Origin of the sequence: Arthrobacter sp. H-02-3, from assembly GCF_003097355.1 — a bacterium.
Lineage (GTDB): Bacteria > Actinomycetota > Actinomycetes > Actinomycetales > Micrococcaceae > Arthrobacter > Arthrobacter humicola.
On record NZ_PYUI01000002.1, the window covers coordinates 228,216 to 283,904 of the forward strand.

Genomic DNA, 55,689 nt, shown 5'->3' on the forward strand with positions numbered 1-55,689 from the left:
TGGAAACAGCTCTTCGACGACGTCATGAAGGACCCCCGGCTTCCCGCCGACGCGCGGCGCGGGCCCTTCACGGACGGCGACTTCGCACGCTGCGTCGAGGGCCGGACCTGGGAGGACGGCGTGGCTACCTTCCTGTCCTCGCGCGGCGTCGCCATTCCCCGTGGCTCGCCCGCGGACGGCCCGGCGGAGTGGACGGCGTTCGGACTCGCGCAGCGCCAGGGCGGGATTTTCGAAAACATGCTCGCGGGCGGTCCCGTTCCGGTCTTCCCCGGTACCGTGGCGCTGCTCGAGCGGCTCCGCGCAGGGCGGATCCCGGTCGTCCTCGCCACCTCCAGCCGGAATGCCGCCGCAATCGTGGCCGCCGCGGGCCTTGGCGACGGCTTTGATCACATCGTGGATGGCCAGACGGCCCTGGACCACGACGTCGCCGGAATGCCGGCGCCGGCTTTGGTCCTGGAGGCCGTCCGCAGAATGGAGATCACCCCGGCCCGGGCCATGGTGATCGCCGCCGCCGCGGCCGGCGTGGAAGCGGGGCGGCGCGGAGGCTTCGGGCTCGTAGTTGGCCTCGACCGGGCCGGGCGGCGGGCCGCGCTGGAAGCCGCGGGCGCCGACGTCGTGGTTGAAGACGTCAGCGAACTGGACATCGGGCTGGTCATCACGCACCCGTGGCTGCTGGTCTACGAGGGATTCGACCCGGCCCACGAACGGCACCGGGAGGCGCTGACCACCCTCGGCAACGGCTATCTGGCCACCCGCGGCGCCGCCCCGGAGCACCGCGCGGGCGAAGTCCACTATCCCGGCACTTACCTCGCAGGCGTTTACAACAGCCTGACAAGCAATGTCCAGGGCGAGGTGACAGTGGACGAACACATGGTCAACATCCCGGACTGGCTGCCGCTGGATATCAGGATAGGCGACGGCGACTGGTGGTCCGACGGCGGCCTGACGCTCCGCAGTGAGCGCCGCACGCTGGACCTCAAACGCGCCCTGCTGACCCGGGAAGCGGTTCTGGAGGACGACGCCGGGCGGCAGCTTCAGGTGCTACAGCGCCGGCTCGTCTCCATGGCCGAGCCCCATCTGGCCGCGCTGGAGACGACGCTGACCGCCGTCGGGTGGAGCGGAACCGTCAGCGTTCGCAGCGGCTGCGACACCGGCGTCACCAACTCCAACGTGCCCGAGGACGCCCAGCTGGCCAACCGGCACCTGACGGCGGTGACGGTGTCCTCCTCCGAGGCCGGGCCGGACGCCTCGCAGCTGACGGTGGAGGTGCAGACGAGCGGGAGCAAGATCGGGATCGCCCTGGCGCTGCGGACGCGGATTTCCGGCGGCGGACAGCCGCAGCCGGAACCCGGAGCCGGCGGGGCGCCCGGCGGGGTTCCGGCCGGTATTACCGAGCCGGCCGGAGGCCTGCACGGACACCGCTTCGACCTGCCGGTCACGGACGCCGTCCCCGTCACGGTCACCAAGACGGTGGCCGTCGCGACGTCGCGGGACCACGCGATCGCCTCGCCGGTCTCGGCCGCGCTCGCCGTGCTGGCGCGCGCACCCCAGGACTTCGGCGAACTGCTGGCAGCCCATGAGACGGCGTGGAGCCTCCTCCTGGCGCCGTTCATCATCGAATCCGATGCCCCGTCCCAGGCGCAGCTGATCCTGAACCTCCACGTCTTCCACCTGCTGCAGACGCTCACCACCCACACGGCCGAGCTCGACGCGGGGGTCCCGGCCCGCGGGCTCCACGGCGAAGGCTACCGGGGCCACATCTTTTGGGATGAGCTGTTCGTCCTGCCGGTCCTGAACTCCCGGCTGCCCGCGGTGGCCCGCGAACTGATTGACTACCGCTGGCGGCGCCTGGGAACGGCGCGGGACGCGGCCCGCAAGGCCGGGCTGCGCGGCGCCCTCTTTCCCTGGCAGAGCGGCAGCGACGGCACCGAACAGACACCCAAGTTCCTGTTCAACAAGCTCTCCGGTCACTGGATGCCTGACTACTCCCATCTGCAGCGGCATGTGGGTCTGGCGGTCGCCTACAACGCATGGCAGTACTTCGAAGCGACCCAGGACCGGGGCTGGCTGACCCGGCACGGTGCTGAGATTGTGGTGGACGTCGCCCGGCTGTTCGCATCCATGGCAGCGCATGACGCTGCGGAGGACCGCTTCCACATCAAGGGCGTCATGGGGCCCGACGAGTATCACACCGGCCATCCGGGCAACCCCGGTGGCGGCCTGGACGACAACGCGTACACGAACATCATGGCGGCCTGGGTGTTCGACCAGGCCGTCTGGATCATGCACTCCGTGCAGGGGTTCGACATGGAGGAGCTGCGGTCACGGCTGGAGATCACGCGGGGGGAAATCGACGCCTGGGCGCACCTGAGCCGGCGCATGTTCGTCCCCTTCCACGACGACGGCATCATCAGCCAGTTCGACGGCTACGGCGCACTCCGGGAACTCGACTGGAACCACTACCGCCGCGCCTACCGGAACATCGAACGGCTGGACCTGATCCTCGAGGCCGAAGGCGACAGCACCAACCACTACCGGCTGGCCAAACAGGCGGACGTCCTGATGCTCCTGTACGTCCTGGGCGAGGACCAGCTCCTGGGGTTCCTGCGCCGGATGGGCTACGACGTCGAGCCGGCGCACATCGCGGCCACGGTGGACTTCTACCTGGCCCGGACCGCGCACGGTTCCACGCTCAGCCGGGTCACCCACGCCTCCGTGCTGGCGCAGCGGGACCCGGAGCGGGCGTGGGCCACGTTCCGGGAAGCGCTGGACACGGACCTGGACGACACGCAGGGGGGCACCACGAGCACAGGCATCCACCTGGGCGCCATGGCGGGCTCGATCGACGTTGTCCAGCGCAGCTTCGCCGGACTCCGGATCACCCGCGATGCCCTGGACTTCACCCCGCGGCTGCCGGCGGAGCTGCACCGGGTGGAATTCCAGGTCCGCTACCGTGACCAGCTGCTGGCGGTGCACCTCGGACCGGACCGGCTCAGGGTGTCCGCGGCACCGGGGGACGCCGCCCCGGTGCTGGTGCGGGTCGGCGCGGAGAAGGTGCTGATCCGGGCTGGCCGGGAGCACGAGTTCCTTCGCGCCGCCGGGCCGTCCGGCTGACGCCACGTGCGGGCTATGTGTGCTCCATGTGCAGCACGGCCGCTCCCGTGATCCGGTCCTCGGCCAGATCCCGCAGTGCCTGATCCGCGGCCTCGAACGGGTACGCCATGGTGGTGGGGCGGAGCGGGATCTCGGCGGCGATCCGGAGGAATTCCTCGCCGTCGGCCCGGGTATTGGCCGTGACGCTGCGCAGCTGGCGTTCGTTGAAGAGCTCATCGCTGTAGTGCAGCGGCGGGATGTCGCTCAGGTGGATGCCGGCGACGGCGAGCGTGCCGCCACGGTCCAGGGCGCGAAGCGCGACCGGCACCAGCCCGCCGGCGGGGGCAAAGAGGATCGCGGCGTCGAGGGGATCCGGTGGCTGTTCCTCGGCGCCGCCGGCGAACGTCGCGCCCAGATCCAGGGCCAGCCGGCGGGCCTCCGCGGACCGGGTCATGACGTACACGCGGGCACCCCGGTAGAGTGCGATCTGGGCCGCCAGGTGCGCGGAGCCGCCGAAGCCGTAGATGCCCAGCCGGCCGCCGATCGGCAGTTCCGCCCGGCTCAGCGCACGGTAGCCGATGATGCCTGCGCACAGGAGCGGCGCAGCCTGCTCGTCGCCGAACGTCTCCGGGATCCGGTAGGCGAAGTTCTCGGCCACTGTGACGAGCTCGGCGTACCCGCCGTCGCGGTCCCAGCCGGTAAACGTGGGGGACAGGCACAGGTTCTCCTGGCCGCGCACGCAGAAGCGGCAGGCGCCGCACGTGCCGCCCAGCCAGGCCACCCCCACCCGTTCGCCGAGGCCGAACCTGGCCGCACCCGGGCCGAGCCCGATCACCTCACCCACCACTTCGTGCCCCGGGATGGTCCCGGGGTGCCGGGGTTCGAGGTCGCCCTCGGCCAGGTGCAGGTCTGTACGGCACACGCCGCAGACGCGCACTTTGAGCAAGACCTCCCCGTGCCCGGGCACGGGATCCGGGCAGTCGCCAGCCACGAGGGGTCCGCCGGACATCGGCCCCGGACGTTCAACCCGCCAGGCGCGCACCGCGGCCTCCTTTACTGCAGTCCCGATGTTGTTTCATGCGGTTTCCATGCGCTTCGTCGCCGCTCCCTTGGATCCGTCAGCGGCGGTCAGCGGCTGACGAGCACGTTGCAGCGCGCCTTGTGCAGCACGGCGGAGACCGTGTTGCCGGGTCCCGTCGAGGGGTTATGGGTCCCGAGTACCAGGACGTCGGCGTCGGCTGCGGCGGCAAGGAGCTCCCGGGCGGCGGCATGGCTGCCGAACAGGACGCCGGACACTTCCAGCCCGGGGGCCAACCCCCGGGCCTCGTCGATGGCGTGGTCCAGCAGCTCTTCGCCGAGGAGCCTGGCATGGCGGCCGTGTTCCTCCCGTGCCCCGCCCCGCAGCGTGTCCACATGGACGAGGTGCAGCGGGGCGCCGAGAATTCCGGCCAGCCGGACGGCCTCGGCCAGAGTGGCGTGGCTGCGGGGCGATGCGTCGACCCCCACCACGACGGGGCCGCCGGGGATGCTCGGGCGCCGGATCACCATGACGGGGCAGTGTGCCGAGCCGGCCAAATCAAGGCAGACCGAACCCGCCACGGGGCCCAGGACGGCGCCAAGTCCCCGACTGCCGACCACCAGTAGCCGCGCGTCCCGGGCGGCGTCGCGCAGGACGGGCGCGGCGAGCCCGGCCTCGATGACGCCGTCGACGGCGGGACCGGGGTGTTCCGGTTCGGTAAGGGACGTGAATCGTTCGATGCCGGCCGCTTCGAGCCCGGCCTCGGCCGCGTCGCCGGGCGCTGCTTCACGGGGTTCGGTAGGGGGTTCGACGCCGGGCCGGGTGCCCGGTTCAGTGGCGGGTTCGACGCCGGCTGCCCCCACCCCGGTTGCCTCCAGGAGGGCGCTGCGGGCCAATTCGACGCCCTCCGCGAGGATGGCTTCGGCGGAGTGCCGCAGTCCGCTGCCGGCCACTCCCTTGACGGGGCCCAGGTTCTTGGTGAAGACCGGCCATACCCAGGCGTGGACCACCCGAACGTCGAGCCCGGTGGCGGCCGCGTAGCCGGCGGCCCAGCGGACGGCAAGCCGGGCCGCCTCTGACCCGCCGTAGCCGACTGCCACGACGCCGCCTTGATGCTCTGCGGGTGCCGACATTCTTCCTCCCGGCTCGGCGGACGCACCCCTTCGCCCGGCTATACGTGCAGCCCCAGTAGAACGCGGCGGTCCGTCAATGGCTAGGGGCTTTGGTCCCGCGAGCCGGCCTGCTGCTCGCGCAGTTCGCGTCCGTGCCGGATGTCCTGTTCCTCCCGGGCCTGCAGCTTGTCGCTCTGCTTGGTGTCCCTGGGCGGCAACTGGATGGTCTCTTCCGCCTCGATTCCGGCCTGCAGCTGCCGGCCGCGTTCCATCTCGGCGTCGAACTCCGCGCCGAACAGCAGTGACATGTTCAGGATCCAGAGCCACAGCAGCGAGATGATGACACCGCCGATAGCGCCATAAGTCTTGTTGTAGCTGCTGAAGTTGGCCACGTAGAACCCGAAGGCCAGGGAAGCCAGCAGGAAGATCATCAGGGCGATGAAGGACCCCAGGCTCATCCACCGGAACTTGGGCTGCTTCACGTTGGGGGTGGTGTAGTACAGGATGGCGATCGCGAGCACGACGAGCAGCAGGATGACCGGCCATTTGGCAAAGTTCCAGACGGTGAGGACGAGCCCGCCCAGGCCAATCGCCTTGCCGACGGACTCTGCCACAGGCCCGCTGAGAACCAGCATGAAGGCGAGGGCGACGACGATCAGCAAGGTGGCAACGGTGACGACGAGCATGGTGCCCCGGAGCTTGATGAACGGCCGGCCCTCGTCAACTTCGTAGATCCGGTTCATAGCCCGGCCAAACGCCCCGACATAGCCGGAGGCGGACCAGAGTGCGGTGAGAATGCCGATCACGAGTGCAAATCCGGCAGTGGAGGAACTGCTGAGCTGCTCGACCGGCTGGCGGATGGCGTCCACAGTTTCAGCGGGCGCGAAGCCCTGGACGATCTCCAGGAGCGCCGACGTGGTCTTCCCGGCCTGGCCGAAAATGCCGAGCAGGGACACGAGCGCCAAGAGCGCGGGGAAGATTGAGAGGACCGAATAGTAGGTGAGGGCCGCGGCGAGATCGGGGCACTGGTCCTTGGTGAATTCCCGCAGCGTTTTCTTCGCGATGTACTTCCACGACGGCTTGGTCACCTCGGTGGGGCTGTCCGGCTTGCGGGAGTCGTCCGGAGGGGGTGCGGTCCGGGCCTTGGCGGTGCTGCTCTCCGGGGTTTCGGCGTCGGCTGAAGTGGCGGCCGCGGCGGGGTTCTTGAACATGAAAGTTCTTCCTTCGGGATTAAGTGCATCAGCCGGCCGTCCGGCGCGTGAGCGCAGGACGGCCGGCCGGGTTCGAACGGGATCAGGCCCGCTGGACGTTGTCCTTGGCCTCGACGGTGCGATCCTTGACGTCAGCAACTGCCCCCTGGCCCTCGGTCTTGACATGCTCGGTGGCGTCGGCGGCTGTCGCCTTGACGTTTTCCATTGCGGCCTGGACCGGCTCCCTGAGGCCTTCCGCCACGTGTTTGGCGGCCTCGGTGAGTTCCGTGGTCAGCGGTTCGGCCGCGGTCTTCAGTGCATCTGCGGCTTCGCGTTCCTTCTGGCTCGCCGGGATCAGGGAGGAGACCAACAGGCCTGCCCCGAACGCAATCAGACCTGCGGCCAGGGGGTTGCCCTGGGTTTTGGTCTTGACCTGCGCCGGGGCGTCCCCGATCGCAGTGCCGGCGTCACTCACGTGTGCGCCGGCACTGCCGGCAGCCGCGTGCATGCTCCCGACAGTGTGGTCGGCCGTGCCCATGACTTTCTCCTTCACTCCGAAGACTGCGTCCTTGACGTTTTCTTTGACCCTGTCAGTCTGCCGCTGGACGATGTGCGACGGCGTGACCTTGTCCGCCACGGCGTCGACGTTGGTGCCAAGACGTGCGCGGGTAGCTTCGATATCTGCTCGGATGACATCCGGGTTTTCACTCATCGTGTTTCCTCGCTGGAACTAGGGGTTGGGTTTGAGCGTGGGCGGGATTTCCTGCAGGGTCTCGGAGGTCTGAGGCAGGCCGTTGATTGCCTTGAGTTCCTTGCGGCCGGTCGTGGCCAGGACGGCGGCAACGATGCCCCAGATCAAGGCGACGACGACGGCGGACCAGCCCAGCCCCATCAGGCTCCCGAGTGCCCACCAGAGCGCCAGGGACAGGAACAGAAGCACGAAGTGTCCCGCGACGCCGGCGCCGGCGAGCATGCCGGCGCCCTTGCCGGCCCGGGCGGCCGACTGCTTGAGTTCGACCTTGGCGAGCTCGACTTCCTGCCGCATCAGGATGGACATGTCCCTCGTTACCTCGCCCAATAGGTCGCCGAGGGACGACGATTCGGCCTTGGCATGCGCGGCGGTCGGAGGCATATCGCTCATCGACGGCCACCGTCGAAGGGGTCACTGCCATGAGGGTCACTGCGGAGCGGATCCTGCCCGAGCGGGTCGGTCGCGACGGGCTCGGAGGCCCAAGGGTCCTGACGCTTGCTGTCGCCCACCTGATCAACATCCAGCGGGTTCGGCGGGTAAGTGTCCGCGAAGCCCGCCGTCGTCGTTTCCGGGACCGGCATCTGGACCGGCGGCGGCGGAACCGCGATTCCGGTGTCCGGAACCCGGCTGATCGGCGCCGCTGGAGTGCCGGTGGCCGACGGGGCGGCGGCCGCAGCGCCGGTCGGCTCCGGGGCGCCTGCGCTGAGGCTCCGGCTGAGCCGGCCGGCCAGGACACCCGCTCCTGCCGCAAGCAACAGGAAGGTCCCCGGCTTCTGCCGCGCAAAGGACTTCACCTCGTTCAGGAGCGAACCGGGATCCCGGCCGTCAAGCCACGTTGCCACGGCGGAGGACCGCTCGGCGGCCTGGCGTACGAGGTCGGTGGCGACGCCGGGCTGCTCGGAGGCCGCGGCCATGGAGTGAAGTTCGGTCGAGACGGACCGGAGGCCCTGGGCCACCTTCTGCTGCTGCACACCCGCTTGTTCAGTGAGGTCTGATTGCGCTTGGTGCAGGAGGTGTCGGGCGTTCGTTTTGACCTCAGCAGCCACCTGGGTGGCTTCGCTTTTAGCCGTCTCGGCCACATTCTGGGCCGAATCCGCGGCCAGGCGGGAGACCTCCGCGGCCTCATGCCTGGTGGTGTCGGTGGTGGAAGCGGCGGTGGCCGTTGTCGGGGGCGAGGTTAACGGACCTCCGTCCGGAGTCGCGCTGTAGATTTCTCCGTCGGCGACGGGCGGAAACGTGGACGCCTGCCGGAGGGGAGTCTGCTGGGTAGCCGTACGGGTGCCGAGGCTCCCATCCTGGGGCCATGGGTTCTCTGTCATCTTCGCTCTCTTTCAAAAAGATCGGCTGCTGATCAGACGCCAGCCATGCTGGAGTTAAATAGTAAGCATGATTACTAATAAATAGTAAGTACCCTTGTTTGTTGATTTTGGTGCGGATGTGGGTTACCCGCCCGGACGGAGTGGTCGGGGATGCCGGTGAACTAGGGTTGAACCATGGAAGATGCGGGGGATAGCTGATGGCCAAGCGGGGCAGGGGCCGGGTCGCAGGAGCCGCCGAGCCGGGAGTCGTGGACGTACCCAAGGGTTCCCGCCCGGCCGGTCCCGTGGCAGGGGTGTACTACATCGACACCGGAGACTGCGAGCTGATCCCGGACCAGGACAATTCCACCGGCTGGCTCCTGCGCATCAATGGCGTCATGAGCTCGCACATTGACCTCGCGGACCCGCTGTTCCTGGACTTCGAGTACATGCGCTGGATCTCCGCCCTGGTCGAGTCGCGCTGGCCCCGCGAGTCCAAGCCCAAGCTGCGCGCCCTGCACCTCGGCGGGGGAGCATGCTCACTGGCCCGCTATTTCCACGCCGCCTACCCGGACGCCCGCCAGGTCGTGGTGGAGCTGGACGGCAAGCTGGCCGACTACGTCCGGGGCTGGTTTGACCTGCCCAAAGCCCCGCTGCTGCGCCTGCGGGTGGGGGAGGCCCGGGAAGTCACCGAGAGCCTGACCCCGCAGACCCGGGACCTGATCATCCGCGACGTCTTCGCCGGATCACTGACCCCGCGCCCCCTCACCACGAGGGAATTCACCGAGCACGCCAAACGCGTCCTCGCGCCGGGAGGGGTCTACGTCGTGAATTCCGGCGACGCCCCGGACCTCAAAAATGCCCGCGAAGACGCGGCCACCATCGTGGACGCCTTCGCCTACACGGTGCTCATCGCCGATCCGGCCATGCTCAAGGGGCGGCGTTACGGCAACATGATCATGGCCGGCAGTGATCTCCCGTTCGATGACGATCCCGGCCTCGCTCGGCGCTTGCTCGGCGGTGCGGTGCCGGCCCATATCTGGAACGACGAGAAGGTGCGGGCATTCGCGGCCGGCGCCGCCGTCCGCCACGACCCGGCAGGCCGGGCCCCGGCGCCAGGGCCGTCCGAACCCCCTCAGCCGTCGACTGCTCCGTAACGGCCCTTTTGGGGCTCCATAAGGGCGCCTACGGAGCAGCCGATGGGGTTCCGCCCCGGCCCAGCAGGGCATCGCGGTGGGCTGCGGTCTGCTCCCGCAGGGCCTGCACGAGGGCCGCGACCGCCGGGCGGCGCATCGAATCGGGCCGCAGCACCATCCAGTAGGGGAGCATCTCGGCAAATTCCTCCGGCAGGAGACGGACCAGGTCCGGATGGAGGTCGGCCGCGAAGCACGGCAGGAACCCGATCCCGGCGCCGGCGCGCGTGGCCTCCACGTGGACAAAGACATTGGTGGAGCTCAGCCCGTCCCGCATCGCCGGCACCAGCCGCCGCGGGGCATCCAGATCGTCCACCTGCAGCATCGAATCGACGAAGTACACGAGCGAATGTGCCGTCAGTTCCTCCACGGTGGCCGGGGTCCCGTACTCGGCCAGGTAGTCCCGGGACGCATACATCCCCAGCATGTACTCGCCCAGCTGTGCGGCCTCTGCCCGGTGCACCTGCGGCTCTCCGACCACCACCTCGATGTCCAGGCCGGAGCGCTGCTGCAGCGCCCGGCGCGTCACTGTGATGATCTCGACGCTGAGGCCGGGGTGGTGGCGGCGGAGCCGGGCCACCGCCGGGGCGGCAATGTAGGCGCTGAAGCCGTCCGTGGCTGTCATCCGGACCACTCCGGTGATGGGATCCGGCGTGTGCCCGGGCTGTTCCAGGGTCCGGACGGCGCTTTCGACCTGCTCGGCCACCCGCACGGCCTCGGCGCCGAGTTCGGTCAGTTCCCAGCCGCCCGACGCGCGCGAGAGCACCCGGCCGCCGAGCGACTTCTCCAGCGCCGCGATCCGCCGGGAGACGGTGGTGTGGTTCAGTCCGAGAGTCTGGGCCGCCGTCGTGAATTTCGCCGAACGGGAGACGGCGAGCAGGACCAGCAGGTCATCAGGATTGGCGTTCATATCTGCAATTCTGCACACATAGGGTGCCCGTTTGGCCATTGAACCGCCGCGGATGTGCGGCAATACTCAATGGAGCCATTTCAGTGCTGTGCGTCACAGCGCGTGTCAGCGTGGACACTAAGGAGAACCAGATGAGCGTAAACGAACGCTCTGCAACATCCCCCGCCGCACCCGCATCCAAGGGTTCCGGGCTCAAGAAAATCGTCGCAGCATCGATGGTGGGAACCGTCGTCGAGTGGTACGAATTCTTCCTCTATGCCACCGCCGCCACCCTGGTGTTCGGCAAGTACTTCTTCCCCGCCACCGGCAATGAGCTGGACGGCATTATCCAGGCGTTTCTGACTTACGCCGTCGGCTTCGTGGCACGCCCGCTGGGCGGCATCGTCTTCGGCCAGATCGGCGACAAGCTGGGCCGCAAGCCCACCCTGCAGCTCACGATCGTCATCATCGGTGTCTCCACCTTCCTGATGGGCTGCCTCCCGGGCTTCGCCACCCTCGGATACCTGGCGCCGGCACTGCTGGTCTTCCTGCGCTTCATCCAGGGCTTCGCCCTGGGCGGCGAATGGGGCGGCGCCGTGCTGCTCGTCGCCGAGCACAGCCCCAACAAGACCCGCGGCTTCTGGTCCAGCTGGCCGCAGGCCGCCGTCCCGGTCGGCAACCTGCTGGCCACCCTGGTCCTGTTCATCATGTCCAACATGCTCAGCGCCGCCGACTTCCTCGGCTGGGGCTGGCGCGTGGCGTTCTGGCTCTCCGCCGTGATCGTGTTCGTCGGCTACTACATCCGCACCCACGTCTCCGAATCGCCCATCTTCCTCGAAGCCAAAGCCCAGCTGGAGAGCGAGCAGGCTGTCAGCTACGGCGTCCGCGAGGTCATCCGCAAGTACCCGAAGGGCATCCTGCAGTCCATGGGCCTCCGGTTCGCGGAAAACATCATGTACTACCTCGTGGTCAGCTTCTCGATCGTCTACCTCAAGACAGTGGACAAGTACGACACCTCATCCCTGCTGCTCGCCCTGCTGATCGCGCACCTCGTGCACTTCCTGATCATCCCGCAGATCGGCCGGCTCGTGGACAGCTGGGGCCGCAAGCCCGTCTACCTCGTCGGTGCCATTAGCGGCGCCACCTGGCCGTTCTTCGCCTTCCCGATGTTCGACACCCGCAACCCGGTGATCATCGTCCTGGCCGTCACCATCGGCTTGTGCCTGCACGCCTTCATGTACGCCGGCCAGCCGGCCCTGATGTCGGAGCTGTTCCCGACCCGGATGCGCTACGCCGGCGTCTCCCTGGGCTCGCAGGTCACCTCGATCTTCGCCGGTTCGCTGGCGCCTCTCCTGGCCACCCAGTGGCTCAAGGACACCGGCTCCTGGCTGCCGACCGCGGTCTACCTAGTGGTCGCCTGCGCCATCACCACCGTGGCAGTCCTGAGCCTGAAGGAAACCAAGGGCATCGCCCTGGAAGACGTGGACCGGGCCGACGCCGAACGCGAGGGCCTGTCCGTAGCAGCCGTACGCTGAGCTGCTTGAGTTACCTGGTGGCTTGAGTTTCTCGGCTGCTTGAGTTTGGGCCGGCCCCAGCCATGCTGGGGCCGGCCGCCTCATTAGATTCTTGACATGGAAGGCTGAGTAATGGAAAACACGCTGAACGGACGCAAGGCACTGGTCACCGGCGGGGCCGGCGGGATCGGTGCCGCCAGCGCCCGCGCCCTGGCCGCACGCGGGGCCAAGGTCGTGATCGCGGACGTGGACGAGTCCGCCGCCGCGGCCCTCGCCGACGAGATCGGCGGCACCTCGTGGGCCGTCAACCTGCTCGACGTCGAATCCCTCCAGACGCTCAGCCTGGACTGCGACATCCTGGTCAACAATGCCGGAATCCAGCGCATCAGCCCGATCGAGGACTTCGATCCGGCCGACTTCCGGCGCATCATCACCCTCATGCTCGAGGCGCCGTTCCTGCTGATCCGGGCCGCGTTGCCGCACATGTACGCCAACAACTTCGGCCGCATCATCAACCTGTCCTCCGTTCACGGCCTCCGTGCCTCGCCGTTCAAGAGCGCCTACGTCTCGGCCAAGCACGGCCTGGAAGGCCTGAGCAAGGTCACCGCGCTGGAGGGTGGCGCGCACGGCGTCACGTCCAACTGCATCAACCCCGGGTACGTCCGCACGCCCCTGGTCGAGTCGCAGATCGCGGACCAGGCCAAGGTGCACGGCATTCAGGAGTCCGAGGTCCTCGCCAAGATCATGCTGACCGAATCAGCGGTCAAGCGGCTCGTGGAGCCCGAGGAAGTGGCGTCGCTGGTGGCGTGGCTCGCCTCGGACGACGCCGGCATGGTCACCGGCGCCAGCTACACGATGGACGGCGGTTGGTCGGCGCGGTAGTCCGCCGGCGGGCGCCGCCCGCTTCCAACTGCGGGCGGCCCAGTTAGTTCTTGCTGCCCGTCAGTGCCAGGGTGCCGCCCAAGCCGATCATCATCACGCCGCCGGTGGTGCTGAGCGCGGCGATCCGCCGGGGCGACCGGGCGAACCAGTGCCGTGCCGTTCCCGCCGCGAGGGCCCACGTGCTGTCGGAGACTAGGGCGATCAGCAGGAAGACCGCCCCCAGCGTGGCGAGCTGGACCGGAATCGCGCCGGCGGAATAGTCCACGAACTGCGGGAGCACGGCCACGAAGAAGACAATCGACTTCGGGTTGGTCGCGCCCACAATGAATCCCTCGCGGAGCACCCGGGCCGTCGAGGACGGGTCGGCCGGGTCTGCCGCCGTCGCGCCGCTGCCGCGATGCCGGATGGCCTGGATCCCCAGGTAGACAAGGTAGGCGGCGCCGGCAAACTTCACCACGCTAAAGAGCAGGAGCGACTGGGCCAGCACCACCCCGACGCCCACGGCCACCGCGGCGATCTGCACCAACTCGCCGCCCGCGTTCCCCGCGACACTCAACAGACCGCCCTTGCGTCCCAGGGCCAGCGTCCGTCCGATCACGAACAGCACGCTGGGCCCCGGGACGGCGATGAGCACGAGCGCCGCGAGGGCAAAAGCCAGGAGATTTGGGGCGGGAACCATGCCTGATCTTAACCCTCCCGGGGCGCTCCCGGGAGCGCCCCGGGAGGGGGAGACATGATTACCGCCCCGCAGGAACCTGCTGGAGCTGGGCCGTTTCGTCGGTGAGTTCGGCCCGGGCCCGGCCGTGGCCGCGGACCCAGAGCCGGTAGGCGAGCACCAGGAGGCAGAGCCAGACGGCACCGACGTACAGGGCCACCCGGGTGTCCTCGAAGGCGCCCAGGATCACGATCACCAGGGCCATGAAGGCGATGGTTAGCACAGATGCGGCGGGCCACCAAGGGGACGGGAACTCCGACGCCGGCAGTCCCTTGCGGGCGATCTCGCGTTTCATGGCGACATGGGAGGCCAGGATCATGGCCCAGACCCAGACGGTCGCGAAGGTAGCGATCGAGGCGATGATCAGGAACACGTCCTCCGGGATCACGGCGTTCAGGACGACCCCCACGAGCAGGATGCCCGTCATCATCACCACGGTCATCCACGGCACCCCGTGACGGGAGACCTTGCCGAAGCTCGCCGGGGCGTGGCCCTGCCGGGCCAGGCCGAAGAGGATCCGGCCGGCGCCGAAGATGTCGCTGTTGACGGCCGAGAGCGCCGCCGTGATCACCACGGCGTTGAGGATGTGGGGCGCGGCCGGGATGCCCAGGCTGCTGAAGATCTGCACGAAGGGGCTGCCGTTGCTGCCGATCTCGTCCCACGGGAACAGGCTCATCAGCACGCCGAGGGTCAGCACGTAGAACAGCAGGACGCGCACGGGGACGGTGTTGACGGCCTTGGGGATGACCTTTTTCGGATCGGCGGCTTCACCGGCGGTGATGCCCAGGGTTTCCACCCCGCCAAACGCGAACATCACTACCGCGAATGAGGCCAGGAGCCCTTCGAACCCGTTGGGGAACAGGCCCCCGTGATCAACAAGGTTGCCGAGCCCGGGCGCCACGGTGGCGCCGCCGGTCTGGAAGCCGAAGACGATGATCGCGGCGCCGCCGGCGATCATGGCGATGATGGCCGCCACCTTGATCAGGGAGAACCAGAACTCCAGTTCGCCGAAGACCTTGACGCTGAGCAGGTTCAGGGCCGCCAGGAAGAAGATGATGGCCAGGACCCAGACCCAGCGCTCCACGCCGGGGAACCAGAATCCCATGTAGATGCTGAAGGCCGTGACATCCGCGATGGCGACGATTGCCATCTCGAAGACGTAGGTCCAGCCGGTCACGAACCCGGCGAGCGGGCCCAGGTAGCGGCTCGCGTACTGGCCGAAGGACCCGGACACCGGATGCCGCACCGCCATTTCACCCAGGGCGCGCATCACCATGAAGACCGCGGCGCCGCCGATCATGTACGCCAGCAGGACGGCGGGGCCGGCCTTCTGGATGGCGGACGCGGAGCCGTAGAACAGCCCCGTGCCGATCGCCGAGCCCAGCGCCATGAAGCGGATGTGGCGGACGTTCAGCCCCCTGCTGAGTACGGAATCGACGGCGGCGCCGACGGCGGTGGCAGCGCCGCCGGTGCCTGCCTCTGCAGGTGCCGGCTTGGTGGCGGTTTGGGCTTGTTGCATGCGAATACCTTCTCGTCATTGGGAGGGGGATCGCTATCCAGCAGACCATGTCCGGCGCTGCTGTGATGAGTCTCACGGGGACTTCGTGTCTTTGATTTCAGACTATGCGGCGGGCCGCGCCCGGGTTTCCCCACCTTTGCCGGGGCGCGACGGCGCGTGGCCCCGTGACGCCGGCGCGTCCCGGCGTCGTGGGGGCAAAGGTGGGGAAATTCCGGGCGGGCAACCCGAGAAAGTCGAAAACTCTTGACATCATGTTAGGTTTTCTTTACTTTTGCCATGTCAGGTTTGTTTTACATCCGGTTCATCGCGCGGGGGCGGCACATGTCATTCGAAGAAAAGAGCGCCTGGATCATGGGGGTGCTGGCGGCCGGAGCCTACGCGGTGTATCTGGCGGCAGTCCTCGGGCTGGCCGGGAGCATGCCGCTCACGGACGTGCCGTACGTGGCGCCGCTGCTCTGGACGGTCGGCAGCTCGATCGTCCTGTCGATCGTCCTCCACATTCTCATCCGCAGCCTCTCCGCCAAGGGCGCTGGCATGAAGGACCAGCGGGACAGGGAGATCTACCGCTTCGGCGAGCATATCGGCCAGTCCTTTGTGGTCATCGGGGCGGTGGCGGCGCTCATCATGGCCATGGCCGAGGTGAATCAGTTCTGGATCGCCAACGCCATCTACCTGGCCTTCGTGGCCTCGGCGATCCTGGCCTCCGTGGCGAAGATCGTGGCCTACCGGCGGGGCTTCCAGACGTGGTGAAGCCGACCAGGGTCACGAACTCCATCCGGCGCCTGCGGTTCGAAAACGGCGAACTGACCCAGGCGGAACTCGCCGAACGAATCGGCGTGACCCGGCAGACTGTCATCGCGATCGAACAGGGCCGCTACTCGCCGTCGCTGGAGCTGGCGTTCCAGATCGCCCATGTTCTCAACGTTCCGCTCGACGACGTCTTCCAGTACCCCGACTCTGAAGGAGAAGCATCATGAAAGCGATCATTCAGGACACCTACGGTTCCGTTGAGGTGCTGGAACTGCGCGACGTCGACGTTCCCGTCCCCGGCGACGACGACGTACTGATCCGGGTCCGGGCCGCCGGCGTCGACCAGGGCGTCTGGCACCTCATGACCGGCCTGCCGTACCTGACCCGGGTTGCAGGCTACGGGCTGACGAAACCGAAGACGCGCATCCGGGGCCGGGCCGTGGCGGGCCGCGTGGAGGCCGTCGGCCGGAATGTGGTCGGCTTCAGGCCCGGCGACGAGGTATACGGCACGTGCGAGGGATCCTTCGCCGAATACGTGTGCGCGAAGGAAGGCCGTCTCGCGCTGAAGCCGAAGAACCTCAGTTTCGAGCAGGCCGCCGCCGTTCCCATCTCCGCCGTCACGGCACTCCAGGCGCTCCGGGACACCGGCAAGGTCCAGCCGGGGCAGGACGTCCTCGTCATCGGCGCGGCCGGCGGCGTCGGCGCGTACGCGGTGCAACTCGCCAAGGCGTTCGGGGCGGAGGTGACAGGGGTGTGCAGCACTGCGAAGACCGATCTGGTCCGGTCGATCGGCGCGGACCATGTCATTGACTACACGCACGACGACTTCGCGGACGGGGCCAGGCAGTTCGACCTCATTGTCGACACCGCCGGCAACCGCCGGCTCTCCGTCCTCCGACGGGCCCTCAAACCCAAGGGAACCCTCGCCATCGTCGGCGGGGAAGGCGGCGGGCGGCTCACGGGCGGATTTGAACGGTCCCTCCGCGCGGCACTGCTCTCCGCGTTCGTCGGCCAGCAGCTCAAGGGCGTCATGTCGACAGAGCGCGCCGAGGACCTCCGGTTCCTGGCCGGGCTCATCGAGGCCGGCGCGGTGACGCCGGTGGTCGGCAGGTGCTACGCCCTGGCCGACGCGCCGGCCGCGATCCGGGACCTGCGCGACGGCCAGGTCCGCGGGAAGGCCGTCGTCACCGTGTGACCGTCTTTGCTGTTTGAGCGCGGCCTACGGTGTGTCCCCGCGGAAGCGGGCCACGTAGAGGCGCTGCCACGGCGTTTCCACGGTCAGGCGCCGGTACTGGCGGCGGACGTAGGACACCGCCTGGCCGGGCGGGACGCCGTCGAGGATGGCGATGCAGGCCAGTGCGGTGCCCGTCCGGCCGATGCCGCGCCAGCAGGCCACTTCAACCCGTTCGGTCGCGGCCCGGCGCCAGGCTTCCCGGAACGCGTCAAGCGCGTCCGGCCGGTCCGCGGGCAGCCGCAGGTCCGGCCAGAGGAGCCATCGGGAATCCCATTGCACCGGGGGCGGCTGTTGCCCCAGCAGGTACAGGCCGAATTCGGGAAGCGGGCCGGCGGGCAGCGGATAGTGCAGACCGCGGCCGCGGATGCTCCGGCCGGAAGGAAGAACCAGGACGCCGTCCTGGGTCGGCTCCCACGTCTGCTTCATGCTCCAGATCGTAGTCCTTTGGCGGGATAGGCGGGCAGGGTTGCGGGGCGAGGCCGGCGGGCGGGTGCGTCGAACGCGGGATTGTCCGGTATTCCAGACAGGGCGTGCGGCTGGCGGTCTGGCGGACCTGCCCCGCCGGGCGCATGCTTAAGTACGGGATACCGGACACCAGCCGTTTTTCGAAGAGGATCCATGTCAGCCACCAGCCCTACCCTGAACCATCTGCCCGCTTCCGCGGCGCCCGGAAATGCCCCGGCCGGCCCGGCAAGCAGCGCCGCGGGAGGCGCCCTGAGCACCCTCGGAAGCGCTCCTGAGGCCGCGCCCGTGAACGCCCCCGCGGCTCCCGGCGCGCCTGCACCCAAGCCCGTCCGCCGGGCCGCCACCGGAAAGGTGGCCTCGAAGGTGCCGGCGGCGGAAAACACGCTGCGCATCCTCAAACTGCTGGCCTCCAGGCGGGGGCCGATGGCGGCGTCGAACATTGCCACCGCGTTGGGCTTGCCGCGCTCCAGCGTCTACCACCTGCTCGGCGTGATGGAGGCGAATGGATTTGTGCTGCACCTCCACGAGGAGCAGCGCTACGGCCTGGGCATCAGCGCGTTCGAACTCAGTTCGGCCTATTCCCGCCAGGAGCCGCTGTCCCGGCTGGGCCGGCCCATGCTTGCCTCGCTCGTGGATGTGATCGGCGAAAGCGCGCACTTGGCCGTGCTGCACGGCCGCGACGTGCTCTACATCGTGGAAGAGCGGGCCAAAAACCGCCCGTCCCTCGTGACCGACGTCGGGGTCCGGCTGCCCAGCCACCTCACCGCGAGCGGCCGCGCGATTCTTGCCGCGCTGCCGAAGTCCCAGGTGCGGGCCCTGTACCCGAATGCCGCCGCATTCACGGCCCGGCACGAAACCGAGTCGCCCATCATGAAGTACTCCGCGCTGTCCTCGCATCTGGACCAGGTCCGGCAGCGCGGTTACGCCACCGAACACGGTGAGGTGACGCCGGGCTTCGGCTCGATCGCCGCCGCCGTGACGGACCACGTCGGGTGGCCGACCGCCGCTGTCGCCGTGACCTTCCTCGAGGACAAGCTGCCCGCAGACCAGTGGCCGGCTCTGGCCGCCCGGGTCCAGAAGGTCGCCGACGAACTCTCGATCCGGATCCACGGCCGCCCCGCCTGACCCACCGCCCCGCCAACCCCCGTTGCGCTATCACTTATGGCTCCTATCCGGGCGTTTTAGGCGCCATAGGTGATAGCGCAACGGGGGAGAGGGGATGCGGCAGCGGGGAGCACCGTGGACGTCTGGAATCCCGGACAGCACCCGTCCGCAGGCACTGTTTACGCGGCCGCGAACAGGCTTTAGTTGATACAGAACCTCATTCCCTCTGCTTCATTCAGCAGCACCTTTCAGCACACACCTTCAGCACAGACACCACCACGAAACAAAGGAGCCCCTCATGGCACCCGCCGATTTCACCACCGGTGCCCGCCCGGTCAAAGCAGCCCGCGGCACCGAGCTCACCGCCAAGAGCTGGCAGACGGAAGCCCCGCTGCGCATGCTCATGAACAACCTCGACCCCGAGGTCGCCGAGCGCCCCGATGACCTCGTGGTCTACGGCGGCACCGGCCGCGCCGTCCGCAGCTGGGCCGCATTCGACGCCATCACCCGCACCCTGGAAACCATGGAAAAGGACGAGACCCTGCTGGTCCAGTCCGGCAAGCCGGTCGGCGTCTTCCGCACCAACGAGTGGGCCCCGCGCGTCCTGCTGGCCAACTCCAACCTCGTCGGTGACTGGGCCACCTGGCCCGAATTCCGCCGGCTCGAAGCCGAGGGCCTGATGATGTACGGCCAGATGACCGCCGGGTCCTGGATCTACATCGGCACCCAGGGCATCCTGCAGGGCACCTTCGAGACCTTCGCCGCGATCGCCCGCAAACTCACCGGGGACGAGAACGGCACACTCGCCGGCACCCTGACGCTCACCGGCGGCTGCGGCGGCATGGGCGGCGCCCAGCCGCTCGCCGTCACCCTGAACGACGGCGCCTGCCTGATTGTCGACGTCGACGAGACCCGGCTGCGCCGCCGCGTCGGCAAGCGCTACCTCGACGAGGTGGAGACCGACCTCGACGCCGCCATCGCCAAGGTCCTCAAGGCCAAGGAAGAGCGCCGCGGCTGGTCCGTGGGCTACGTCGGCAACGCCGCCACGGTCTTCCCGGAGATCCTGCGCCGCCACAACGCCGGCGAGCTCACCGTGGACATCGTCACGGACCAGACCTCCGCACACGATCCCCTGAGCTACCTGCCCGAGGGCATCACGGTCGAGGAATGGCACCGCGAGGCCGCGGCGGACCCGGAAGGCTTCACGAAGAAGGCCCAGGCTTCCATGGCCAAGCACGTCCAGGCCATGGTCGAGTTCCAGGATGCCGGCGCCGAGGTCTTCGACTACGGCAACTCCATCCGCGACGAGGCCCGCAAGGGCGGCTACAACCGCGCGTTTGAGTTCCCCGGCTTCGTCCCGGCCTACATCCGCCCGCTGTTCTGCGAAGGCCTCGGCCCGTTCCGCTGGGTTGCCCTTTCCGGCGACCCCGAGGACATCGCGGTCACGGACAAGGCCATCAAGGAGCTCTTCCCCGAGAACAAGCACCTGCACCGCTGGATCGACGCCGCCGGTGAGCGCGTCGAATTCGAAGGCCTCCCGGCCCGCATCTGCTGGCTCGGCTACGGCGAACGCGCCAAGGCCGGCCTGCTGTTCAACCAACTCGTCAAGGAAGGCAAGGTCAAGGCCCCCATCGTGATCGGCCGCGACCACCTCGACTCCGGCTCCGTCGCCTCCCCGTACCGCGAAACCGAGGCCATGGCCGACGGCTCCGACGCGATCGCCGACTGGCCGCTGCTCAACGCACTGCTCAACACCGCCTCCGGCGCCACGTGGGTCTCCATCCACCACGGCGGCGGCGTCGGCATCGGCCGCTCCATCCACGCCGGTCAGGTCTCCGTCGCCGACGGCACCGACCTCGCCGCGGAAAAGCTCGCGCGCCTCCTCACCAACGACCCCGGTATGGGCGTCATCCGCCACGCCGACGCCGGCTACGACCGCGCCCTCGAGGTCGCCAAGGAACGCGGCGTCCGCATCCCCATGACCGAGTCCCGCTAACCCAGCCGCTAAACCCGTCGATTGCTCCGTAAATGCCGTTCTGAGCCTTGAAAAGGGCAGATGCGGAGCAATCGACGGGGGAACTTGGCTCAACCATCAGATTTAGGTAGATTTCAATGACTCTCACAACCCACGAACCGCTCACCGTTACCCTCGGCTCCAGCGGCGTCACGCCCGAGGACGTCGTCGCCGTCGCCCGACACGACGCCAAGGTGACCATCTCGCAGGAAGCCCTGGACACCGTCGCCAAGGTCCGCGCCCACATCGACGACCTCGCCCACAGCGAGGTCCCGGCGTACGGCATCTCCACCGGGTTCGGCGCGCTGGCCAACCGGCACATCCCCAACGAGCTGCGCACCCAGCTGCAGAAGTCGCTGATCCGCAGCCACGCCGCCGGCATGGGCCCGGCCGTGGAACGCGAAGTGGTCCGCGGCATCATGTTCCTGCGCGCCAAGACCCTCGCCTCCGGCCGCACTGGCGTCCGCCCCGTGGTCCTGCAGACCATGGTGGATGTCTTGAACGCCGGCATCACCCCGGTGGTCCGCGAATTCGGCTCGCTCGGCTGCTCCGGCGACCTCGCGCCGCTGTCCCACTGCGCCCTGGTCCTGATGGGCGAAGGCGAAGCGATGGGCCCCGATGGCGAGCTGTACGGCGCCAAGGGCGCGCGCCCCGTCGCCGAGCTCCTCGCCGCCCACGGCATTGAACCCGTCACCCTGGCCGAGAAGGAGGGTCTGGCGCTCGTCAACGGTACCGAGGGCATGCTGGGCATGCTGCTGATGGCCATCGCGGACATCCGCCAGCTGCTCACGACGGCGGACATCACCGCTGCGCTCAGCGTTGAGGCGCTGCTCGGCACGGACCAGGTGTTCCTGCCCGAGCTGCACGCCGCGCTCCGGCCGCACCCGGGTCAGGCCGCCTCCGCGGACAACATGCTCCGGGTCCTGTCCGACTCGCCGATCGTGGCCTCGCACCGGATCAACGACACCAAGGTCCAGGACGCCTACTCGCTGCGCTGCGCACCCCAAGTGGCCGGCGCCGTCCGCGACACGGTTGACCACGCAGCCCTGGTCGCCTCCCGCGAACTGGCCGCCGCGATCGACAACCCGGTGGTCCTGCCCGACGGCCGCGTCAGCTCCAACGGCAATTTCCACGGCGCCCCGGTGGCCTACGTGCTGGACTTCCTGGCCATCGCCGTCGCGGACCTGAGCTCCATTGCCGAGCGCCGGACCGACCGGATGCTGGACCCGGCACGCTCGCACGGACTGCCGGCCTTCCTCGCCTCGGACCCCGGCGTCGACTCGGGCCTCATGATCGCCCAGTACACCCAGGCCGGCCTGGTGTCGGACAACAAGCGCCTGGCCGTCCCGGCGTCGGTGGACTCGATCCCGAGCTCGGCGATGCAGGAGGACCACGTCTCCATGGGGTGGCACGCGGCCCGCAAGCTCCGCCGCGCCGTCGAGAACCTGCGCCGCGTTCTGGCGATCGAACTCGTGACCTCGGCCCGGGCGCTGGACATCCGCACCCAGGTCTCCGGCGGCGAACTGACGCCGGGCCCCGCGGGCACTGCCGTGATTGCCGCGCTGCGCGACGTCGTCGACGGTCCCGGCACCGACAGGTTCCTGTCGCCGGAGCTCGAAGCGGCGGACGCCCTGGTGGCGTCGGGTGCGGTCCGGGCGGCGGCCGAATCGGCTGTTGGAAATCTCGCCTGAGAAGAAACAAAGTGCACTGCAGTTGAACATTTCCCGGCGCCCCCGAAATCTTTGGCGACACGGCCAGCGGGGGCCCGGGAACTGTAGTACAAATGGAAGTCCACACCAACGAAGTTGTGGCAAAGAACACATACAAAGGGGTAGAAGTTCAATGAAAGCACGCGGCACGGTACTGTCCAGACGCCTTGCATCCGCAGCCACGGTTTCCGACTGGAGCGGCCTCCGGGTCGGCGAACGGGTCGAAATCGTCAAGCACGCACAGGTCATTGCGGCGGGTGAGGTTGAAGAAGTCTCACTGAGCGGCAACGTCCTCTGGCTGGTCCCCGCCGGGCCGTCCGAGACGCAGCTCTTCCTGCAGTCCGACGGCGTCCAGGTGCGCCGCGTCTAACTCGCACGAGAAAGTCCCCGCCCTTCCCCGGCTCCGCACTGCGCGGTCCGGGAAGGGACGGGGACTTTCTGCGTTCGGGGTGGCGTTCCGGGAGGGCGTTCGACGGCCCCGGCACGGCCGGGACCGGACGCTGTCAGGCCCCGATGCGGCCGGCTCTGCCCCCGGCCGCGGCTAGCGCGCCGCAAATGGCGGCGGTCCCAACAGCACGATGCCGCCGTTCCTGCGGGCCGACTCCTGTACCTTGCTGAAGTCCATGGGGCCCGCCGGGGCGGAACCGTCCGCCGAGCCGCCGGACGAACCATCGGCAGAGTCGTCGGGGGAGAGTGGCGTGCTCGCATCCCAGTAGAAGGCCTCGCAGCAGCCGGGCGTGTGCAGGCAGAGCATCCGCGCGGAGTCGGACACCACCATGAACGCGTGGGGAACTCCCCGCGGCGCCACGGCGAGGCCGCCGGCGCCGATCCGGTGCTCCTCGCCGTCGACGTGCATGAGGATCTCGCCCTCGAGGATGAACATCGTCTCGTCCGAATCGGGGTGGCTGTGCAGCGGAGTCATCTTGCTGCCGGCCATCTGGTCCTCGAAGAGCAGGAACGCCCCGCCGGTCTCCCCGGCCCTGGCTTTCCAGGTGTGAACTCCTCCACCGAAGAACCAGCGGCGCTCGCCCTGTCCTTTTGACCGGATGATGGTTGTCTGGCTGCTGACCGCTTCCATGGGATCGCCTCTTCGGGATCGCTTCTGAGCAAGTTATGGGACTCATGTCCCATAAAAAGACTGGAGTACCATGAATTCCATGTCAACCCCCTACAAGGACGCAGGCCGGACGGGCCAGAAGCGCCGCACGTTCGAGGCTCTGGTAGCGGCCGCCCGCGAGGCGGTGGCGGCGGGGGAAGCCCCGACAGTTGATGGCACAGCCGCAGCGGCCGGCGTCGCCCGGAGCACGGCCTACCGGTACTTCCCGAGCCAGCGCGAGCTCCTCGCCGCGGCCCACCCGGAAACGGTCCGGCAGTCCCTGCTGCCGGCGGACGCCCCCGAGGACCCCGCGGAGCGGCTGGACGCCGTGGTGCTGGAGTTCACCAGTCTGATCGTCAACACGGAGGCGCAGCAGCGCACCATGCTCAGGCTGTCCCTGGAACGCGACCCGGCGGAGCCGGCGCAGGCTCTGCCGCTGCGGCAAGGCCGGGCGATCGCCTGGATCGAGGAAGCGCTCGCTCCGCTCCAAGGGACGTTGTCAGGTCCCGGGATCCGGGCGCTGGCCCTGGCCGTGCGCAGCGCGATCGGCATTGAGGCCCTCGTCTGGCTGACGGACATCGGGGGACTCTCACGGGAGCAGGCCATGGAGTCGATGCGCTGGTCCGCGCAGGCACTTCTCCGGCAGGCCCTCGTGTCCGGGCCCCCGCCGGCGGCTGCCGGCTGACGCCTACCCCAGCAGCGTGTTGACCAGCCGGGCGGCCACCTTCGCGGTGCGGGCGTCGATGTCAAACTCGGGGTTCAGTTCGGCGACATCCAGGTGCAGGAGCTTCCCGCTCGCCGCGACCTGCCGGCACACGGCACTGATCACCGGAAGCGGCACCCCGTACGCGGCCGGGGCGCTCACCCCGGGGGCCACCGAGGCCGGCAGCACGTCCAGATCGATCGTGAGGTACAGCGCGTCCACCTGCGCCAGGAACGCCGCCACAAACGCCTGGGCGGCCCCCGCCGAGCAGTCCTCGTCCAGCAGGTAGTCCACGCCGAGTTCCGCGGCGGTCCGGAACAGCGCCCGGGTGTTGTTCGGCTCGGAAATGCCGACGACGGCGTAGCGCAGTTCGCGGCCGGCGGCGGCTTCCGCGCGGGCCATCTGCAGGAACGGCGTGCCGGAACTGGGCACGGCCTCGTCACGGAGGTCGAAGTGGGCATCGAGGTTCAGCACGCCCACTCTCAGGCCCCCGCGTACGGCGGACGAACCGGCGACGCCGAGGTAGCTGGCGAACGCGGTTTCGTGGCCGCCGCCCAGAACGACCGGAAGCTGCCCGGCATCGATGAGCCGGGAGATGGCCTGCCCGGCGCGTGCCTGCCCGGTCTCCAGGGACTCATCGCGCACGGTGACGTCGCCGGCGTCGAGCACGTCCCGGTTGAGGTGGAAGGCGAGCGGACCCAGGGCGGCCCTGATGGCGGCGGGAGCGGCCGCGGCGCCGGTGCGGCCCTTGTTGCGACGCACGCCCTCATCGCTGCCGAAGCCGAGGATGACGGCGGGCCGGGTCCGGGAGGAGTCCGTGGCCGGGTTTGCGGACGGGGTGTAGGGGGCCACGGCCTGCCACCAGCGCCGGTGCTCGGCGCCGTCGCCATCGAACCGTCCGGTCCAGGGCTGCGGCGGGACATCAACAGTGAGCGCAGAAGAATCCATGGTTCTAGCTCACCTCAGCCGGCACCCGAACACCAGCCGCTGCGCGCCGGGACTGTCCGGAATCCCGGAAACTCCACCCGCCGGGGCCAAACGGCGGCGGCCAAACAACAGCGCCGAGCTAGCGTTTCGCGGCAATGTTTTCGAAAAACACTGCCGCGAAATGTCAGCTCGGCGCATGGAAAAGGCGGAGGGACCCTAGTGGATGCCGAGGGCCGCCTCGATCGGGCCGATCGCGAAGAACAGCGTGAACGCGGCAGCCACAACCCACATGAGCGGGTGCACCTCGCGGGCCCGGCCCTGGAACAGGCGGATCAGCACGAAGGTGATGAAGCCCGCGCCCAGGCCGTTGGCGATCGAGTAGGTGAACGGCATGAGGGTGAAGGTCAGGAACGCCGGAATCGCGATGCCCAAGTCCTGCCAGTCGATCTTGCCAACCTGCGAGACCATCATGAAGCCGACGATCACGAGGGCCGGGGCCACGGCCTCGAATGGCACGAGGTTGATCAGCGGCGTGAAGAACATGGCCACGAGGAACAGCAGGCCCGTGACGATGGATGCCAGGCCGGTGCGGGCGCCTTCGCCGATGCCGGCGCCGGATTCGACGTAGATCTGGTTCGAGGAGACGGAAGCGCCGCCGCCGATGATCGCGCCGAGGGCGTCCACCTGCAGCACACGGTCAACGTTGGGGATGTTGCCGTTCTTGTCGATCGTGCCGGCCTCGGTGGCCAGGCCCACCATGGTGCCCATGGCATCGAAGAAGATGCTGAGCAGGATCACGAAGGCCAGCAGGGTGGCGGCGACGAAGCCGAGGTGCTCAAAGGCGCCGAACGGGTTGGCTTTGCCGATCAGGGACAGGTCCGGGGCGGCCCACTCGGAGAACTTGGGCGCCACGAGGGACCAGCCCTGCGGGTTGTGGGTCTTGCCGTCGAAGCTGGGACCAATGTGCAGGGTGGATTCCAGGATCACGGACAGGATGGTCGAGGCGACGATGCCGATCAGGATGGCGCCCTTGACCTTGCGCACCACCAGGGCGATGGTCAGGATCAGGCCGAAGACGAACACGAAGGTGGGCCAGCCCAGCAGCTTGCCGTCGAAGCCCAGGCCGACCGGAACGGTGGTGCCGGCGACATCCGGGATGCGGCGCACGAAGCCCGCATTGACAAGGCCGATCAGGGCGATGAAGAGGCCGATGCCGACCACGATCGCGGTCTTCAGCCCGTCGGGGACGGCCTTGAACACGGCCGTCCGGAAGCCGGTGAGGACCAGGATCAGCATGGTGATGCCGGAGAGCATCACCAGGCCCATCATGTCCGGCCAGGACAGCCCGGGGTTGGTGGCCACCGTGACGGCGACGAACGCGTTGACGCCGAGTCCGGTTGCCAGGGCAAAGGGATGCTTGGCCCACGCGCCCATGAGGATCGTGAGGATGCCGGCCACGAAGGCGGTGGTTGCGGCGACCGCGGGGAAGCCGAGCGTCGTGCCTGTCGAGTCGGGCCCGGAGAGGATCAGCGGGTTTAGCACCACGATGTAGCTCATGGCGAAGAACGTGGCGAACCCTCCGCGGATCTCGCGCGAGAAGTTCGACCCCCGCTCGGAAATCTTGAAATACCGGTCGAGTGCAGAGCCCTGCTTGAGCATTAGTCCTCCGGGAGTGATGGGTGTTGCCTAAATCCTATTGGGAGCCCCGCGGCCAACCCTTTGTTTTCGCCTAGTCTGTAAGGAAGACAACACTAGGAGTAGCCTGCCCATGCGCCCTGTCCGACACCTTTTGAGTGCCCTGCTGGGCGCCGTCGTCTTTGCGGCCGTCCTGCTGGGAGCCGTCGGCCCGGCGTCGGCGCACGATACCGCGGAGTCCACGAGCCCGGCCTCCGGAGCCACCGTGGCCACACCTCCGGACAAGGTCTCCGTCACGTTCAACCACAATCCGCTGGCCCTGGGCTCGGAGATCCTGGTCAACGACGCCACGGGCGCCAACTGGGCGGACGGTTCCGTGGAGATCGTGGACAACGTCGCTTCACAGAAACTAAAGTCCGGCGCCCCTGCAGGGCTTTACACCGTGCGGTGGCGGGTGGCCAGCTCCGACGGCCACCCGATCGAGGGCAGCTTCACATTCACCGCCACCGCCGCCGCATCGGGCACGACGGCGGCTTCCGCAGTCCCAACGATGGGCACCGCCCAGCCGGGCGCAACGCAGGCGCCGGCCCCGGTGCCGGATGCATCGCAGCCGTTTCCCTGGAGCGTCATGGGCTTCGTCGCGGTGGGGGTCGGCATCCTGGTGGCCCTGGGCCTGATGGCCAAACGCCGCCTCACCCCGGACGCGGACAGCGAAACCGCCGACGACTCAGGCAGCGACGCCGACAGCTGAACCAAAAGCAACGCGGGATCAGTTATGACCCACCCGGCGCCCTCTGATAGGCCATAACTGACCCCGCGTTGCTAAGCGGGAGCCGCCAGGGCGAAGCCGCCCGGCAGGAGCGTGGGGAGGCCATCCGGGTAGACCTTGGCGGAGATCGCCTGCCCCACCACCTTGGCCTGGCGCAGGACCTCCTTGGGCGTGGGGGTAATGAGTTCGCCGACCCCCACGAGGTACATCCCGAGGGCATGCATCGCCGCCATGAGGTTCTGTCCGGCCGCCATGCCGAGTTGCGAGAGCATGCGGCGCAGCTGGCTGTGGGCGCAGCGGGTCAGGACGAGGTGGTCGGCCAGGAGGACACCGCCGGGGGTCTGGACTGCCCACTGTTCGGTGGGGGCCCCGTCGGCCCCGGCCTCAAGGTGGTCCAGCTGCAGGGCCCGGATGTTGTTCCGCACATCGAGCTTGTGGCTTGCCGCGTAATTGCGCAGGTGCCGCAGGATTTCGTTGCGCTCCTTCAGGCTCGCGGCATCCGCCGCGTCGCAGCGCTGGAGCGAGGAGGTGTTGGCCGGATGGCCGGACCCCAGAAGGTCCAGCCCGTCCACAATGATGGACGCGACGCCGCGGCGCTGGAGCTCGCTGGCCACAGCCAGCCCGGACAGACCCGTCCCGATGACTACGGCCGTAGTCCGCTCAATCCCGCCGTACAAAGGCATGCTCGACACTGCAGGGTTCCTCCTCGAAATGGTGCCAGTCGCGGGGTGAAACCCCGGACGCTGACCGAAACCTGGTTCCGGCCGCAGCAACCCCAGTAGCTGCGTTCTGTAATGCCGGTCTCGGTTCAGCAACGCCTCGAAGGATACCCAAGATTCGCGCCGATGGATAGGGGAGGTAGGACATTGGCCGAAGTCCCGGATTTTCGCGGATTCCGGGCTGGCCGTCGTGGGGATCCGGCCCCGAATGCCCGGGAAACCGGGCCGGGAAACAGCGTGTTAACTCTGCGTAAATCCTTCGGCCGAGGGCCGCCGGACCCGCCCGGACGGCCGTCTTGTGTGTTCGAAATTAAGGGGGAATAGTGAGGAAAATCAGGGGTTCCTGGGCGCAGATTCGGGGCCGCCTCGCCGGTGAACGCCGGGCGCCGGTACTTCTGGCAGAATAGCCGCAACATCAGGCAAGAATCGCGAGGAGGCGGACCCTATGGGCCGTGAACAGGTGCATCCGGACCCGGCAGGGGAGACCGGCGGCGAGCAGGCGCCTCCGCATGGCATCGTGGTGGGCGTGGATGGCTCGGACCACAGCCACTGTGCCCTCGTGTGGGCAGCCCGCGAGGCCGAGCGCCGTCGCCGCCCGCTGCACATCGTGACCGCCTATTCGGTTCCGATTTTTGCCGCATCCGGGCTCGACGGCGGCTACGCCACCGTGGACGACTCCGTGATCCGCGAAGGCGCCGAAGCCATCCTCAAGCACGCCCTGGACAAGGTGGCCGGCTACAACATCGACGTCGACGCGTCCGTGGAGAACGGCGATGCCTCCGGCGTACTGCTGGACATCAGCGAAACGGCAGAACTTCTGGTGTTCGGAACCCGCGGCCGCGGCGGCTTTGTTGGCCGGCTGCTCGGCTCTGTCAGCAGCGCTCTGCCCGCCCACGCCAAGTGCCCTACCGTCACCGTGCCGCTGATCTGCGCGGACCGCCTGGGTGAAATCACTGACGACAAGCACGTCCTGGCCGAACGGGCGAAGTCAGGCCACCAGCCTGTCGAGAACGTCGTGGTGGCCGGCGTCGACGGCTCCGACCAGGCCCGCATCGCGGTGCTGGAGGCCGCAGCCCAGGCCGAACGGCTCTCCGCCCGGCTGCGGCTGGTGTGCGCCGTGCCGCAGTACACCGGCTCACTGGCCTGGGTGCCCACCCCGATGGATCGCGATGCCTTGTTCGCGGACATCAAGGTCCAGCTTGACGCCGGCGTGGCCTGGGTGCGGAGCCACTTCCCCGGCCTGGAGGTCGAGACCCAGCTCGTGGACGGTTCTCCCGTCGACATTCTCGTGGGCGCCAGCCGGCACGTGGAACTGGTGGTGCTCGGCACCCGCGGCCGCGGCGGCTTCGCCGGAATGCTGCTGGGCTCCACAACCGACGGCGTCCTCCACCACGCCAAGGGACCGGTCATGGTGGTGCCGGACCGCGACGACCCCCGGCTGGCGGACAGAGCCAGCTTCGGCCCGATGCTCGGCGACTCCTAACCGCCTGAGGCTACGGGCTCGACGCCGGAAGGACGGTCCGCACATGGAACACCCCCGGAGGCCGGACCCGTCCGAAGACGCGGTCATGGCCCAGGACGCGCCGGTCCTGGCCTTGGAACGCCTTGGCCAGGACATGCTGGCCGAGGCCGGCGGCAAGGCAGCCAACCTGGGCGAGCTGGCCCGGGCAGGCCTGCCCGTTCCCGCCGGCTTCTGTCTGACAACCCGGGCCTATCTGGACGCCACGGCCTCCGCGGCGCTGGCGGACGTGCACCATGCCATCGCCGCAACCGCCCCCGATGACCTGGCCGGACTGGCGTTGCTCGCCGCAAAGGCCCGGGCACTAGTGCTCGACGCCGCCGTCCCGGCCGGCATCGATGCCGCCGTGCGGGCCGCCTATGCGGCGCTGGGCGACGATACGGCGGTCGCGGTGCGGTCCTCCGCGACCGCCGAGGACCTGCCCTTTGCCAGTTTCGCCGGCCAGCAGGACACGTTCCTGAATGTGGTCGGCGCGGATGCCGTGCTGTCCGCCGTCCGGCAGTGCTGGGCCTCGCTGTGGACCGACCGCGCGGTGACGTACCGGGCGGTGCAGGGAATCAGCCCGTCCGCTGTGTCTCTCGCGGTGGTGGTCCAGCGCATGGTGGACGCGGCCGTGGCGGGGGTGCTCTTCTCGGCCAACCCGGTCACCGGGCGACGGCACGAAGCGGTCATCGACGCCAGCCCGGGGCTGGGGGAGGCCGTGGTGTCCGGGGCCGTCAACCCGGACCACTTCGTGATCGACGGTGCCACGGGAACGATCCTGGAGCGGCGGATCGGGGACAAAGGACTGCTCATCCGGCCCCTCCCCGGCGGCGGAACCGAGCGGGTGGTCCAGCCGGGAGCCGGGTCCGGGCCAAGCCTGAACGATGCCCAGCTGGCCGCGCTGGAACTCCTGGGCCGCCGTGCGGAGGTGCATTTCGGCTCGCCGCAGGACCTCGAATGGGCCATCGGCCGCGACGGTGCTGTGTGGCTAACCCAGTCCAGGCCCATCACCACGCTCTATCCGATGCCGGACAAGCCGCCGACCGGGCCGGGGCCGCGCGTCTATCTGTGCTTTAGCCTGGCCCAGGGCCTGACCCGGCCGCTGACGCCGATGGGCCTCGCCGGCATCCGGCTGATTGCATCCTCCGTGGCGGAGGCGGCGCATTTCCCGGTGCCGGTGCCCCGGGACGGGCCCTCGCCCTACGCGGAGGCCGGACAACGCATCTTCTTCGACCTCACTCCCGTGGTCCGGAGCAAGGCCGGGCGCGCGTTCGTCCCCCGGGTCTTCGACATCATGGAGGCGCGGTCGGCGGTTGTGCTGCGCCAGCTCTTCGCCGATCCCAGGTTCTCCGTCGTCACCAGCTCGCCGTGGCGGCTCCTGCGCCGCGTCGCCCCGGTAGCGGCGCGGGCGAGAGTGCCGGAGACCCTGGTCCGCGGGCTGCTCCGGCCCGAGGACGCGCTGCGCCGGGCCGACCGTGTGGGCGAACAGCTCAGGGCTGCCCTCACAGTGCCCGCCGCCGCCACGGCTGCGCAGCGACTGGACCACGTTGAGCGGATCCTCGGCCGAAGCGTCTTTCCGGTGGTTCCCGCCCTCATGCCTCTGCCCGCGCTCGGGTTCGCGCTGCTGGCCGCGGCCGGGAAACTCGCGGGAAGCCCGGGGAACGGGGCACTGCAGGACGTCCTGCGGGGCCTGCCCAACAATGTGACCACCGAAATGGACCTCGACCTGTGGGCGCTGGCTGCCGCCATTCGGAAGGACCCCGCAGCGGCGGAGGTGTTCGGCTGGACCGCACTGCCCGAGCTGGCACGGCGCTACCGGACAGGGGAGCTTCCCGGCGTCGTGCAGTCCGGGCTCTCCGGCTTCCTGAGCCGGTACGGCCACCGGGCCGTGGCGGAAATCGACCTCGGCATGCCCCGCTGGTCTGACGACCCGACCCACATCCTCGGCGTCCTGGCCAACTATCTGCGCGTGGACGACCCGGCCCTCGCCCCGGACCGGCAATTCGAGAAGGCGGCGGGGGAGGCGGACGCGCAGGTGGAGCGGCTTGTGGCTGCGGCGAAGCAGCGCAGCCGCTTGCGTGGAGCGCTTGTCCGGGCCGCGCTGAGACGGACCCGGATGTTCGCCGGGTTGCGTGAACTGCCCAAGTACCACCTCGTGGAGGCGCTCGGCGCTGTCCGGCAGCAACTCGCGGCGGTGGGGGCCGAACTCGCCGCAGCGGGGACCATCGACGCGGCGGACGATATCTTCTTCCTCGACCTGGGCGAGGCGCACGCGGGCCTGGGCGGCGCCGCGCTGCGCGGGATCGTGCAGCAGCGCCGGGAGGCGTACGTGGCCGAATTGGGCCGGCGGCACATTCCGCGCGTGCTGCTTTCCGATGGCACCGAGCCCGAAGCCGTGCAGTCCGACGCCGGCGGCCGGGCTACCGGGGACGCGGACCGATCGGCGGGGGTGCTCTCCGGGACGCCTGCCTCGGCCGGGACCGTCAGCGCCCGGGCCCGCGTAATCTTGGACCCGCAGGGCGCGCATCTGGAACCGGGCGAGATCCTCGTGGCGCCGTCCACGGATCCCGGCTGGACGCCGCTGTTCCTGACGGCCGGCGGCCTCGTGATGGAAATGGGCGGCCCCAACTCCCACGGCGCTGTCGTCGCGCGGGAATACGGCATCCCCGCGGTGGTGGGCGTACCCGACGCGACATCTCGGATCGCCACGGGCGACGACATCACGGTCGACGGCGCCGCCGGCACCGTAACGCCGTCACAGTAGCGCTGCTCGCTACAGTGGGGCCATGAGCGAAGCACGCGGTTCGGAGGGCCAGCATCCCGGGGCAAGCGGGATGCCCGGCACGGGCGCCCCGGTAGCCGAAACCCCGGCGCCGGAAGCCCCTGCGCCCGAAACCCCCGGGCCGGAGGCGCGCGCCCCGGAAGCTCCCGGCCGGCTCCGGTCCCTGGACGGCGATGCATGGCTGCCGGCGTGGCTCGTGGAGCATCCGCTGACGGCCGGCTGGGCGTGGGCCGGGTTCTGGGCGGCCCTGATTGTGGCCGACGAGTTCCTGGACCTGGCCGGCTGGTCTTGGTATGTGCTGGTGGGCATGGCCGCGCTGCCGACCCTGCTGGCCAGCATCGCGTTGCTGCACGCGACCCCGCGCCGGTACCTGAAGCCGCGCCGGGACTCCGTGCTGGGCCACTTCTTTGTCCGCTTCCTCGCCTTGATTGCCGCGTTCCTCGTGTGGGGCGTGTCCGTGGTCATGAGCGCCTCGATCTCAACGACCCTTCAGTCGCTCGTCGGCGCGTCCGAACGCGAGGTCACCGCGGTGGGCTTCAACCTCCTGCTGGCCGCGATCCCGCTGGTGGTCTCGGTACTGTGGCTGGCCTTCATCATCCGCTGTGCCTGGTTCCTGCGGCGGCTCCGGGGCTGGAAACAAGCCCCGGGATCCGGCACCGTGCCCAAGAAGTTCCTTCGCGACAGGCCGCGGCTGAAGCGGGTGGTGGTGGGCCTCGCCCATCCCGGGCTGCTGCTCGTGGCCGGCCTTGGCACCTCGGTGCTCGCGTTCCTGCTCGGCGCCGTCGAGCTGACCATCAACGTGCTGAAGTAGGACACCGCGCGGCCGGGGCCAGGCGTACTGTTGATGTATGAGCTGCACTGCTGGAGCACGCGTTCTTCAGACGCGGAATTGTGAATCACTTCTTTTTGGGGCGCGGTCACGATGACCCGCAAGTGGCTGCGGTGGCTGCCCGCCGTTGCCGTTCCCGCCGTCATCGCCGCCGGTGCGCTGGCCGGATCCCTGCCCGCCAGCGCCGGGGACCCGCTGCCGCCCAAGACGCCCGAACAGGTGCTGCAGCTGATCGCCCAGCACAGCGAGCCCGCCCTCTCCGGAACCCTGGAACAGTCCTCGGAGCTGGGCCTTCCCGAACTCCCCAAGACCGGCCCCGGCACGGATTCTTCAAGCACCGCCTGGCTCGAACTGCTGACCGGTCCGCACACCGCGCGCGTCTATCGCGACGGCCCGGACCACGCCCGCATCCAGGTGATGGACCAGCTGGCCGAACGGAACGCCGTCCGCAACGGCAACGACGTGTGGTTCTACAACTCCAAGGACAACACGGCCTCCCACGTCCAGCTCCCGGCCGACGCCGGCCGCGCCCACAACAGCGGCAAGGACGCCACGGCCACCCCGGACCAGCTCGCCGCAATGTTCTTGGCCAAGATCGACCCCAGTACTGACGTCACGGTGGGCGCCGACGTCCAGGTGGCCGGCCGGCCCGCATACAACCTGGTGCTCACGCCGAAGTCCGACGCGACCCTGGTCTCGTCCATCGCAGTTGCCGTGGACGGCCAGACCGGCCTGCCGCTGGGCGTTGAGGTCAAAGCCCGCGGACAGGCGGATCCCGCCTTCCGCGTGGCCTACACGAGCCTGACCCTTGCGGCCCCCGACGCGTCCGTCTTCGCGTTCAGCCCGCCGCCGGGCGCCACGGTCAAGGAGATCCCGGTCCCGGAACACAAGCACGGCACTGACTCCGAAAAGGGGACGCCCCCGGCCAAGGACAGCGCACGCAAGCCGGCCGTCACCGGGTCCGGCTGGGACGCGGTGGTTGAGTTCCCGGCGGGAACGCAGAAGCCGACGTCGGACGCGGCGGCACCGCTCCAACAGCTCACCGTCCCGGTCCGGGGCGGCCGGCTCCTGTCCACCGCGCTGGTGAACGTCCTGATGCTCGACGACGGGCGGATCTTTGCCGGCTCGGTGCCTGTGGAGCGGCTCCAGGCCGCTGCCGCGCAGAAGTGAATACCGGCCCGGTTTCCGGGGACCTGCCGGTGACGGCCGCGTGAGCGCCGCCGGGCCGGCGGCCGAGCTGCGAACCGAGCTGAGCATTGAGACCAGGGGTCTGACCAAGCGGTTCGGCCATCAACTGGCAGTCGACGATGTCGATCTCGCCGTGCCGAAAGGCGCCGTCTTCGGCTTCCTGGGCCCCAACGGCTCGGGGAAGACCACCACCATCAGGCTCCTGCTGGGCTTGGCCTCGGCCACCGGCGGCTCCATGCGCGTCCTGGGCGAGGAGATGCCCGGGAAACTCAATGGCGTGCTGCCCCGGGTCGGAGCACTTGTCGAGGGGCCGGCCTTCTACCCCTTCCTCTCCGGCTCCGCCAACCTGCACCGCATGGACGCCGCGGATCCCTACGGTCAGGCCGCCACGCGGCGGGCCCGGGTCCAGTCGGCCCTGGACCGGGTGGGCCTGACGCACGCCGCGGACAAGAAGGTCCGCGCCTATTCACTGGGCATGAAGCAGCGGCTGGGGATCGCCAACGCCCTGCTGGCGCCGCGGGACCTTCTGGTGCTGGACGAACCCACCAACGGACTGGATCCCCAGGGCACCCGGGAAGTGCGCAGCCTGGTGCGTTCGCTCGCGGCCGACGGCGCCACGGTGTTCGTCTCCAGCCACCTGCTCGCCGAAGTGGAACAGATCTGCACACATGCGGCCATCATGAGCGCGGGCCGCCTAGTGGCGCAGGGAACCCTGGCGGAGCTGCGCCGGGCGGGACAGGCGCGGATCCGCGTGCTGACGCCGGACCCCGGCACCGCGGCGCAGGTGCTGGCCGGCCTGGGTCTGGCTGCCACGGTGAGTCCCGACGGCGCCGCGTCCGCGGGGCCCGACGCGGTCCTTTTCGCGCCGCTGCCTGCACCGGCGGCAGCGCCGGCCCCGGCGGCCCGGGAGACGGCAGGGGCCGTGGACGCGGGGCAGCAAGCCGTGGAACCCGAAGCCGTGGTGGCCGCCCTGGTGGCAGCGGGGGTCCGGGTCCGCGGCTTCGCGACCGAACAGGTCAGCCTGGAGGACCGATTCGTGGCGTTGACGGGGGAGGGGTTCGACGTTGTCCAGTAACGGCTCATCCGCGGGCGGCCCGTCGGGGGCCCCATCAGGCAGCCCGGCCGGCAGCCCCAGCAGAGCGGCCGGTGACGCCGCCACCGACGTTACGGCGGCGAGCCTGCCGGGCCGACGCCGGTCCGTGACCGGCGGCCTGCTGGCCTCTGAACTCGGCTTGCTGTTCCGCCGCCGCAGGACGTGGGCCATGCTGTGCGCGCTGGCGGCCATCCCCATCCTGATTGCCGTGGCAGTGCGGGTCTCCTCGGCCGTGCCGGCCGGCCGGGGGCCCGCCTTCCTGGACAGGATCACCCAGAACGGCCTATTCGTAGGCGTCACGGCGATGGTGGTCTCCGTTCCGCTGTTCCTGCCGCTGACTGTCGGCGTGGTGGCCGGAGACACGATCGCCGGCGAGGCCGGGCAGGGAACCCTCAGGTATCTGCTGGTGGCTCCGGCCGGGCGGGTCCGCCTGTTGCTCATCAAATATGCCGGGGCGGCACTGTTCGTGGTCGTTGCCCCGCTCGTCGTGGCACTGGTCGGAGCAGGCATCGGCGCGGCGCTCTTCCCCGTGGGACCCGTGACCCTGCTCTCCGGCGACACGATCGGTACCGGCGAGGCCATGGTCCGGCTGCTGCTGATCGCCGCCTATCTGGCGGTTTCGCTGCTGGGCTTGTCCGCGATCGGATTGTTCATCTCCACCCTGACGGACGTTCCCGTCGGGGCCATGGCGGCTACCGTGGTGCTCTCGGTCGTTGCGCAGGTCCTGGACGCGCTGCCGCAACTTGAGTGGTTGCATCCCTGGTTGTTCAGCCACTACTGGCTGGACTTTGGCGATCTCCTCCGCCAGCCGCTCTCCTGGGACTCCTTCGCCGCCAACGCCGTCCTGCAGGCCGGCTACGTCGCCGTATTCGGTGCGCTGGCCTACGGCCGGTTCATCACCAAGGACGTGCTCTCCTAGCTCCGGGACCAGGCCCTCGCGTCTCAAAACCCGGCGCCCAGGGGCGTGGCCCCACGAGCGGGACCAACCGAAGGGCCCGGCTAGCGGGACCTAGTAGCGGCTCTCAGTAGCGGGCCGCGTAGCCATAGAGCTGCATCCCGGACATGGCGGCCACATCGGTGACGGTGATGCCGGCGTCGGGATTGAGGGCCTGGACCACGCGGCCGCCGCCGAGGTAGATGGCCACATGGTAGAACCCCGGAGGTGAACCCCAGACGAGCAAGTCGCCGGGACGGGCCTGGGAGAGCGGTACGTGGACAGGGGCCTGCGCGAACTGCTGGGAGGCCGTGCGCGGCAGATACTTGCCGGCCGCGGCGAATGCATTCTGCACCAGGCCCGAGCAGTCAAACCCGTAGGCACCGGTTCCGCCGTACTGGTAGAAGTACGGCGATCCGGTCTTGCCAAGCGCCACCGAAATGGCCGTCTGGTTTGACCCGCCGGCAATCGGCGCGGGAACCGGGACCGGCGCCGGGACGGGCACAGGATCCGGAACGGGTACCGGTGCCGGTGCCTGAACGGGCTCCGGAGCAGGAACAGGAGCAGGAGCGGGCTCCGGGGCGGCAGCGGGCGGCACCTCGACCGGGGCTGGGGCCGGCGCGGCTGGCTGCGGGGCGGCCGAACCGCCTCCTCCCGGTGATGCCGGGGCCGGCTGGGAACCTGAAGCAGGCTGGGAGCCGGTGCCCGGCTGCGGGGCGGAGCCGGCAGCGGCGGTCAGGGCCGCCAGCCGTTCCTGCTGGCGCTGCCGGTCGAGGGCGTCCACCCGGGCCGACTCCAGCGCCGCGGTGGTGTTCCTGAGGCTTGCCAGCTGGTCCACCAGGGCGGACCGCTGGGCTTTGGCATCTGCCACGGCCTGGCGCTGGGCAGCCGTCGCGCGGTCGGCGTCGGTCTTGCGGGCTTCCGCCGTCGTGGCCGCCTCGTCGGCGGCGCGGTTGGCATCTGCCGCGGCCTCCGTCAACGACTGCGCGGCGGCGGCCGCGGTTTCCGCGGACTGGAAGGCCCGGGCGCGTCCGGCCGTCACGGCCTCCAGGGTGGCGGCATCTTCGAGCGCCTGCCCGGTGCCGCTGACAAAGCTGCTAAGGGCCGGATTCAGGCCGCCGTTGCGGTACAGATCGCCGGCCAGCTGGCCGACCTGCTTGCGGGCCTTGGCCTGTTCGGCCTCGGCGGCGGCAGCCCTGGCTGCTGCGACAGTTGCCGCGTCACGCCGGGTGGCGAGCTCCACGAGGGCCTCGCCGTAGGCGTTGTTCGCTTGCAGGGATGCGCCGAGGCTGGCTTCCTGGGCGGCCGAGGCATCGGCCAGGAGCCCGTCGATCCTGGTGACCTCCGCCGCCGTCGCGCTTTCACTGGACTTGGCGGCGGCAATCTCTTCCGGCGAGGGGATCTCCGGCGACGCCGGAACCCGGCCGGCGGCCGGCAGGGATCCGCGTGCCTGCGCAAGAGTCAGTGCAGAGGCCTGCGCCGGGAGCGCGAGCGTTCCAAGGAGGACGACGGCGGTGCACAGCACAGCCGTCTTGCGACCGGATCCGGTCCAGCTCATGGGCAAACCTCGCTGAAGTCTCAGGCTGGAATGAGCGAGGTTGGATTTGGCACGTGAAGAAGCCCCTCTGCGGATCACCCAGCAGGCATGAGGCTACGTGCCAAAGACCACTTTGGCAACACGAGTCACACCAACAACATAAACAACATTGGTGTCATTTAGCCACGTTTGCGCGGGGTGTGTCCGGCCGGGGACAGGTTATCGGCGGCGCGTCAGTCGGGCCCGGGGCAGCGCAGGGAGGAACGCATGCAGCAAACGGCGCCCGGGGCGGCGGCCGGACCAGCGGCCTGAACGCCAGCGGCCTGCCCCGGGTTAACGCGCTCCCGTCGCTTAGGCGTGCTGGTGCGCTTCGTGCTCCGAGTGGGTGGCGGGTTCCAGCTGGAAGGTGCAGTGTTCCGTGTCGAAGTGGGAGCCCAGGCAGGCGGTGAGCTTGTCCAAGACCCGGTCGGCGCCACGGGCGCCGAGCGCGGCGTCCTCCACCACCACGTGCGCGGAGAACACGGGGACGCCCGAGGTGATGGTCCAGATGTGGATGTCGTGGACGGAGACCACGCCGTCCACCGCGAGGATGTGCTCGCGGATCATCTGGACGTCCACGCCCTTGGGGGTGGCCTCAAGGAGTACGTCCACAACGTCGCGCAGCAGGTGCCAGGCCCGCGGCAGGATCATGAGGGCAATGAGGATCGAGGCAATGGTGTCTGCCGCCTGGAATCCGGTGATCATGATGACCAGCGCTGCCGCGATGACGGCAAAGGATCCCAGCAGATCGCCCAGGACCTCCAGGTAGGCGCCGCGGACGTTGAGGCTTTCCTTCTGGGCGCCGCGCAGGATCAGCAGGGAGACCAGGTTGGCGACGGCGCCGAGGATCGCAGCGGACAGCATGACGTCGGTGTGGACCTCCGGGGCCGAGCCGAGCCGGCGGATCGCTTCCGTGAAGATCACCACCGAGATGACGATCAGGACCAGGGCGTTTGCCAGTGCGGCCAAGACCTCGGCGCGCTGGTATCCGTAAGTGCGAAGGTCGCTGGCGGGCCGGGTGGCGATCCATGCGGCCAGCAGGGCGATGAAGACGCCGGCGGCGTCGGAGAGCATGTGGCCGGCGTCAGCGAGCAGCGCCAGGGAGCCCGAGATGACGGCGCCAATGGTTTGCACGAGCACCACAGCGAGCGTGATGGCCAGGACGGCGATCAGGCGCTTCCGATGTTTCCCGGTCGCGGTGATGCCGTGCGAGTGGCTGTGGTCGTGTCCCATGCCTCTAAGGCTAGCCCCAGCCGAGCTCGTGCAGGCGTTCGTCGCTGATGCCGAAGTGGTGCGCGATCTCATGCACGACGGTCACGGTGACTTCCTCGATCACGTCCTCGCGGGATGCGCAGATCTCCAGGATGGGCTGGCGGTAGATCGTGATCCGGTCCGGCAGTGAGCCTGCGTCCCACCAGGAGTCCCGCTCGGTCAGGGGAACCCCCTCGTAGAGGCCCAGCAGCACGGTGTCCGGGTCCTCGCCGGGCTGCGGGGTGTAGTCGTCCTCGATGAAGATCGCGACATTGCTCATGGTATGTGCCAGTTCGGGCGGGATCCGGTCCAGGGCGTCGCTCACGGCGGCCTCGAAGTCGTCCTCGGACATCGGGAACGGGCCGCCTTCCGGACCGTCACCGTCGTCCCCGCCGTTTGGAATGATCGGCAGGCCGGGCGGCAGGGACGGGGTCATGGGGAAACTCTAGCGGGACCGGCGCCGCGTCAGCCCCACGCCCACGAGGCAGATCACGCCGCCCACCAGGCCCCAGATGGTCGGAATCTCGCCCAGTACCAGCCAGGAGATCAGGATCGTGGTGCCCGGGACCAGATAAGTGGTGGCGGCGAGGCGTCCGGCGTCAATCAGGGACAGCGCGTAGGCCCAGGTGGTGAAGGCGATCGCGGTGGGGAAGATGCCCAGGTACACCAGTCCCAGCGTGGCCGGCAGGGAAGCGGCCTGCAGTTCACTGATCAGCTGGCCGCTGAAGGGCAGGCAGCAGATGGCGCCGACCATAATGCCGAACCACGTGGCCTGGGCGGCCGGGAACTTCCGGAGCACCGGTTTTTGCACGATCACGCTTACTGCGGCCAGCGCGGCCGCGAGCAGGCAGAGCAGCACGCCGGCCACGTCCGCCGTCGACCGCTGGCCGGAACCGAGGGCGATCACGGCCACGCCGCCGAAAGCGATCAGGCTGCCGATGATCAGCCAGCGCGGGAAGCCCTCTTTCAGGATCACACCGGCCATCACGGCGACCAGGATGGGGTTGACGTTGATCAGCAGGGCGGCCGTGCCGGCGTCGAGCATGTGCTCGGCGGCGTTGAGCGCCACGTTGTAGCCTCCGAACCACATGACGCCGTAGGCCAGGATGGGCCACCATTCGCGGCCCCGGGGCAGTCCCCTGAGCTTCGGCACCACCAGGAGGCCCAGTACGACGGCGGCGACGGCCAGCCGCCCGAGCGTCAGGGGGCCGGGGGAGAAGCTCGGGCCCACGGCCCGGATGCCCACGAAAGCGGAAGCCCACAGCACCACGGTGACGACGACGGCGGCGATGCCGAGCCTGCTGATCGGGGCTGGCTGGCCGGGGGTTCCGGGGCGGCGAGTGCCGGTCGGGCCCTTCGGCTGAACGGTGGCGGAGGTGACCGCCCGGACGGGGGCGGGGGTGACCGCCTGGTTGGGCACGTCGTGCGTGCCGGCCGGCTGGGTGTGGTCCGGACTGGGAGAGCCTGTTTCGGCGGTTGTTGCCATGCTGCAAATCTAGCCTCTCGCCCCCGGCCTCAGCTGGCGGAAATCGGTCACGTCTAGACGGTTTTCCGCCAAACTTCTGCCACAGTGCCGCCAAGGTACATGGCCTGGGACGGCAGGCGGCTTCAGCGGAGGACGCGAGCCGCCGCCTGGACCGCGCCCGCGACCTCCGTCAGCGCCGCCGAGCCGCGCCGCCATTGCTGCCAGTAGAGGGCGACGTCCACATGCGCGCCGTGAGTGAGCGCCTCGAGTGTTCCGTTCCGGAGGTCTTCGCCGATTTCGATCTCCGGCATCATCCCCCAGCCCATGCCCCAACGGATGGCATCGCCAAACTCCTGGGCGGCCGGTACGTAGTGCCGTGGTGCCTGGGGCGGTGTGCGGCTGAACCGGCGCAGCCAGCGGTCCTGCAGATCATCTTTGCGGTCGTAAACCAGGACGGGGGCCGTGGCAAGGGCCGCCGCGCTCACGCCGGAATCGAACCAGCGGCGGCTGAAGTCCGGCGCGCATACGGGCAGGTAGCGCATGATGCCGAGCTTGCGGGACGAGCACCCGGGCACGGGCGTCGCCGTGGCCGTGATCGCGGCAGCCGCGGCGCCGGCGCGCAGGAGGTCCAGCGAGTGCTCCTGGTCCTCGCGCACGATCTCCAGCTGGATGTTGTCGCTGGCCGCCGCGAGACCGGCCAGCGCCCAAGTGTGCAAGGAATCGCTGTTGATCACCAGTGTCAGGCGCGTCCGCCCCGAGGGTTCCTCCGGCTGCAGCTCCTCGGCAAGGTCGGCCGACAGCAGCTCAAGCTGCCTCGCGAACCGCACCACAGCCTGGCCGGACTCCGTGAGACCGGCCGGCCGGGCCCGGGTCAGGACCGGCCTGCCGACGGCCGTCTCGAGGGCGCGGATCCGCTGGCTGACGGCCGAGGGCGTCACGGACAAGTGGGCGGCCGCGGCGTCAAAACTTCCGTGAGTGACAATGGCGGCCAGCGTCCGGGCCTGTTCAGGGGAAATGTCGATCATTAGATCATCTTATGTTTGGGAAGAAACTTTAACTGGTTTCATCCGAGCCGGACACCTACCGTGGAACGGTGATCCTTCCTCTGTTCTCCGGCCTCTCCGCCGGACTGTCCCTCATCGTTGCCATCGGCGCGCAGAACGCCTTTGTCCTCCGCCAAGGCATCCAGCGCTCGCACGTCGCCATGGTCGTGGCAGTCTGCGCAGCGTCGGACCTGGTCCTGATCCTGCTGGGCGTGGCGGGCATCGGCGTCCTCCTGGACCGGGCACCCGCCGCCCTCGTGGTGATCCGCTGGGCGGGCGCAGCGTTTCTTTTCGCCTACGGGGCGCTCGCGGCCCGGCGTGCGGTCCGGGGCGAACAGATGGACCACTCCGGAGACAGGCCGGGCGGCGCCCGGGGAGCCGTACTGGGCACCTGCCTGGCCTTCACGTGGCTGAACCCGCACGTCTACCTGGACACCGTGTTGCTGCTCGGGTCCCTCGCCGCGGCCCACGGCGAGTCCGGGCGCTGGTGGTTCGCTGCCGGGGCCGGACTCGGGAGCATCGCATGGTTCACCGCACTGGGCGCGGGGGCCCGGTTCCTGGCGCCAGTGTTCCGGCGGCGGGCGGCATGGCGAGTGCTCGACGCGGGGATCGCCGTCGTGATGATCACCCTCGCGGTGCTCCTACTGAGCTGAGCCGGGCCGCGCGCGTGAGCGGGCGGGCTTTCCCGCCAGGCGTTCCAAGGCGGACGGGCGGGCCGCGCGGCCCCCCGGCGATGGCCGTTCCTGGCCGATTTTGGATAAACCGGGGGTCTGCCCTTATAGTTTTATAGTCCAGTTCGGAGGAACCCGAAAGGACAAAAACGAAAGGCTTCGGCCCTTAATTTTTGCCCAGAAGTGTTCAACCGGATGGCGTCTTGGCCCCCATCGTCTAGCGGCCTAGGACACCGCCCTTTCACGGCGGCGGCACGGGTTCGAATCCCGTTGGGGGTACGCAAGGAAGTGGTCAAACCGGATGAAAAAGTCTGGTAGGCTAAAGGCCTTGAAAAATTGCGGTAGCGATACCGCAGTGAGCAAGAAACACGCAGTACAAGCAGTAAACAAGCAAGGCCCTGTAGCGCAGTTGGTTAGCGCGCCGCCCTGTCACGGCGGAGGTCGCGGGTTCAAGTCCCGTCAGGGTCGCTCTGATTGCCAGAAGAAATTCCGGCCGTCAAGGTGACATGTCACCTAGGCTCTGTAGCTCAGTTGGTAGAGCGTTCGACTGAAAATCGAAAGGTCACCGGATCGACGCCGGTCGGAGCCACCACTGGGAAGCATCAGTTCTTTTAGAACTGGTGCTTTTCTTCTTTAACCCCACCTCACCCCAATCGATTGCTCCATAACGGCCCTTCTGGCGGGTCAAAAGGGCCGTTATGGAGCAATCGACGCATGGGGCGGCGGGATGTCGACGGCGGGAGCCTGTTTGCGGGCCGTTCAGGCGGGCGGGCTAGACTCGCACGCTGGGGAAAGAACACCAAGGCCGCCGGCAGCCCTGTCCGGGCGGGCGGCGCAATCTCAACCGAAAAGTGATTCTGCAACGTGACTTCGAAGAATATTGCCCGTCCTCTCGCCGCAACCGCCCTCCTCGCCGCCCTGGCCCGCACCGGCTGCTCGGCACCGCAGGCCGCAAGTGCGCCGTCGTCCGCCGCAGACACGGCCACTGCGCCCGCGTCCGCCACACCAAGCGCCACTGCCACGTCCGGACCCTTCGGCGGTTTCGCCAGCGCCGCCGAGGCGTGCACCAAGATTTCGGAGCAGGCCGCCGGCGCCACCCTCCTGCCGCTGTCGGCCGCCCAGGGCAAGACGGCGGAGCTGCAACAGTCCAAGGCGGAGCTGGCCGAGACCGCCGAGCGCGTTCCGGACAGCCTTAAGGCCGATTTCGCCAACCTCAAGGACGTGGCAATCGCCGGTGTCACCGACCAGACGGTGTTCTCCAGCGGAAAGCTCCAGGCCGCCATGGCGCCCGTGACCCAGTGGATCGCCACCAACTGTAAGTAGGCCCACCGGATCCGCCCTTGCCGCCGCGGTCGCCACGCACCTCCCAGTTCCGGCCCTCGCGGCGGCCGGGGGTAACCGGGCGCGGCAAGATTCCCCCGCACGGCCCAAGGCAGGGACTAGGGTTGTGTCAAAGAGAAGGGGGAGTGCTCCATGGAATACCAAGATTCTCAGCCGGTGGCGGGTCGCATGGCCGGCCGGGCGCCCGGCCCGGCGCCCAGCCAAGCGCCCAGTCAAGTAGCCAGTCCTGTAGCCAGTCCTGTGGACGGGCTGCCCGCGCTGGCGGGCACCGGACGCACGGTCATTTCCGAAGCCGCCGTCGCCAAGGTCGCTGGCATCGCCGCCCGCGCGGTACCCGGTGTCTACTCACTGGGATCCGGACCGTCGCGGGCCCTCGGTGCCATTCGCGACGCCGTCGGCAGCGCCGATCACGGCGCGGGGGTCCGCGTCGAAGTCGGCGAAACGCAGGTCGCCGTGGACATCGACCTCGTCGCGGTCTACGGCACCCCCCTGCAGGCTCTCGCCGACCAGATCCGGGCGGCCGTCTACTCCGCCGTGGAGGAACTGGTGGGGCTTGAAGTGATCGAGGTAAACATCGAGATCAACGACGTTTATGTGCCCGGTCCGGCCAAACCGGCCGTCGCCGGCGAGGTCCGGCCGGTAAGGGAGGCAATCCAGTGAATCTGACGGTTGTGGGAATCGCCATGGGCGCCTTCGTGGCCTTCATGTCCTTCCAGTTCGGAGCCTGGGGCTTCCTTGGCGCGCTCTTCTTCATGGGTATCGGCGCGCTGCTGGGCCGGGCCGCAGCGGGGAAACTGGACCTGCGCAGCGTGTTTGATGCCCTCACGGGCCGGCGTTCTTCCTCATGAGCATCACGGCTGGGGCGCCGATCCGCGGCGCCGCGGTGGCCGGGCACAACCGCATCAGCACCCAGGCCCTGACGAGCGTGGCGCGGGCGGCCGCGGGTGAGGCGCTCGGCGTACCGGCCCAGGGCGTGCGTGCCGAGTGGTCGGATGATGACGGGCTGCTGGCGCTCTCGCTGGTCACGCCGATCGGGATCCCGCCCCTCACCACGGTTCTCCGGGACCCCGCGCGCGTGGCCGGGTTCGGCGGCGCCATCTGGGACCGAGCCGTCGCCGCCAAGGCCGAAATCCTGCACCGGGTCACCGCGTTGACCGGGGCACAGCTGAGTCGGGTGGACATCCGCATCAGTGGGGCCACCGTACACGGGGGAGGGCGGGTGCGTTGAGCCAGGATACCCGGGATGCCACTGTCGGCTCGGGCCCAAACGACGCCGGCGCGGTGACGGAGAGCGGAATGCCAGGCTCCGGTGCGGCCGGCATGGCACGGATCCTCAAACGGGAGACCCACTCATCGCGTGCCGTTGTCTCCGTGATGGCGGCCGCCCTGGTTATTGTGGTGTGCGGGTACGCGCTGCTTGAAACGGCGGTCCGTGCCTTCGGGCAACCACCGTGGCTCATAGATCCGCAGACCGCGGCCGAGCGTGCCGTCGCCCTCCCGGCCGGGATTCCGCCGCTCCTGCTCGGCGTCTCCGGCGCCGTGGTGGCCATGGCGGGCCTGTTCTTCTTCCTCAATGCCGTCCTGCCGGGACGCCGTGCGCGGCACCTTCTCGCAGACCGCCGGGCCGGCGTCGTAGTCGACGATGAAGTGATCGCGGCGGCCCTGGCACGCCGCGCGCGGCTGGCCGCCAACGTGACACAGGGCCAGGTGATGGTGATCGTCTCGCGGAACCGGGTAGAGGTTAACGTCCGGCCCACCTCAGGTGTGCCGCTGCGCCCCGACGCCGTCCTTGAGGCCGTGCGGCGGGAGCTGCAGGACATGGGCCCCTCGCCCACTCCGGAAGTTCGGATCCACGTAGCCACGTCAGGGGTGGTGGGGGCATGAACAACACTCCCAGAGTCCTGAACCGCATCCTGATCGGCATCCTCGGCATCAAGCTGCTCGCCATCGGCGTCCTGCTGATGCTGCTCGCGAGCGTCCCCGCCGTCGGCGTCTGGTGGCACGAGTGGGCGGGCGGCGTCTTGAAATACTGGCTCGACCTGTTCGAACGGACGCAGTTCCCCCGCCACCAGGGGAGCTGGCTGTGGTTTGCCATCTGCGGTGGGCTCGTATTGGTGCTGGCCCTGATGGTCGCCTGGGTCGCCCAGCAGGGCAAAGGCCGGACCAGCCTGATCGCGGCCGAGGAGGACCCGGGCGGCGTCCCGGGCAATGTCGGGATCAGCGGCGGAGTGGCGGAACAGGCGCTCCGCGCGGCCCTCGCGGACCGGCCCGACCTGGCGGGAGTCACCGTTGCCGCCTACGAGATCCGGGGGGAACCTGCCCTGAAGATCCGGGTTGAGCCGCGCCAGGGCGTCGCGCCGCACGCGCTCGCCGCCGAAGTCTCCGCACTCGTGGAAGCGCTCGACGCCGTCATCGGCAAGCGCACCCCGGTCCTGATCCATATCGGCTCGGGGACGCGGTCGCGGTTTGGCCGGGCCGAGCGCGTCCGATAAGCCGCGGTGAAGTGGACGCAACATACCCGGTAGGCGCTTGAACCGGGCGTGCCGGGCGGCCGAACCGGCGGGTCGGCCGCCCCCAGGGCCGGTGGCCCCAGCGGAACTACTAAGTCTCCTTTGTATTAAGGTTTCATGTAAACGCTTGCATTCCCCGCAGACTGTTGATTACTGTGATGGTCGACACACCAACTGCACGGCCGTTTTTACCGGTACTCAGCGAGGAGCACTCCAGTATGAAAACCCGCAATTTCCTACTTCCCGTCGCCACAGCAGGCGTTTTGGCACTGACCCTTTCGGCCTGTGGCGGCGGAGGCGGCGGCAGTTCCAGCGGCGGCAGCGACGCTGCCTCGCAGGGCCTGGACGGGCGCGGTCCCATCACGTATGTCCAGGGCAAGGACAACAGCAACGTGGTCCGGCCACTGATCGAAAAGTGGAACGCCGCCCACCCGAATGAGAAGGTCACCTTCAAGGAGCAGACCGACCAGGCGGACCAGCAGCACGACGACCTCGTCCAGCACTTCCAGGCCAAGGACGCCGGCTATGACGTTGCCAGCGTTGACGTTGTCTGGACCGCCGAGTTCGCGGCCAAGGGCTGGCTGCAGCCGCTCAAGGACAAGATGGCGCTGGATACCTCGGCCATGCTGAAGCCGACCGTCGTCGCCGCGTCCTACAAGAACACGCTGTACGCGGCACCGGAATCTTCCGACGGCGGCATCCTGTACTACCGCAAGGACCTGGTTCCCACGCCCCCGAAGACCTGGGACGAGATGATGAGCATGTGCTCCATCGCCAAGGCCAACAACATGGGCTGCTACTCGGGCCAGTTCAAGAAGTACGAGGGGCTGACAGTCAACGCCTCCGAGGCGATCAACTCCGCCGGCGGGGCCGTGCTGGACGCGGACGGCAAGCCCAGCCTGCTCACCCCTGAGGCAAAGGCAGGTATGGCCAACCTGGCCAAGGCCTACGCCGACGGCAGCATCCCGAAGGAAGCCATCACCTTCCAGGAGGAAGAGAGCCGCCAGGCGTTCCAGGACGGCAAGCTGCTGTTCCTGCGCAACTGGCCCTACGTGTACAACCTGGCCACCACGGAAGGTTCATCCAAGGTCAAGGACGTCCTGGGCATGACCGCACTCCCGGGCAAGGACGGTCCGGGCGCCTCGTCCCTCGGCGGCCACAGCGCCGCGATCAGCGTCTACTCGAAGAACAAGGCCACGGCGCTGGACTTCCTGAAGTTCCTCACCACGGAAGAGACGCAGAAGTTCTTCGCCACGCAGGGTTCGCTCGCCCCGGTTCTCGGCGCGCTCTATGAAGACAAGGACCTCGTCGCCAAGCTGCCGTACCTTCCGGTCCTGAAGACCTCGATCGAGAACGCCGTGCCGCGCCCGGTCACCCCGTTCTACCCGGCCGTCACCAAGGCCATCCAGGAAAACGCGTACTCGGCCATCAAGGGCGAGAAGACCGTAGACGCTGCCCTGTCCGACATGCAGAAGTCCATCGAGTCCGCTAGCGCGGGACAGTAGGTTCATCATGGCAACTGAAGTAGGCCCGACGTCGGTCAAGGCACCGGCGTCGGGCGGTGCTCCGATCCACCACGCACCCAAGGGTGTGGGAGAGGACAACCGCATCGCGACGCAGGGGCGCTGGGCCGCCTGGCTCCTGGCGCCGACCATCCTCGCATTGTCAGTGGTGATCGTGTACCCGATCATCACCGCCATTGTGATGTCTTTCCAGAAGGACGCTGGTCTGGACCCCGCCACGGGTCTCTTCGTAGAGGGTGGCCCGGCCGGCTTCTCGAATTACTACAACTGGATTTTCCAGCAGTGCCCTGCTCCGTCCGGCGGAACCGTCGACTGCCCGCCGGGAACCCTAGGTGCGCAGTTCTGGTCCGCCACCGCCACCACGTTCTTCTTCACCATCGTCACGGTGGCACTCGAGACCGTGCTCGGCTTCTGGATGGCCGTCATCATGGCACGGGCCTTCCGCGGCCGCAGCCTGGTCCGCGCAGCCGTCCTGGTGCCGTGGGCCATCCCCACCGCCGTTACGGCCAAGCTGTGGCTGTTCATCTTCGCCTTCGAAGGCATCGGCAACAAACTCTTCAACACGTCCATCCTGTGGACCGGCAGCGAATGGCCGGCGAGGTGGGCCGTGATCATCGCCGACGTCTGGAAAACCACTCCCTTCATGGCGCTGCTGATTCTGGCCGGCCTGCAGATGATTCCCGCGGAAGTGTACGAGGCGGCCAAGGTCGACGGCGCCTCCGCCTGGCAGCGTTTCCGGATGATCACCCTGCCGCTGGTGAAGCCGGCGCTCATGGTGGCTATCCTGTTCCGCACCCTGGACGCGCTGCGCATGTTCGACCTCCCGTACATCCTGACGGGCGGAGCCAACAACACCACCACGCTGTCCATCCTGGTGATCAACCAGATCAGGCAGGGCTTCAACGCGGCGGCGGCTTTGTCCACCATCACATTCATCATCATCTTTCTGGTGGCCTTCATCTTTGTACGCTTCCTCGGGGCGAACGTGGTGGAGCAGCAGACCGGCGCAGGTAAGGGGAAGAAATGACCGCCGCGACGACCGCCGCAACCGAGCTGCGCGCAGAGCAGGACCGGGGCCGGAAGACCGCGCAGAACCGCGAGAAGTGGGCCCAGGGACGGACCTACATCAGTGCGGTTGTGATCCTCATCTGGTGCCTGGCCCCGGCTTACTGGATGGTAGTGACGGCGTTCCGCGACGTCGGCTACACCTACGACACCTCGATCCTGCCCACCCACGTGACGCTGGACAACTTCAAGACCGCATTCGACACCTCGTTCGGCAACCACTTCGGCCAAGCCCTGCTCAACAGCTTGTTCATCGGTTCCGTCGTGACCGTGGTGTCGCTGCTGATCGGCGTGTTCGCCGCGTACGCGCTGGCACGGCTGAACTTCAAGTTCAAGTACCTCGTGCTGGGCTTCATCCTGGGGGCCTCCATGTTCCCCGGCGTCGCTCTCATCACGCCGCTGTTCCAGCTCTTCACCAACATCGGCTGGATGGGCACCTACCAGGCCCTGATCATCCCGAACATCTCGTTCGTGCTGCCGCTGACCGTCTACACCATGACGTCCTTCTTCCGGGAGATGCCGTGGGAGCTCGAGGAGTCGGCGAGGGTGGACGGCTGCACACAGGGGCAGGCCTTCCGGAAGGTCATCATGCCGCTGGCCGCGCCGGCGATCTTCACGACCGCCATCCTGGCGTTCATCTCCTCTTGGAATGAATTCCTGATCGCCAGCCAGCTCTCGAGCGACGCAACCCAGCCCGTTACTGTGGCCATCGCCAGCTTCGCCGGCGCCCAGCCCAACCAGATCCCGTACACCGCGATCATGGCGGCGGGCACCATCGTGACCATCCCCTTGGTCATCCTGGTGCTGGTGTTCCAGCGCAAGATCGTGGCCGGCCTGACCGCCGGCGCCGTCAAGTGAGGATGGCCTCGAGTGAGGGCGGCGTCGTGACAGACGAGCAGAACCAGGGCCATGTGCCGGCATCGCGTCGAAAGGTGCGTTCCGGCGAGGACTTCGACATCATCATCGGGTTCCTCGGCTTCTGGGCCCTGGTTCTGCTGGTAGTCACCGTCTGGATGGAGGTGACCGCCCAGGACGCCCTCGGCTGGGCCCTGGGCCTGCTCGTCGCACTGCTGGCCCTCTACGGGATGATCCGGCTGCGCCGGCGCCTGCCGCGCCGGACAGCCAGCAGGCGCGGCTAGGCCGCGAGGCCAGCACTTTTATTCAACTGCCGCGGGGGAGGCGGGGCGCAGCACGTCTGCGGACAGCCGTCAGGGATCCACGGACCGTCAGTAAGGGGACACAAGTGGCACGGGTAGAACGGGCGCAGCGCGGCGGCCACTCCGGCGTCAGCATCGAGGACGTCGCTGCCGCCGCCGGCGTCTCCACGGCTACGGTCTCCCGGGCCGTCCGCGGACTGCCCCGCGTTTCCCCGGCGACGCGGGAGAAGATCCTCGGCATCGCCGAATCCCTGGGCTATGTTGCCTCGTCCTCGGCGTCCGGCCTGGCGACAGGCCGGACCAAGACCATCGGTGTGCTGGCACCGTTCGTCAGCCGCTGGTTCTTCTCCAAGGCCATCGAGGGCGCAGACCGCGAGCTGCACGCCCGCCAGTACAACCTCTCGCTCTTCAACCTCGGCGGCCACGGCAGCCACCGTGAGCGGCTCTTCAGCAAGACCATGGTCTACAAACAGATCGACGCCCTGCTTGTCCTCTGTATGGCGCTCACCCATGAGGAAATCGAGCACCTGCAGAAGATCGATATCCCGCTCGTGGTCGTGGGCGGGCACGTCGAGGAATGCCCCTACATCGGCATCGACGACTACGCCGCTGCGGCCACCGCGGTCCGGCACCTGATCGGGCTCGGCCACACCGATATCGCGCTCCTGCACGGCGACGACGAAACCGACCTCAACTTCGACGTCCCCCGGGTCCGGATCCAGGCCTTCCAGGACGTCATGCGCGAAGCGCGGCTGCCTGTTCGGCCGGAATGGGACGAGTGGGGGGACTTTACCGTTCGCAGCGGCCAGGAGGCGTTCCGGCGCCTGTGGGCCCGGAGCGGACCCAAGCCCACCGCAATCTTCTGCGCCTCGGACGAGATGGCCATGGGCGTCATCTTCGAGGCCAACAAGGCCGGGGTGAAGGTGCCGGAGCAATTGTCCGTCATCGGCATCGACGACCACGACTTCGCCGAGGCCATGGGGCTCACGACGGTGGGGCAGCAACCGGACGAACAGGCCGAACTCGCCACCAAGATGCTGCTGGACGAACTCGACGGAATCGCCGGGGCCGTGCAGTCCACGGTCGCGCCGCACCGCCTGATCGTGCGGAGGACGACGGCGCCGCCGCACCGCCGGCCGGAGCCGTCCGCCTAGCGCCGTCTGCCTAGTGTTGTCCGCCTAGCGCCGGCCGGCACGGCGGCCGTCCCTCGGATCTAGGACGCGCGGGCCAGTTGCCGGATCGGCACCCAGCGCGAGGCCAGCCGTCGGTAGGCCGCGGCGGCCCCGGTCATGTCGCCTTCCGCCAGGCACTCGATGCCCAAGCGCACGTCCAACGGCGAATCGTCCGGGTAGACCTTGTCGGCCACAGCGCCGTAATCGAGTTCCACGACGGAATCCGGGTGGAAGAGCTCAAGCCACTCCGTGAGCTGGGTCAGGTCCTCGAGCATGTCGAGATCGGGCGCGGCCATGGCCAGATGCGCCACCGCATAACTCACGCGCTCCAGCGCCTTGCCGATGCCGGCGCGGATACGGACCGTGACAATGTGACCCTCGGACTCCACGACGTCGGTGGGGTCCGATTCCTGGAAAAGGCAGAACCAGCTGAACGGGATACCCCACGTGGACGCCCGGGTGTGGACCCGGCTCACACCGTCGTGGGCCCGCACCTCATCAATGCGCTCCTGATGCTTGTCCCGCTGCTCCTCCGGAATCAGGAGCTGGGCCAGGGGCCCGTGGATGCCTTCCATCAGCGCATTGGCCGCCAGCCCCGCGCGCAGGACCAGCTGGCTGGGGCAATACAACAGCCGGTCGGCCTGGTCCGCCGTGGCCGTGCCGCTGCCGGACTCCGCGGCGTCGTGCGCTGCCCCGGCCGAGGCCTGCTTGGCCAGGGCCGGGACAACGCGCACGAGGTCGGTCCGGCCGGTGGGAAACGGATCCCCGTCGGGACGGGTGATCCGGCCCAGGGACGCCATCAGCTCGGCGTTCTCCACGGCGGCGCGCGATCCCTGCCCGGCGCCGGCTGCCCGCAGGGTTTCCTGCTGCTGCGCGGGGAATGCCTCGAGGGGCTCGTAGATCCGGAGCGCGGACGAGAACGGCAGTCCGGCCTGTCCGCGGTAGATGTTCCCCGTCATTGGATCACGACGCTTCCCTCGGCGGCAGCCATCAGTCCGCCAGTTCCGCAATCACCGGGGCGTGGTCCGAGGCGCCCTTGCCCTTGCGTTCCTCGCGGTCGATCATCGCACCGGTCACCCGGGCTGCCAGCGCCGGGGAGGCCAGGATGAAATCGATCCGCATCCCTTCCTTTTTCGGGAAGCGGAGCTGCGTGTAATCCCAGTAGGTGTAGACGCCGGGCCCCGGGGCGTGCGGGCGGACCACGTCCTGGAAGCCCGCCTCCTCAAAAGCATGGAAGGCGGCGCGCTCGGGCTCGCTGACGTGGGTGAGGCCCTCGGAGCGGAAGTAGTCGATGTCCCAGACGTCCTCATCCAGGGGCGCAATATTGAAGTCGCCCATCAGCGCAATCTGTGCCTGGGGGTCGTCCTTGACCCAGGTTCCGGCATGGTTTTTCAGTGTGTCCAGCCAGTTGAGCTTGTAGGGCATGTGTTCGTCGTCGAGGGCGCGCCCGTTGGGGACGTAGAGGCTCCAGACCCGGACGCCGCCGCAGGTGGCGCCGATGGCCCGGGCCTCCTGCACGGCGTCCTTGCCGTTCTTGCCGAACACCGGCTGGTCCAGGAAGGTGCGTTCGACGTCGTCGAGCCCCACCCGGGAGGCAATGGCGACGCCGTTCCACTGGCTCAGGCCAAAGTGCGCCACCTCGTAGCCCAGGTTCTCGAAGAGCTCCCATGGGAAGTTCTCGTCCTTGCACTTCGTTTCCTGAATGGCCAGGACGTCACAGTCAGTGCGCTGAAGCCAAGCCTCCACGCGGTCGGCGCGGGCACGGAGCGAGTTCACATTCCAGGTAGCAATCTTCACAGTCCCTAACTTACCGAACTTGGCCCGCGGACGAAGCGGCCGCCTCCCACCGGTCCTCTGGAAATTAGTAGGAAGTCCGAGTATATTCGGCTGGAGAGATGATCTAGGTCACATGCAAAGGAGCATTCGGTCATGGTTCGAGAGCTATCCCATTACATTGACGGGCAGCGGGTGGACGGCACCTCCGGCCGGTTCAGCGATGTGTACGATCCCTGCACCGGCGAGGTCCAGGCCCGGTTGCCGCTGGCCAGCGCCGAGGAGGTGGGCAACGTCATTGCCAGCGCGGAGAAGGGTCAGCTGGCATGGGCCGCCATGAATCCGCAGCGGCGCGGCCGGATCCTGCTCAAGTTCGTGGACCTGGTCAACCAGAACATGGACGAGCTCGCCACCCTGCTGTCCTCCGAACACGGCAAGACCTTCCTCGACGCCAAGGGTGACATCCAGCGAGGCATCGAAGTCGTGGAATTCGCCGCCGGCGCCCCGCACCTGCTCAAGGGCGAGTTCTCGGACAGCGCCGGGACCGGCGTCGACGTGCACTCGATGCGGCAGCCCCTCGGCGTCGTCGCCGGCATCACGCCGTTCAACTTCCCGGCCATGATCCCGCTCTGGAAGTCCGGCCCGGCCCTCGCCGCCGGCAACGCCTTCATCCTCAAGCCCTCCGAGCGGGACCCCTCCGTGCCGCTCCGGCTGGCCGAGCTCTTCACCGAGGCGGGCCTGCCCGACGGCGTCTTCAACGTGGTCAACGGGGACAAGGAAGCGGTGGATGCGCTGCTCGCGGATCCCCGCGTCCAGGCCATCGGGTTCGTCGGCTCCACGCCCATTGCCCAGTACATCTACGCGACCGCCGCGGCGAACGGCAAGCGCGCCCAGTGCTTCGGCGGGGCCAAGAACCACATGGTGATCATGCCGGACGCGGACCTGGACATGGCCGCGGACGCCCTCATCGGGGCAGGCTTCGGCTCCGCGGGCGAGCGCTGCATGGCGATTTCGGTGGCCGTCCCGGTCGGCCGGAAGACCGCCGATGCCCTCGTGGCGAAGCTGCAGGAGCGCATCGCCGTGCTCAAGGTCGGCCACAGCCTGGCCAAGGATTCCGACTTCGGCCCCGTCGTGGCGGCCTCCGCCAAGGAGCGGATCGAAGGCTACATCGCCTCCGGCGTCGAGGAGGGGGCCAGCCTCGTCACTGACGGACGCGGCCTGAAGGTAGAGGGCTACGACAACGGCTTCTGGGTGGGTCCCACACTGTTTGACAACGTCACGAAGGACATGAAGATCTACAAGGAAGAGATCTTCGGCCCGGTGCTCAGCGTGCTTCGCGCGGAGGACTACGACGAGGCGCTGCGCCTGTGCAGCGAGCACGAGTTCGGCAACGGCGTGGCCATCTTCACTCGCGATGGCGATGCTGCCCGCGACTTCGCCAGCCGGGTCCAGGTGGGCATGGTGGGCATCAACGTTCCCATCCCGGTGCCGATCGCCTACTACACCTTCGGCGGCTGGAAAGCCTCCGGTTTCGGCGACCTCAACCAGCACGGCGCCGACGCCTTCCGCTTCTACACGAAGACCAAGACCGTCACCACCCGCTGGCCCTCTGGCATCCGCACGGGCGCCAGCTTCGTCATGCCGGAAGGCAGCTGATGGTTGACCAGGGGGCCGACGAGACTGCCGACGTCCTGTTCGAGCGCCGCGGCCGCCTCGGCGTCGTGACGCTGAACCGACCCAAGGCCGTCAACGCGCTCACCGCCGGAATGGCTGCCGCGATGCTGGACCAGCTCACGGTCTGGGCCGAGGACGACGCCGTCGCGGCGGTACTGGTCCGGGGCGCCGGCGACCGGGGCCTGTGCGCGGGCGGCGACATCGTGGCCATCTACCGGGACATGCTCGATGGCGGGGACGCCACCCCGGACTTCTGGGCCGTCGAATACCGGCTGAACCTGCTCATCTCCGAGTACCCCAAGCCCTACGTCGCCTTCATGGACGGGCTGGTCCTCGGCGGCGGGGTGGGCATCTCCGCGCACGGTTCGGTGCGGATCGTCACCGAACGCACCCGCTCGGGCATGCCGGAAACGACCATCGGGTTCGTGCCCGACGTCGGCGGCACCCTGCTGCTGTCCCGCGCACCGGGGGAGACCGGCACGCACACGGCCCTGACCGGCGCCCACCTGAGCGGGGCGGACGCGCTGTTCCTGGGCCTTGCAGACCACTTCGTGCCTTCGGCCCGGCTGCCGGAGCTGGCGGCGGCGCTCGAAACCGAACCGGCGGACGCCGTCGTCGCACGGTTCGCCGAACCGGCTCCGCAGTCTGTTCTCGCCGGACAGCGCGGGTGGATCGACGCCTGCTACTCCAGTGACGACGCCGGGGAGATCGTTCGCCGACTGCGCACTATTGGGGGAGAAGCAGCCGCCGAGGCCGCGGACACGATTACAGCCAAATCACCGACGGCCGTGAAAGTGGCGCTGGCATCCCTGCGCCGGGTCCGCGGGCTGACCCTGGCGGAG

54 protein-coding genes and 3 tRNA genes (2 of these 57 running past the window's edge) are annotated in these 55,689 nt (G+C 68.7%); 36 read left to right on the top strand and 21 right to left on the bottom strand.

From position 1 onward, the window contains the following. A protein-coding gene (locus C9424_RS03445) for an HAD family hydrolase (RefSeq protein ID WP_116765524.1) crosses the window boundary here: on the top strand, nt 1–3,114 show its 3' portion. Its footprint begins 105 nt before the window's first position; only the last 3,114 of its 3,219 coding nucleotides appear in the window; the start codon falls outside the window, past its left edge; the stop codon is at nt 3,112–3,114. Between the two features lie 13 nt (nt 3,115–3,127). On the opposite strand, the gene C9424_RS03450 is transcribed toward C9424_RS03445, so the two are convergent. The 6 genes from C9424_RS03450 to C9424_RS03475 form a co-directional block, all read right to left on the bottom strand. After that, a complete protein-coding gene (locus C9424_RS03450) occupies nt 3,128–4,135 on the bottom strand; it encodes a zinc-dependent alcohol dehydrogenase family protein (protein WP_116765525.1) in 1,008 nt (335 codons plus the stop codon). 86 nt (nt 4,136–4,221) lie between these two features. Then, complete coding sequence (locus C9424_RS03455) at nt 4,222–5,244, bottom strand: universal stress protein (RefSeq protein ID WP_116765526.1); 1,023 nt, start codon at nt 5,242–5,244, stop codon at nt 4,222–4,224. 80 nt (nt 5,245–5,324) lie between these two features. After that, nucleotides 5,325–6,434: a YihY/virulence factor BrkB family protein gene (locus tag C9424_RS03460; protein ID WP_116765527.1), complete on the bottom strand. Its 1,110-nt coding sequence runs from the start codon at nt 6,432–6,434 to the stop codon at nt 5,325–5,327. Nucleotides 6,435–6,516: 82 nt separating this feature from the next. Continuing rightward, nucleotides 6,517–7,125 (bottom strand): DUF3618 domain-containing protein, encoded by a 609-nt coding sequence (locus C9424_RS03465; RefSeq protein ID WP_116765528.1) that lies wholly within the window; start codon nt 7,123–7,125, stop codon nt 6,517–6,519. Nucleotides 7,126–7,143: 18 nt separating this feature from the next. Beyond that, nucleotides 7,144–7,545, bottom strand: a complete 402-nt coding sequence (locus C9424_RS03470) for a phage holin family protein (RefSeq protein ID WP_116765529.1) — start codon at nt 7,543–7,545, stop codon at nt 7,144–7,146. A 5-nt stretch (nt 7,546–7,550) separates the two neighbouring features. Further along, nucleotides 7,551–8,483 (bottom strand): hypothetical protein, encoded by a 933-nt coding sequence (locus C9424_RS03475; RefSeq protein WP_116765530.1) that lies wholly within the window; start codon nt 8,481–8,483, stop codon nt 7,551–7,553. Between the two features lie 197 nt (nt 8,484–8,680). Between C9424_RS03475 and C9424_RS03480 the strand changes: the two genes are divergently transcribed. Continuing rightward, entirely contained in the window at nt 8,681–9,619 is a 939-nt protein-coding gene (locus tag C9424_RS03480) for a spermidine synthase (protein ID WP_116765531.1), read from the top strand. 28 nt (nt 9,620–9,647) lie between these two features. Here the strand turns inward: C9424_RS03480 and C9424_RS03485 are convergent, their stop codons facing one another. Continuing rightward, entirely contained in the window at nt 9,648–10,565 is a 918-nt protein-coding gene (locus C9424_RS03485) for a LysR family transcriptional regulator (RefSeq protein WP_116765532.1), read from the bottom strand. 131 nt (nt 10,566–10,696) lie between these two features. Between C9424_RS03485 and C9424_RS03490 the strand changes: the two genes are divergently transcribed. After that, nucleotides 10,697–12,079: an MFS transporter gene (locus C9424_RS03490; RefSeq protein WP_116765533.1), complete on the top strand. Its 1,383-nt coding sequence runs from the start codon at nt 10,697–10,699 to the stop codon at nt 12,077–12,079. 111 nt (nt 12,080–12,190) lie between these two features. After that, nucleotides 12,191–12,940, top strand: coding sequence for a 3-hydroxybutyrate dehydrogenase (locus C9424_RS03495; protein ID WP_116765534.1), 750 nt, complete (start codon nt 12,191–12,193; stop codon nt 12,938–12,940). Nucleotides 12,941–12,983: 43 nt separating this feature from the next. Here the strand turns inward: C9424_RS03495 and C9424_RS03500 are convergent, their stop codons facing one another. Further along, a complete protein-coding gene (locus C9424_RS03500; RefSeq protein ID WP_116765535.1) occupies nt 12,984–13,619 on the bottom strand; it encodes a LysE family translocator in 636 nt (211 codons plus the stop codon). A 58-nt stretch (nt 13,620–13,677) separates the two neighbouring features. Next, nucleotides 13,678–15,174, bottom strand: coding sequence for an amino acid permease (locus C9424_RS03505; RefSeq protein WP_116765536.1), 1,497 nt, complete (start codon nt 15,172–15,174; stop codon nt 13,678–13,680). A 276-nt stretch (nt 15,175–15,450) separates the two neighbouring features. Between C9424_RS03505 and C9424_RS03510 the strand changes: the two genes are divergently transcribed. Genes C9424_RS03510 through C9424_RS03520 form a run of 3 tightly spaced genes read left to right on the top strand, consistent with a single transcriptional unit; the run spans nt 15,451 to nt 17,119 of the window. Further along, the gene (locus tag C9424_RS03510; protein ID WP_237563270.1) at nt 15,451–15,924 is read left to right on the top strand and encodes a hypothetical protein; all 474 of its coding nucleotides are present in this window, start codon (nt 15,451–15,453) and stop codon (nt 15,922–15,924) included. Continuing rightward, entirely contained in the window at nt 15,918–16,151 is a 234-nt protein-coding gene (locus C9424_RS03515; RefSeq protein WP_116765537.1) for a helix-turn-helix transcriptional regulator, read from the top strand. The genes C9424_RS03510 and C9424_RS03515 overlap by 7 nt, the downstream gene beginning before the upstream one ends. Continuing rightward, nucleotides 16,148–17,119 (top strand): NAD(P)-dependent alcohol dehydrogenase, encoded by a 972-nt coding sequence (locus C9424_RS03520; protein ID WP_116765538.1) that lies wholly within the window; start codon nt 16,148–16,150, stop codon nt 17,117–17,119. Before C9424_RS03515 ends, C9424_RS03520 begins: the two co-directional genes overlap by 4 nt. Before the next feature lie 24 nt (nt 17,120–17,143). Here the strand turns inward: C9424_RS03520 and C9424_RS03525 are convergent, their stop codons facing one another. Further along, complete coding sequence (locus tag C9424_RS03525) at nt 17,144–17,584, bottom strand: protein-tyrosine phosphatase family protein (RefSeq protein WP_116765539.1); 441 nt, start codon at nt 17,582–17,584, stop codon at nt 17,144–17,146. 192 nt (nt 17,585–17,776) lie between these two features. Between C9424_RS03525 and C9424_RS03535 the strand changes: the two genes are divergently transcribed. The 4 genes from C9424_RS03535 (at nt 17,777) to C9424_RS03550 (ending at nt 22,820) form a co-directional block, all read left to right on the top strand. Next, the gene (locus C9424_RS03535) at nt 17,777–18,748 is read left to right on the top strand and encodes an IclR family transcriptional regulator (RefSeq protein ID WP_237563271.1); all 972 of its coding nucleotides are present in this window, start codon (nt 17,777–17,779) and stop codon (nt 18,746–18,748) included. Nucleotides 18,749–19,025: 277 nt separating this feature from the next. After that, nucleotides 19,026–20,723: a urocanate hydratase gene (gene hutU / locus C9424_RS03540; RefSeq protein ID WP_116765542.1), complete on the top strand. Its 1,698-nt coding sequence runs from the start codon at nt 19,026–19,028 to the stop codon at nt 20,721–20,723. Between the two features lie 116 nt (nt 20,724–20,839). Continuing rightward, nucleotides 20,840–22,432, top strand: a complete 1,593-nt coding sequence (gene hutH / locus C9424_RS03545; protein WP_116765543.1) for a histidine ammonia-lyase — start codon at nt 20,840–20,842, stop codon at nt 22,430–22,432. Nucleotides 22,433–22,583: 151 nt separating this feature from the next. Further along, entirely contained in the window at nt 22,584–22,820 is a 237-nt protein-coding gene (locus tag C9424_RS03550; protein ID WP_091250330.1) for a hypothetical protein, read from the top strand. Nucleotides 22,821–22,991: 171 nt separating this feature from the next. Here the strand turns inward: C9424_RS03550 and C9424_RS03555 are convergent, their stop codons facing one another. Beyond that, on the bottom strand, nt 22,992–23,528 hold the full coding sequence (locus C9424_RS03555) for a cupin domain-containing protein (protein ID WP_116765544.1): 537 nt from the start codon (nt 23,526–23,528) through the stop codon (nt 22,992–22,994). A 79-nt stretch (nt 23,529–23,607) separates the two neighbouring features. Between C9424_RS03555 and C9424_RS03560 the strand changes: the two genes are divergently transcribed. Beyond that, nucleotides 23,608–24,231: a TetR/AcrR family transcriptional regulator gene (locus C9424_RS03560; protein WP_237563272.1), complete on the top strand. Its 624-nt coding sequence runs from the start codon at nt 23,608–23,610 to the stop codon at nt 24,229–24,231. Nucleotides 24,232–24,234: 3 nt separating this feature from the next. On the opposite strand, the gene hutG is transcribed toward C9424_RS03560, so the two are convergent. Both hutG and C9424_RS03570 read right to left on the bottom strand, forming a co-directional pair. Then, complete coding sequence (hutG, locus tag C9424_RS03565) at nt 24,235–25,197, bottom strand: formimidoylglutamase (protein ID WP_116765546.1); 963 nt, start codon at nt 25,195–25,197, stop codon at nt 24,235–24,237. Between the two features lie 195 nt (nt 25,198–25,392). Beyond that, a complete protein-coding gene (locus tag C9424_RS03570) occupies nt 25,393–26,835 on the bottom strand; it encodes an NCS2 family permease (protein WP_116765547.1) in 1,443 nt (480 codons plus the stop codon). A gap of 109 nt (nt 26,836–26,944) precedes the next feature. On the opposite strand from C9424_RS03570, the gene C9424_RS03575 reads away from it, so the two are divergent. Continuing rightward, on the top strand, nt 26,945–27,562 hold the full coding sequence (locus tag C9424_RS03575) for a copper resistance CopC family protein (protein WP_116765548.1): 618 nt from the start codon (nt 26,945–26,947) through the stop codon (nt 27,560–27,562). 71 nt (nt 27,563–27,633) lie between these two features. On the opposite strand, the gene C9424_RS03580 is transcribed toward C9424_RS03575, so the two are convergent. Beyond that, nucleotides 27,634–28,263 carry an FAD-binding protein gene (locus C9424_RS03580; RefSeq protein WP_116765549.1) on the bottom strand — a complete coding sequence of 210 codons (630 nt, stop codon included), beginning with the start codon at nt 28,261–28,263 and terminating at the stop codon, nt 27,634–27,636. Nucleotides 28,264–28,744: 481 nt separating this feature from the next. On the opposite strand from C9424_RS03580, the gene C9424_RS03585 reads away from it, so the two are divergent. From C9424_RS03585 to C9424_RS03610, 6 genes are all read left to right on the top strand, one after another. Beyond that, nucleotides 28,745–29,782: a universal stress protein gene (locus C9424_RS03585; protein WP_116765550.1), complete on the top strand. Its 1,038-nt coding sequence runs from the start codon at nt 28,745–28,747 to the stop codon at nt 29,780–29,782. A 43-nt stretch (nt 29,783–29,825) separates the two neighbouring features. Continuing rightward, nucleotides 29,826–32,564: a PEP/pyruvate-binding domain-containing protein gene (locus C9424_RS03590; protein WP_116765551.1), complete on the top strand. Its 2,739-nt coding sequence runs from the start codon at nt 29,826–29,828 to the stop codon at nt 32,562–32,564. Nucleotides 32,565–32,586: 22 nt separating this feature from the next. Next, a complete protein-coding gene (locus C9424_RS03595; protein WP_116765552.1) occupies nt 32,587–33,393 on the top strand; it encodes a hypothetical protein in 807 nt (268 codons plus the stop codon). A 111-nt stretch (nt 33,394–33,504) separates the two neighbouring features. Then, nucleotides 33,505–34,581, top strand: coding sequence for a LolA family protein (locus C9424_RS03600; protein WP_116765553.1), 1,077 nt, complete (start codon nt 33,505–33,507; stop codon nt 34,579–34,581). Between the two features lie 40 nt (nt 34,582–34,621). Continuing rightward, nucleotides 34,622–35,674, top strand: a complete 1,053-nt coding sequence (locus C9424_RS03605) for an ABC transporter ATP-binding protein (protein WP_116765554.1) — start codon at nt 34,622–34,624, stop codon at nt 35,672–35,674. Between the two features lie 103 nt (nt 35,675–35,777). Beyond that, the gene (locus tag C9424_RS03610; protein WP_272914136.1) at nt 35,778–36,611 is read left to right on the top strand and encodes an ABC transporter permease; all 834 of its coding nucleotides are present in this window, start codon (nt 35,778–35,780) and stop codon (nt 36,609–36,611) included. Between the two features lie 103 nt (nt 36,612–36,714). Here the strand turns inward: C9424_RS03610 and C9424_RS03615 are convergent, their stop codons facing one another. The 5 genes from C9424_RS03615 to C9424_RS03635 all read right to left on the bottom strand — a co-directional run bounded on the left by C9424_RS03615 (nt 36,715) and on the right by C9424_RS03635 (nt 41,943). Next, nucleotides 36,715–38,184 (bottom strand): C40 family peptidase, encoded by a 1,470-nt coding sequence (locus C9424_RS03615; protein ID WP_116765556.1) that lies wholly within the window; start codon nt 38,182–38,184, stop codon nt 36,715–36,717. Nucleotides 38,185–38,514: 330 nt separating this feature from the next. After that, nucleotides 38,515–39,435 carry a cation diffusion facilitator family transporter gene (locus tag C9424_RS03620; protein WP_116765557.1) on the bottom strand — a complete coding sequence of 307 codons (921 nt, stop codon included), beginning with the start codon at nt 39,433–39,435 and terminating at the stop codon, nt 38,515–38,517. A 10-nt stretch (nt 39,436–39,445) separates the two neighbouring features. Then, nucleotides 39,446–39,889 carry a metallopeptidase family protein gene (locus C9424_RS03625; RefSeq protein ID WP_116765558.1) on the bottom strand — a complete coding sequence of 148 codons (444 nt, stop codon included), beginning with the start codon at nt 39,887–39,889 and terminating at the stop codon, nt 39,446–39,448. Between the two features lie 9 nt (nt 39,890–39,898). Further along, a complete protein-coding gene (locus tag C9424_RS03630; RefSeq protein ID WP_116765559.1) occupies nt 39,899–40,939 on the bottom strand; it encodes a DMT family transporter in 1,041 nt (346 codons plus the stop codon). Nucleotides 40,940–41,061: 122 nt separating this feature from the next. Continuing rightward, nucleotides 41,062–41,943 (bottom strand): ArgP/LysG family DNA-binding transcriptional regulator, encoded by an 882-nt coding sequence (locus C9424_RS03635; protein ID WP_116765560.1) that lies wholly within the window; start codon nt 41,941–41,943, stop codon nt 41,062–41,064. 68 nt (nt 41,944–42,011) lie between these two features. Between C9424_RS03635 and C9424_RS03640 the strand changes: the two genes are divergently transcribed. The 15 genes from C9424_RS03640 (at nt 42,012) to C9424_RS03710 (ending at nt 51,382) form a co-directional block, all read left to right on the top strand. Beyond that, nucleotides 42,012–42,614, top strand: coding sequence for a LysE/ArgO family amino acid transporter (locus C9424_RS03640; protein WP_116765561.1), 603 nt, complete (start codon nt 42,012–42,014; stop codon nt 42,612–42,614). A 224-nt stretch (nt 42,615–42,838) separates the two neighbouring features. Then, nucleotides 42,839–42,911, top strand: a tRNA-Glu gene (locus C9424_RS03645). A gap of 115 nt (nt 42,912–43,026) precedes the next feature. Next, a tRNA-Asp gene (locus C9424_RS03650) sits at nt 43,027–43,100 on the top strand. Nucleotides 43,101–43,148: 48 nt separating this feature from the next. Next, a tRNA-Phe gene (locus C9424_RS03655) sits at nt 43,149–43,224 on the top strand. A 272-nt stretch (nt 43,225–43,496) separates the two neighbouring features. Then, complete coding sequence (locus tag C9424_RS03660; RefSeq protein WP_116765562.1) at nt 43,497–43,955, top strand: hypothetical protein; 459 nt, start codon at nt 43,497–43,499, stop codon at nt 43,953–43,955. A 150-nt stretch (nt 43,956–44,105) separates the two neighbouring features. Further along, nucleotides 44,106–44,633 (top strand): Asp23/Gls24 family envelope stress response protein, encoded by a 528-nt coding sequence (locus C9424_RS03665; RefSeq protein WP_202615756.1) that lies wholly within the window; start codon nt 44,106–44,108, stop codon nt 44,631–44,633. Continuing rightward, on the top strand, nt 44,630–44,821 hold the full coding sequence (locus C9424_RS03670) for a hypothetical protein (RefSeq protein ID WP_116765564.1): 192 nt from the start codon (nt 44,630–44,632) through the stop codon (nt 44,819–44,821). Before C9424_RS03665 ends, C9424_RS03670 begins: the two co-directional genes overlap by 4 nt. Then, a complete protein-coding gene (locus tag C9424_RS03675; RefSeq protein WP_116765565.1) occupies nt 44,818–45,201 on the top strand; it encodes a hypothetical protein in 384 nt (127 codons plus the stop codon). The genes C9424_RS03670 and C9424_RS03675 overlap by 4 nt, the downstream gene beginning before the upstream one ends. Nucleotides 45,202–45,269: 68 nt before the next feature. Continuing rightward, nucleotides 45,270–45,857 carry a DUF6286 domain-containing protein gene (locus C9424_RS03680; protein WP_237563280.1) on the top strand — a complete coding sequence of 196 codons (588 nt, stop codon included), beginning with the start codon at nt 45,270–45,272 and terminating at the stop codon, nt 45,855–45,857. Further along, nucleotides 45,854–46,465: a hypothetical protein gene (locus C9424_RS03685; protein ID WP_116765567.1), complete on the top strand. Its 612-nt coding sequence runs from the start codon at nt 45,854–45,856 to the stop codon at nt 46,463–46,465. The genes C9424_RS03680 and C9424_RS03685 overlap by 4 nt, the downstream gene beginning before the upstream one ends. Before the next feature lie 236 nt (nt 46,466–46,701). After that, nucleotides 46,702–47,988, top strand: coding sequence for an ABC transporter substrate-binding protein (locus tag C9424_RS03690; protein WP_116765568.1), 1,287 nt, complete (start codon nt 46,702–46,704; stop codon nt 47,986–47,988). A 7-nt stretch (nt 47,989–47,995) separates the two neighbouring features. Further along, nucleotides 47,996–49,033: a carbohydrate ABC transporter permease gene (locus C9424_RS03695; protein ID WP_116765569.1), complete on the top strand. Its 1,038-nt coding sequence runs from the start codon at nt 47,996–47,998 to the stop codon at nt 49,031–49,033. Next, nucleotides 49,030–49,929, top strand: a complete 900-nt coding sequence (locus C9424_RS03700) for a carbohydrate ABC transporter permease (RefSeq protein WP_116765570.1) — start codon at nt 49,030–49,032, stop codon at nt 49,927–49,929. Before C9424_RS03695 ends, C9424_RS03700 begins: the two co-directional genes overlap by 4 nt. A gap of 26 nt (nt 49,930–49,955) precedes the next feature. Then, nucleotides 49,956–50,210, top strand: coding sequence for a hypothetical protein (locus C9424_RS03705; RefSeq protein ID WP_202615757.1), 255 nt, complete (start codon nt 49,956–49,958; stop codon nt 50,208–50,210). A 104-nt stretch (nt 50,211–50,314) separates the two neighbouring features. Then, nucleotides 50,315–51,382: a LacI family DNA-binding transcriptional regulator gene (locus C9424_RS03710; RefSeq protein WP_116765572.1), complete on the top strand. Its 1,068-nt coding sequence runs from the start codon at nt 50,315–50,317 to the stop codon at nt 51,380–51,382. A gap of 59 nt (nt 51,383–51,441) precedes the next feature. Here C9424_RS03710 and C9424_RS03715 read toward each other — a convergent pair whose 3' ends face one another. Both C9424_RS03715 and C9424_RS03720 read right to left on the bottom strand, forming a co-directional pair. Beyond that, the gene (locus C9424_RS03715; RefSeq protein WP_116765573.1) at nt 51,442–52,359 is read right to left on the bottom strand and encodes a hypothetical protein; all 918 of its coding nucleotides are present in this window, start codon (nt 52,357–52,359) and stop codon (nt 51,442–51,444) included. Between the two features lie 31 nt (nt 52,360–52,390). Beyond that, nucleotides 52,391–53,197 (bottom strand): exodeoxyribonuclease III, encoded by an 807-nt coding sequence (locus C9424_RS03720; RefSeq protein WP_116765574.1) that lies wholly within the window; start codon nt 53,195–53,197, stop codon nt 52,391–52,393. A gap of 132 nt (nt 53,198–53,329) precedes the next feature. On the opposite strand from C9424_RS03720, the gene C9424_RS03725 reads away from it, so the two are divergent. Together C9424_RS03725 and C9424_RS03730 are read left to right on the top strand one after the other, a co-directional pair. Continuing rightward, on the top strand, nt 53,330–54,829 hold the full coding sequence (locus C9424_RS03725; protein WP_116765575.1) for a CoA-acylating methylmalonate-semialdehyde dehydrogenase: 1,500 nt from the start codon (nt 53,330–53,332) through the stop codon (nt 54,827–54,829). Next, nucleotides 54,829–55,689: the 5' portion of an enoyl-CoA hydratase/isomerase family protein gene (locus C9424_RS03730; protein ID WP_116765576.1), read on the top strand. It continues 213 nt past the right edge of the window; only the first 861 of its 1,074 coding nucleotides appear in the window; it begins with the start codon at nt 54,829–54,831; its stop codon lies beyond the right edge, outside the window. The genes C9424_RS03725 and C9424_RS03730 overlap by 1 nt, the downstream gene beginning before the upstream one ends.

What these genes read in the sequence shown, in the direction of transcription:
- C9424_RS03620 (WP_116765557.1), bottom strand. Translation starts at nt 39,435, where the DNA reads ATGGGACACGACCACAGCCACTCGCACGGCATCACCGCGACCGGGAAA.
- hutU (WP_116765542.1), top strand. Translation starts at nt 19,026, where the DNA reads ATGGCACCCGCCGATTTCACCACCGGTGCCCGCCCGGTCAAAGCAGCC.
- C9424_RS03725 (WP_116765575.1), top strand. Translation starts at nt 53,330, where the DNA reads ATGGTTCGAGAGCTATCCCATTACATTGACGGGCAGCGGGTGGACGGC.
- C9424_RS03460 (WP_116765527.1), bottom strand. Translation starts at nt 6,434, where the DNA reads ATGTTCAAGAACCCCGCCGCGGCCGCCACTTCAGCCGACGCCGAAACC.
- C9424_RS03465 (WP_116765528.1), bottom strand. Translation starts at nt 7,125, where the DNA reads ATGAGTGAAAACCCGGATGTCATCCGAGCAGATATCGAAGCTACCCGC.
- C9424_RS03615 (WP_116765556.1), bottom strand. Translation starts at nt 38,184, where the DNA reads ATGAGCTGGACCGGATCCGGTCGCAAGACGGCTGTGCTGTGCACCGCC.
- C9424_RS03455 (WP_116765526.1), bottom strand. Translation starts at nt 5,244, where the DNA reads ATGTCGGCACCCGCAGAGCATCAAGGCGGCGTCGTGGCAGTCGGCTAC.
- C9424_RS03675 (WP_116765565.1), top strand. Translation starts at nt 44,818, where the DNA reads ATGAGCATCACGGCTGGGGCGCCGATCCGCGGCGCCGCGGTGGCCGGG.
- C9424_RS03635 (WP_116765560.1), bottom strand. Translation starts at nt 41,943, where the DNA reads ATGATCGACATTTCCCCTGAACAGGCCCGGACGCTGGCCGCCATTGTC.
- C9424_RS03595 (WP_116765552.1), top strand. Translation starts at nt 32,587, where the DNA reads ATGAGCGAAGCACGCGGTTCGGAGGGCCAGCATCCCGGGGCAAGCGGG.
- hutG (WP_116765546.1), bottom strand. Translation starts at nt 25,197, where the DNA reads ATGGATTCTTCTGCGCTCACTGTTGATGTCCCGCCGCAGCCCTGGACC.
- C9424_RS03535 (WP_237563271.1), top strand. Translation starts at nt 17,777, where the DNA reads ATGTCAGCCACCAGCCCTACCCTGAACCATCTGCCCGCTTCCGCGGCG.
- C9424_RS03625 (WP_116765558.1), bottom strand. Translation starts at nt 39,889, where the DNA reads ATGACCCCGTCCCTGCCGCCCGGCCTGCCGATCATTCCAAACGGCGGG.
- C9424_RS03600 (WP_116765553.1), top strand. Translation starts at nt 33,505, where the DNA reads ATGACCCGCAAGTGGCTGCGGTGGCTGCCCGCCGTTGCCGTTCCCGCC.
- C9424_RS03520 (WP_116765538.1), top strand. Translation starts at nt 16,148, where the DNA reads ATGAAAGCGATCATTCAGGACACCTACGGTTCCGTTGAGGTGCTGGAA.
- C9424_RS03680 (WP_237563280.1), top strand. Translation starts at nt 45,270, where the DNA reads ATGCCAGGCTCCGGTGCGGCCGGCATGGCACGGATCCTCAAACGGGAG.
- C9424_RS03575 (WP_116765548.1), top strand. Translation starts at nt 26,945, where the DNA reads ATGCGCCCTGTCCGACACCTTTTGAGTGCCCTGCTGGGCGCCGTCGTC.
- C9424_RS03685 (WP_116765567.1), top strand. Translation starts at nt 45,854, where the DNA reads ATGAACAACACTCCCAGAGTCCTGAACCGCATCCTGATCGGCATCCTC.
- C9424_RS03560 (WP_237563272.1), top strand. Translation starts at nt 23,608, where the DNA reads ATGTCAACCCCCTACAAGGACGCAGGCCGGACGGGCCAGAAGCGCCGC.
- C9424_RS03510 (WP_237563270.1), top strand. Translation starts at nt 15,451, where the DNA reads ATGTCAGGTTTGTTTTACATCCGGTTCATCGCGCGGGGGCGGCACATG.
- C9424_RS03490 (WP_116765533.1), top strand. Translation starts at nt 10,697, where the DNA reads ATGAGCGTAAACGAACGCTCTGCAACATCCCCCGCCGCACCCGCATCC.
- C9424_RS03470 (WP_116765529.1), bottom strand. Translation starts at nt 7,545, where the DNA reads ATGCCTCCGACCGCCGCGCATGCCAAGGCCGAATCGTCGTCCCTCGGC.
- C9424_RS03480 (WP_116765531.1), top strand. Translation starts at nt 8,681, where the DNA reads ATGGCCAAGCGGGGCAGGGGCCGGGTCGCAGGAGCCGCCGAGCCGGGA.
- C9424_RS03665 (WP_202615756.1), top strand. Translation starts at nt 44,106, where the DNA reads ATGGAATACCAAGATTCTCAGCCGGTGGCGGGTCGCATGGCCGGCCGG.
- C9424_RS03570 (WP_116765547.1), bottom strand. Translation starts at nt 26,835, where the DNA reads ATGCTCAAGCAGGGCTCTGCACTCGACCGGTATTTCAAGATTTCCGAG.
- C9424_RS03695 (WP_116765569.1), top strand. Translation starts at nt 47,996, where the DNA reads ATGGCAACTGAAGTAGGCCCGACGTCGGTCAAGGCACCGGCGTCGGGC.
- C9424_RS03715 (WP_116765573.1), bottom strand. Translation starts at nt 52,359, where the DNA reads ATGACGGGGAACATCTACCGCGGACAGGCCGGACTGCCGTTCTCGTCC.
- C9424_RS03500 (WP_116765535.1), bottom strand. Translation starts at nt 13,619, where the DNA reads ATGGTTCCCGCCCCAAATCTCCTGGCTTTTGCCCTCGCGGCGCTCGTG.
- C9424_RS03690 (WP_116765568.1), top strand. Translation starts at nt 46,702, where the DNA reads ATGAAAACCCGCAATTTCCTACTTCCCGTCGCCACAGCAGGCGTTTTG.
- C9424_RS03590 (WP_116765551.1), top strand. Translation starts at nt 29,826, where the DNA reads ATGGAACACCCCCGGAGGCCGGACCCGTCCGAAGACGCGGTCATGGCC.
- C9424_RS03475 (WP_116765530.1), bottom strand. Translation starts at nt 8,483, where the DNA reads ATGACAGAGAACCCATGGCCCCAGGATGGGAGCCTCGGCACCCGTACG.
- C9424_RS03585 (WP_116765550.1), top strand. Translation starts at nt 28,745, where the DNA reads ATGGGCCGTGAACAGGTGCATCCGGACCCGGCAGGGGAGACCGGCGGC.
- C9424_RS03505 (WP_116765536.1), bottom strand. Translation starts at nt 15,174, where the DNA reads ATGCAACAAGCCCAAACCGCCACCAAGCCGGCACCTGCAGAGGCAGGC.
- C9424_RS03550 (WP_091250330.1), top strand. Translation starts at nt 22,584, where the DNA reads ATGAAAGCACGCGGCACGGTACTGTCCAGACGCCTTGCATCCGCAGCC.
- hutH (WP_116765543.1), top strand. Translation starts at nt 20,840, where the DNA reads ATGACTCTCACAACCCACGAACCGCTCACCGTTACCCTCGGCTCCAGC.
- C9424_RS03495 (WP_116765534.1), top strand. Translation starts at nt 12,191, where the DNA reads ATGGAAAACACGCTGAACGGACGCAAGGCACTGGTCACCGGCGGGGCC.
- C9424_RS03700 (WP_116765570.1), top strand. Translation starts at nt 49,030, where the DNA reads ATGACCGCCGCGACGACCGCCGCAACCGAGCTGCGCGCAGAGCAGGAC.
- C9424_RS03525 (WP_116765539.1), bottom strand. Translation starts at nt 17,584, where the DNA reads ATGAAGCAGACGTGGGAGCCGACCCAGGACGGCGTCCTGGTTCTTCCT.
- C9424_RS03485 (WP_116765532.1), bottom strand. Translation starts at nt 10,565, where the DNA reads ATGAACGCCAATCCTGATGACCTGCTGGTCCTGCTCGCCGTCTCCCGT.
- C9424_RS03555 (WP_116765544.1), bottom strand. Translation starts at nt 23,528, where the DNA reads ATGGAAGCGGTCAGCAGCCAGACAACCATCATCCGGTCAAAAGGACAG.
- C9424_RS03630 (WP_116765559.1), bottom strand. Translation starts at nt 40,939, where the DNA reads ATGGCAACAACCGCCGAAACAGGCTCTCCCAGTCCGGACCACACCCAG.
- C9424_RS03580 (WP_116765549.1), bottom strand. Translation starts at nt 28,263, where the DNA reads ATGCCTTTGTACGGCGGGATTGAGCGGACTACGGCCGTAGTCATCGGG.